Origin of the sequence: Arcticibacter eurypsychrophilus, assembly GCF_001730525.1 — a bacterium.
Taxonomy (GTDB): Bacteria; Bacteroidota; Bacteroidia; order Sphingobacteriales; family Sphingobacteriaceae; genus Arcticibacter; species Arcticibacter eurypsychrophilus.
Map to the genome: position 1 here is coordinate 1 of NZ_MDFN01000016.1, position 57,671 is coordinate 57,671.

Here is a 57,671-nt window from a genome sequence, read left to right on the forward strand (position 1 = left end):
TACTAATCCCGGTTTTACCGGACAACAATATTTATTTATATACATCCTAATTTATTTACACACATCCTAAACCTTTTTTTAATACAATTAAACTTTCTGACAGTAGAAAATGAGTAATATTGGATCTTAAATATTCCACATGGGTCCTACTGTTCTGATTATTGATGACGAAAACAAGTTACGCGGTTTGCTTGCCCGCATTATAGAACTGGAGGGATTTACAGTTTTGCAAGCTCCGAATGGAAAATCAGGACTGAAGATGGTCGAGAACGAGGACATCAGGGTGGTAATCAGCGACGTAAAACTGCCTGATGCCAACGGAGTTGAACTCGTTAAATCGATCAAAGAGATCAAGCCATTTGTTGAAGTGATCAACCTAACCGCATATGGGACCATACAAGATGGTGTCCTTGCCATTAAAAATGGGGCATTTGATTATATCACAAAGGGCGATGATAACGACAAAATCATTCCGCTGCTGAACAAAGCCCTTGATAAAGCGAATCTGCAATATCGGGTGAGTCAGCTGGAGCAAAAAGTAAGCAGCAAATATAGTTTTGATACCATACTAGGGAACTCAAGAGCTATAAAAGAAGCAAAAGAACTAGCCAGGAAAGTAGCAAAAACCGATACTACCGTTTTGTTTCTAGGTGAAACAGGAACAGGAAAGGAAGTATTTGCACAGGCTATTTTATATGAAAGTGCCCGTAAGATGAAACCCTTTGTAGCAGTCAACTGTAGTGCCATTTCGCGCGAACTATTAGAGAGTGAACTCTTTGGCTATAAAGCCGGTGCCTTTACAGGCGCTCAGAAAGATAAAAAAGGACTCTTTGAGGAAGCTCATGGAGGTACAATCTTCCTGGATGAGATTGGTGAGATGAGCCTCGATCTTCAGGCTAAAATGTTACGCATCCTTGAATCAGGTACTTTTATTAAAGTGGGTGATACAAAAACCACAGAAGTAAATGTCCGCCTGATGGCTGCAACAAATCGCAACCTGCAAGAGGAGGCTGAAGCCGGCCGTTTCCGTCTCGATCTCTTTTACCGCCTTTCCGTTTTCACTATCTATTTACCCGCCTTGAAAGATCGTAAAGAAGACATTGAACTCATTGCCAAACATTACCTGAAAGAGTTTGCCGAAAAAACGAGTTTCGGTAGCGGTAAAATGGACGACAAGTTTATCCAACTTTTAAAAGATCATTCCTGGAAAGGAAATATCAGGGAACTTAAAAACATAATGGAACGCGTAACCATTCTTTCTGATGGAGGAATCATTACTCCCGATTTATTACCCTACGAATTTCACTCCGGACAGCAGGAAACTCAATCTTTGGACCTAGCCAGTGTAGAAAAACATCATATCTCCAAAGTACTGCAGCATACCAAAGGGAATAAAACGGAAACAGCAAGATTGTTGGGGATAGGCCTGACAACCCTTTACCGTAAAATTGAAGAGTATAACATCCAGTCCTTTTAATCTAAAACACCCTTCCATAATGAAAAAAACCCTTCCAAAACGGAAGGGTTTTTTTCATTATGGATTATATCAAATTGATGAAACACTTTTATCTATCTGTATATAAATTAGTTACATCTACAACTTTATTTAGGTACAACCATTGATAAGGAATATCAAACGAAAAGATATGTTAACGATATTATTACTACTAGCCCTCTTAATTTTATGCTGGGTGATTTACAAATCCATCGATTGGTTCGAGAAAATCTAAAACTATGACCGCATTATTTATCATCGCATTAGCAGTTTTTGTATACATGGTGTATGTACTGCTTAAACCTGAAAAATTTTAATTCATTATCATGAATACCGAATTAACTGGAGTAATCCTCACCTACATCATCACGCTGGCCATAGCAATTCCATTAGGAATTTACCTGGCTAAAGTATTCTCAGCAGAGAAAGTATGGACAGACTTTTTCAAGCCTTTGGAAAAATTCATCTATAAACTATCCGGTATAAATCCTGATCAACCCATGGACTGGAAACAGCACATGAAAGCCTTATTAACTATCAACATGGTTTGGTTGATTTACGGATTTTTTGTACTGATCTTTCAGGATAAGCTTCCTCTGAATCCTGATGGAAATCCTGGACAGACACCTGATTTGGCCTTCAATACCATTATCAGTTTTGTGGTTAACTGCAATCTTCAACATTATTCAGGCGAAAGCGGACTTACCTACCTGACACAGCACTTCGTAGTCATGTTCCTGCAATTTGTAAGTGCCGCAACCGGCATCGCAGCTGCATTCGTATTATTCAAGGCCTTTAGAGAAAAAAGCACAACCAATTTAGGCAACTTCTGGTTTTACTTTGTTCGTTCAATCACCCGCTTATTACTTCCTCTTTCTTTTTTAATAGCTATGGTACTCACCTTTAATGGTACACCATCCAGTTACGAAGGGAAAGATCAATATATTTCCCTTCAGGGCGATACCGTAAATGTATCAAGAGGACCTGCCGCAGGAATGATTGCCATCAAACATCTGGGAACAAATGGTGGTGGATGGTTTGGCGCAAACTCTGCACATCCATTAGAAAACCCCAACTATCTCACCTCAATGGTTGAGTTAATTGCCCAGGTCATCATTCCTATTGCTATGGTCATTGCCTTCGGATATTTCATCCGCAGAAAAAGACTCGCATGGATGATCTTTGGCGTAATGACTATAGGCATGTTGCTCTTGCTGATCCCAACACTCAGCTCAGAGCTTGGCGGAAGTCATGCGCTTGCAAAAATGGGCATCTCGCAACACACCGGTGCCATGGAAGGCAAAGAAGTACGTTTCGGTCCGGCAATGTCAGCCTACTGGAGTACCGTAACCACTATTATTTCCACCGGATCAGTAAACAGTATGCATGATAGTTCCATGCCGTTAACCGGCTTATGGCAGATGCTGGGAATGATGATCAACTCATTCTATGGAGGTTGTGGCGTAGGTATCCTCAACTACTTCATTTATCTGATCATTGCGGTCTTTATATCTGGACTTATGGTTGGCCGAACCCCCGAATTCCTTGGGCATAAGGTCGAAGCCAGAGAAGTTAAAATAGCAGCCATCATCACCCTGCTAAGTCCCTTTCTAATTTTAGCAGGTACTGCAATTGCAAGTCACGTACTTACAACATCTCCCAATGCCGACTGGGCAGTAAAACCCGGAAACTGGTTAAATAACCCTGGGTTTCATGGTTTTTCAGAGATTCTTTATGAATATACCTCATCGAACGCCAATAACGGATCCGGCTTTGAGGGATTAGGCGATAACAATATCTGGTGGAACGTTTCAACCGGCCTGATCTTGTTACTAAGTCGATTTCTTCCTATCATCGCTCCTGTTGCAATAGCAGGACTACTTGCAAAGAAAAAATACATCCCCGAGTCTGCAGGTACTTTAAAAACCGATACATTAACCTTTAGCATGATGACCTTTGCGGTTATCGTTGTACTCAATGCACTTTCATATTTCCCTGCCCTGGCCTTAGGACCAATAGCAGAATACTTTACTCTCATTAAGTAAATACATCGATGAAAAATCAATCCAATCCATTATTTGAATCTGCTTTAGTGCAAACCGCACTGAAACAGTCAATCCATAAACTTGATCCCCGGATAATGATTCGAAACCCGGTGATGTTCACAGTGGAAATCGGCACCTTGGTCATGCTGTTTGTTACTTTATATTCCTCCACGCATCATGATCAGGGATCATTTGGATATAATCTAAGCATATTTATAGTGCTTTTACTCACCCTCCTATTTGCCAATTTTGCTGAAGCGATTGCAGAAGCTCGAGGTAAAGCGCAGGCCGACAGCTTGCGCAAAACACGGGAAGACACACCTGCCAAAGTTTTACTAGAAAATGGTACCACAGAGATCCGTTCATCCAACCAATTACGAAAAGGAGATGTATTCGTTTGTGAAACCGGAGATACCATTCCAACCGACGGCGAAATCATCTCAGGGATTGCTACGATAGACGAGTCCGCTATTACAGGAGAGTCAGCCCCTGTGATCAGGGAATCAGGGGGCGACAAATCATCCGTTACCGGTGGTACAAAAGTATTATCCGATTACATTAAAGTACAGGTTACTACCCAACCGGGGGAAAGCTTCCTGGATAAAATGATTGCTTTGGTAGAAGGTGCTTCCCGTCAGAAAACACCGAATGAAATTGCCCTGACCATTTTGCTTGCCAGTTTTACCTTAGTGTTCATCATCGTTTGTGTGACACTGAAACCCTTTGCAGACTATGCGAAGACACCCATTACCATTTCAGCCTTTATTTCCTTATTTGTTTGTTTGATCCCCACTACAATTGGAGGTCTGCTTTCGGCGATAGGAATTGCTGGAATGGATAGAGCTTTACGTGCCAATGTAATCACTAAATCAGGTAAAGCAGTAGAAACTGCAGGTGATATTGATACATTGTTACTCGATAAAACAGGAACCATCACTATAGGAAATCGAAAAGCCACAAACTTTTACCCTACAGCAGGAGTCAACCTAAATAATTTTGTTAAAAGTAGTTTACTCAGTTCTCTTTCTGATGAAACACCCGAAGGAAAGTCAATTGTAGAACTTGCGGAAAGTTTAATGCCACGAGGATCATTTAACAGGTTAGAAACTTCATCAGCAAACTTTGTTAAGTTCACCGCAGAAACACGCTCAAGTGGAGTGGATTTACAGGACGGAAGGCAAATTAGGAAAGGTGCATTTGATACTATTAAAGTGATGTCAGAGCAAGCAGGTAATACATTTCCTGAGGATATTAAATCAAAAGTCATTGAAATCGCTTCTAATGGAGGAACCCCTTTAGTAGTAGCAGAAAACCTGAAAGTGCTTGGTGTAATTGAACTTCAAGACATCATCAAACCGGGCATTCAGGAACGTTTTGAACGCTTACGTAAAATGGGTGTAAAAACAGTCATGGTGACCGGTGACAATCCACTTACAGCCAAGTACATTGCTGAAAAAGCAGGTGTAGATGATTTTATTGCTGAAGCTAAACCTGAGGATAAGATGAACTACATCAAGGAGGAGCAGGCAAATGGTAAATTGGTCGCTATGATGGGTGACGGTACCAATGATGCTCCCGCTTTAGCACAGGCCGATGTTGGTGTAGCTATGAACAGTGGTACACAGGCTGCTAAGGAAGCAGGAAACATGGTAGACCTTGATAATGACCCAACTAAGCTGATTGAGATTGTAGAAATCGGAAAACAACTGCTCATTACCAGGGGAACATTAACTACCTTTTCTATTGCCAATGACGTTGCCAAGTATTTTGCCATCGTACCCGCTCTTTTTATAGCATCTATACCGGCTTTGCAGGGTATGAATATCATGAATCTGCACAGTCCCGAAAGTGCCATCCTTTCCGCAGTGATCTTTAATGCCATCATTATTCCTATGCTGATTCCCCTTGCACTTCGTGGAGTGGCTTATAAACCCATAGGTGCAAGCGCCCTGTTACGCCGTAATATACTTATATACGGAATTGGCGGAGTGGTTGCCCCTTTTATAGGGATCAAATTAATTGATCTCCTGATTACTTTTATGTTTTAAAATTACTAAAATGAAAAAATACATCATACAATCTATCCGTTTAACTTTAGTACTTATAGTACTGCTATGCGTGATATATCCTATCTTAATCGCTTTTGTTGGTAAACTTTCAAAAGGTGAAGGCGGTGGACAGAAGATAGTAGTAAACGGAAAAACAGTTGGTTATGCCAATATTGGACAGCTATTTACACGCACTGACTATTTTTGGGGACGCCCATCTGCAGTGGAATATAATGCAGCAGGCTCTGCTGGATCTAATAAGGGTCCTTCCAACCCGGATTACTTAAAGCAGGTTGAAGAACGAATTGATACCCTTCTGAAGTATCACCCCTATTTAAAACTTGCTGAAATCCCTGCGGACCTTGTAACCGCATCAGGCAGTGGTCTTGATCCTGACATTTCTCCTGAGGCTGCTCGTATCCAAATCAGAAGAGTGGCTGAAAACCGAAAACTAAATATAGATGAAGTAACTGCATTAGTAAACAAAAACACCGAAGGTCCTCTTCTTGGATTAATAGGACCATCAAAAGTAAATGTGCTAAAATTGAATCTTGCTCTAAATGATATGACGAAATCCAGGTAAAATAACCGATGAGATTTTTTCACCATTCGCTAAACAACTGATTGGATAGCTTTACAGCAAAAGAGTTTATACAATGGTAAAGCTAAGGAAAAGATTAAATAAACAAATGCCTGTTTTTTGCTAAGGCCCTTTATATGAATAAGTATTATAATTGATCAAACAATGGACGACGACTTCCGGGAAAACTCTGTACAAAAGTTTCTTGATCTGGTAAAAAAGACTAGGAGAGGCAAATTTAAAGTCTACATAGGCATGAGTGCCGGTGTTGGAAAGACGTACCGGATGCTTCAGGAAGCACATTCTCTACTCCGAAACGGCATCAATATTCAAATTGGCTATATTGAAACACACAATCGTTCTGAAACACATTCTTTACTCGAGGGCATCCCTCTAATTCCAAGAAGGAAAATCTTTTATAAGGGAAAAGAACTGGAAGAGATGGATGTTGCTGCTATTCTAAACAGGCATCCCGAAGTAGTTATTGTTGATGAACTTGCTCATACCAATGTAGAAGGGAGTAAAAATCAAAAACGCTGGCAGGATGTTGTAGACCTTCTTGAAGCTGGTATTAGTGTTATTTCAGCAGTAAACATTCAGCATATGGAAAGTCTGAATGAAGATGCTCAGAAAATAACAGGCATCCAGATCACGGAACGGATTCCCGACAATATCCTTTCCATGGCGGATGAGATTGTCAATATCGACTTAACAGCAGACGAACTTATTGATCGTCTTAAAGAAGGAAAAATCTATGATAGCAGCAAAATTAATCTGGCTCTTAAGAATTTCTTTCAGGCTGATAAGATCCTGCAACTGCGTGAACTGGCACTCAAGGAAGTTGCTCATTATGTAGAACGAAAAATCAATGCGGAGATCCCAAAGCAGATTAAACTTCGCCCCGAACGCTTTCTTGCATGTATCTCCTCCAACCCCCAGATCGCAAAAACAGTAATCAGGAAAACTGCCCGTCTGGCCTCCTATTACCGGTCCCCCTGGTTAGTGTTGTATGTGCAAAGCAGCGCTGAAAATGCAGATCGGATTAAGCTTGATAAACAACGTCATTTAATTAACAACATGAAGCTTGCTACAGAACTGGGGGCAGAAGTAATAAGAGTTAAAAGTGACTATATTACGCAAACTATTATGCAAATTGCTGAAGAAAAAGAAATTACTACAATTTGTGTTGGAAAACCTCATTTAAATATTTGGCAAGTCTTGTTACGGACTGCCATCTTCAACCAGCTACTCCAAAAAATAGCAGCAACTGATACTGATTTAGTTATATTATCATGAAAATAAAAAGCAAACTACGCCTCGGATTCGGATTCCTATTCGTTGTGGTTATATTATTCGGGGGTCTATCTTTATATTATCTGCGTGAGATCTCAAACAACGCAAAAGTTATCCTGAAGGATAATTATGAGAGTCTTCATTATGCACGTGAAATGAGAACAGTACTGGACGAGACTGATTTGCCTCTTTCAGACATTGCCATTAACCGTTTTAACGCAGAGCTGCAAAGAGAGTTAAAGAACATTACAGAACCAGGGGAAGCTGAGGCGGCAACCAATCTTCAAAAAAGCTTTCAAGTATTACAAAACCCCATTCTTCAGATGAAGCAACTGGAGTCAGCTGAACGTTTTGCCCGGGTTTACCTCCGTAAAATTGAAGAATTGAATATGCAGGCTATTGTACGCAAAAACAACCAGGCGCAGCAGTCCGTAGAAAAGGCCACCATCTACCTGGGCATGATTGGCACATTCACTTTTCTAGTTTTGTTTAGTTTCAGTATCAACTTTCCCGGCTTTATAGCCAATCCTGTAAATGAACTTACGGAAGGAATCAAGGAGATCAGTAGGAAAAACTATAAAACCAGACTAAATTTTAAAACCACAAAGGAATTTGAAGAAGTAGCGAGTGCTTTTAACCATATGGCCTCCCGACTGAATGAATGGGAAAACAGTAACCTGGCACAAGTAATATCTGAAAAACTGCGGATCGAAACCATTATTGAACAGATGCAGGACGGGATAATAGGTTTAAATGAGAAAAACAAAGTCATCTTTATTAATCCTGCTGCGGAAAGTCTGTTAAACTTAAACGAAGAAAACATTGTAGGCTCTGATGCCCTTGATGTTGCAAAGAGAAATGATCTGCTAAAAAACCTTTTAGAAAATAAAAATCAGGATAAACCCATTAAGATCTATGCAAATGGAAAAGAGTCCTACTTCCAATTAGAAAGCAGGGAGATCACCATTCCTTTATACAATCAAAACTATGATAATCCAATCATTAAATCGGAAGAGTCTGCCGGTGAAGTGTATATACTAAGAAATATAACCAAATTCCGAGAGCTCGATGAAGCCAAGACCAATTTCATTGCCACCATTTCCCATGAGTTAAAAACCCCTATCGCTTCCATAAAAATGAGTCTACGGTTACTATATGACAATCGTGTAGGCAACCTAAACACGGAACAATCTGAGTTATTAAATCACATCAAAGATGATGCGGAGCGACTTTTAAAAATAACAACTGAACTACTCGATCTGGCACAAGTTGAAACCGGAAACATTCAACTCAACCTCATGGCTGCTGATCCAAAACAAATTGTGGAATATGCAGTCAACGCAGTGAAATTTCAGACCGAACAAAAGCGAATAACCCTAGGCATTAAAGTAAAAGATAACCTGCCTAAAGTACATGCTGATCTTGAAAAAACCGCTTGGGTGTTGGTTAACTTCCTATCAAATGCTATAAGATATAGTCCGGAAAATTCAACAATAAGCATTGAAGTGAAAAGCATGAGTAACTTTATTCAGTTTACCGTTCAGGATTCAGGAAATGGAATTGAAGAGAGATATCTGGACCGGCTGTTTGAACGCTATTTCCAGGTGCCGACAGATGGGCGCAACAAATCAGGATCAGGACTAGGATTAGCTATTTCCAAGGACTTCATCGAAGCACAAAAAGGAGATATATTTGTTGAAAGTGAACTAGGTGCCGGAAGTAAGTTTGGTTTTAACCTTCCTAAAACCGCTTAGCTCATCCTTCAAAAAAATAAGCCATATAATACATAAAGTGGCTCATTGAACAATAAACACTTAAAAAAACTATTATAAAAGTGTTTAGTATGTCACATTATCAAAATTATGACGCTGATCATTTTCCGTCATTAAAATTTTAGTTAAAATTGAAAAAACATTTAAATTATGAAAAAACTAATCATGTTAACTGCTTTTGTACTTCCTGTACTTATAAGCGCTTGTGGAGGTAATCCAAAAAGCACTGAAACCACTCAAACAGAAACACCAGCAGCAACAACAACAGAAACACCCGAAGCCACTACTTCAAATACAGTAGTGATTACCGCTAACGACCAGATGAAATATGATCTTACCGAGATCAAAGTAAAGGCAGGCGAAGAAGTAACACTTACTTTAAAAAATGCAGGAACTATGGCAAAAGAGGCTATGGGTCATAATTTCGTTTTATTAGCACAAGGAACTGATGTAGCTGCATTTGCTACTGAAGCAATGGCTAATAAACCTTCCGATTACATCCCTACTGGTTCAAAAGCAATCTTAGTACATACCAAACTTCTTGGACCAGGTGAATCAGATACCATCACCTTCACAGTCCCTGCAGGCGAATATGAATTTATTTGTAGTTTCCCAGGTCATTATGGTATGATGCGTGGAAAAGTTATCGCTGAATAATTAGCACGAATACCCAAATTAGAAAACCCTTATTGAAATTCAAGATTTCAATAAGGGTTTTCTACTTTTAATGGATTATTATCCTTAGTTATATCGCTCCGCTACCATCAGGAAATCCTCATCCCTCAAATGAACAATTTCTGTAGCTTTTTCATAATTGGTGGATTTCTTAGAGAAAAAATCATGCTGAGTAGTATCCCCATTCAATCCATTTAGTACGATAGGATTAATTTCCTTGACCTCAAATAGCTCATCGAAACCCAAGTTCATTAAAGCTTTGTTGGCGTTATAACGAACGTATTCTTTCACCTCTGCAGTAAGGCCAATATCGGTGTAAATCTCATCTGTATACTTGAGCTCATTTTCATACAACAAGCTAAGAAGCTCCTCCATCTCTTGTTTAACCCCTTCTTTATCTACAATTCTCTTGTAAACATCCTGAGCAAGCAAACCTACAAACACCCCATGTATCGATTCATCCGCCACTATCTTTTTGATAATATCCGCACTCGCCACCATTTGTCCTTGTCCGCACAACCACAAGGGCATGAAGAACCCACTATAAAACAGAAAAGACTCTAGAAATACTGAAGCAGAAAGCGCCATAAACAATTCCCTGTCCGTTACCGTTTCCTTATCCAGCGCCCTGTAGTAGCCGTCAATAGTTGATGCTTTTAGTTGCAGTTTCTTATTCTCCTGAACCCATTTAAAAAGCTCATTGATTTCGGGTGTACTTGTTACCGTAGTAAAGATGGTGGAATATGACTTCGCATGGATCGCTTCCATCATGCACATAAAAGAAAGTACCGCCTTATTTTGCAAAGAATCAATATGATCCAGAATCTTAGGCATCCCGGTATGACTTTGCAGCGTATCCAGTAAAGTTAAACCACCCAAAGCCTTTTTATATACCTCCTGAACAGCCGGCTCCAGACTCTTCCAGCTGTCAATATCTTTAGAAGGAATATATTCTGTATCTACCCAAAATTGACGGATATTCTGTTCCCAAAACAGATTCGCATAATCATTATCAGGCGTATTCCAGTTTACTGCTGTATATTGTTTCATGCTATTTTATATAAAATCCATAATTAAACTCCACAAGCCACACACTCGTCAACCCCTACTTTACGTGTCCGGGTATAATACAGTGACTTCAATCCCAACTTATGCGCATAGATATAGTACACCGCCAAATCTCTTGTATTATCCTTTGTATTGGTATGTAAGATCGTAGAAATTCCCTGATCCACATGGCGTTGAATTACAGAGATGAGTCGCAACACCTTTTTCTGATCCATATCATAAGCCGATTTATAAAAAAAGAAATTATCATTAGTCAGGTATGGCATCGGATAATACGTCGTACTATCACCATACTCGCGCACCTCAATAATATCAACCACAGGCATTACAGAAGCCGTAGAATTCATGATATAGGAAGTAGACTGATTAGGCGCAATTGCCATCCGGTAAGCATGATACAAACCAAACTCTGCGACCAATGCCTTAAGTGAAGCCCAATCCTCTTTACCAGGAATAGAAATTCCTTCAAATAAAGCAATAACCTTCGCACCAACGGGTTTAATGTCATCAGTGATATAGGAATCAAAGTATACGCCCGAAGCATAATCAGAACGTTCAAACCCTTTGAAGGTTCTATTCCTTTCCCTGGCAATCTCCATCGAACGCTCAATTGAATAATAATTGACCATCATAAAAAATACATTACTAAATTCAAGTGCTTCGTCACTTTCATACATAATAAAGTTTTTAGCCAGGAAAGCATGTAAGTTCATAGCGCCCAAACCCACACTATGCAGTTCCTCATTCGCCTTTCGGATCGAAGGAACCATCTCAATATTCGTAATATCAGAAACAACAGTAAGAGAAGTCATAGCCGTTTTTACCGCCTCCTTAATACGTTTGTTTTCCATCACAGTAACAATATTCAACGAGCCCAGATTACAGGAAATCCCATAACGGATTGTATCCTCTTTGCCATAACCCGCTATATCCGATACCTCAGAGATTTGCATGATCTCCGTACACAGATTAGAAAACTTAACACTTCCCAATCCGCTTAACGGATGATTTTTATTCGCATTCCCTTTGAAAAATATATACGGATATCCGCTTTCTTTTTGAGTATGCGCAATCTTTACCAATAAGTGACGGGCATTCACCTTCTTTTTCTTCACTTTCGGATTGGTAATCAGCTCTTCATACATCGCATCCATATTCATTTCATCCAAATACCGGCCGTATTCCAGATAAACCGTGTGCGGATAAAACAAATAACACGCTTCATCTTGTTCCGCTAACTCCATAAATTTATCCGGTACGATCACGCCAATAGACAACGACTTAATCCGCACCTTCTCATCCACATTGATCTTCTTACAATCCAGAAATTCTTCAATATCCGTATGGAAAATATTCAGGTAGACAGCACCAGCACCAGGACGCTGACCAAGTTGATTAGCATACGAAAAAGTATCTTCCAGAATTTTCATTATTGGAAGCACTCCACCGGAACGGTTCTCCATTCCTTTAATCGATTCACCACGACCACGAACCTTTGACATATTAAAAGAAACCCCACCACCAATAGAAGATAACTTCATGGCCGAATCAATCGCATAACCAATCCCATTCAGATTATCCCCTACCTCATCCAGAAAACAAGACACCAGTTCACCTGAACGCTTTTTACCAGAATTTAAAAAAGTAGGAGTAGCAGGCTGATACTCCTGGTTAATCAACATAGTAGCCTGCGCCAAAGCTTCCGCAATATCTCCACGGGATAAAAACAAAGCCACAGCCACTACCCGATCCTCATAACGTTCCAAAAACTTTTCACCCGAATCATCCCTTAAGGCATAACTCTGAAAGAACTTAAACGCACTCATAAAAGATGGAAATCTGAACTTACGCGCATATACCAGGTCATACACCTGTTTCATTTCCTCAAAAGTATACGACTCATAAAAGTTAATATAATAGTCGTTCTCAATCAGATAATCAATCTTTTCCTTCAGCGTATAAAAGAATACTGTATTCTTATTTACATAATCCAGAAAATACGATCTTACAGCCTCTTTGTCCTTGTGCAAACTGTATTCATCATCCTGCTTTCTCATAATCTCATTATTGAGCAGGATCCATTTTTTAGCAATCATGTATTTGTTCTAAAATTTCTATAAAATTGTTGACGTCTTTTTTAGTTCCCGAAAGTTCAAACTTCAGTGACACAGGAATCTGATATTTAAGCGATACCAGATCTGCAGCACGAGCAAAGTTTTGTCCCCAGTTCCTGTTTCCACTCGAGGAAACAGTCATGATATTTCCCGCATGAGTACTTAAAAATTGAACTGTAGATTCTGGAATTTCCCCTATCCGCGTAGTAAAAGTAACCAGGTGCCCCGGATGGTTGACTTGTAGATCAGGACCTATCTTTTGTAGGTTCCAATCCCTTAGTACCCTCAGCTTTTCCATAAACCGTTCCACATTACCGGTTTTAGAATCATAATAAATCCACATGTATGTTATACTACAAGCGCTTTCAGCAATTCATCCGGTTTGAACCCAATGATGCGATGCAAAACCTCATCCTGATCAGTAACGATCACTGTGGGCACAGATCTTACTTTATATTTCATTGCAATTTCGGGCTGATCAAAAGCATTTACTTTCTCATACTCAATCCCTTTTAAATCAAGATACTCGGATACCATATTGCATGGGGCGCAGTCATCCTTCTCAAATTTGATAATTCTTCTCCTAGTCATACTGATCTATTTATTTTATGTACAGACGTCGAATATTTTGAATAAATGCTATTACACACTAATGCACATCTGTATCACAAATCTGCATTATGATTTTCTATTTATTTCGAATAGTTATATACATGCTGTGGAGAAATATTTTTAATAGCCAAAATATGTGACCTTATTCTTACAAATCTGACTTATTTACCTTTGATTAGTCTCCTTATAATAGATCCAGCCTTACTAACTGTACTCATCCGACCCGCTAAGGCTTCGATCAGATTGCCGTCCGTTTTATCAATATCTTCCCTGTCAATACCAAGTTCCAACTGTTTGGGAAACAACATAATTAGACTATAGTTACTAAAGTATTGATGCAGATAATAAGGTAGTTTGTCAAGCTGTTTAACATAGGATACATGTCCCTTTCTGGAAGATATAATCAGAAATAAGTCATTCTGCTTCAACTCACGACTAAGGATCAGAAAGTCATCCCAATTTTCAAAGAGCTGAAAAGTTTTATTAACAGAAATCTTACCCGGCTGGTCTACATCTTTTAAAGTGTCGATGCTTGTTTGATTTGCGTAGAACACCAATGGCAAAGCGGCTTCCCTTGCAATGGTATATAATTTTTCAATCCAATGCATAAAACCCGGCTCAAGTTCAGCCTTAGCAGGAACTACTGCTATAATTCTTTTCAAGGTGTTAATAGGCTGTAGCGGTCTGTATATATAAACCGTTTCGTTGGTTCTTTGCAAAATGTTGCCCGCTACAGGACCAAAGAACTGGAGCTGTGTGCTATTCTTGTGCAAGCCGATCAATACATCTGTAATACCATGTTCCTTAATCGTATAGGTAATCGCATTACTCACATTTACATCAAATCGGGTTAAAGGAATCAACGTATTTTCGGATGCAGAGGCATGGCGGATAGCGGTACCCATCATTTTTTTACCTGCCACCTGTACACTATCCGAACTATTCTCATCACTCACGATATGAAGCGCGTAAACCGGAATAGTACTTTTACGGGGTTTTAGAATAAGTCCCAAATCAACCAGATCCTTTACCGTTTCCGGGTAAGCCATAGAAATAAGGATTTTCTGATGAGGATCCAACTCCTTATCTGTCATATTCTCTTCTTCCAGAGCAAGCATTTGTGACGCCTTTTCCACTACGAAAGAACTGATTGCGCAACTAATCAGGATCAGCAAGATTGTACCATTCAATACATCCTCATTTAAGAGACGAATAGGTTCACCATCAGCCGTTTCCCCAATAATAATATTGTACCCAACCAGAATGATTGCCAAAGTAGCTGCAGCATGAGAAGTACTCAAACCAAAAAGCATCTTCCCTTCCGTAGCAGACAGTTTAAATAATTTCTGAGAGATCCAGGCAGCGAAATATTTGGTGCATACCGCAACCAGCACAATGACACCCGCAACCTTTAAAGCCCCTGTTCCGCGATATAACACAGTTACATCCACCAGCATCCCTACCCCAATTAAAAAGAAAGGAATAAATAAGGCATTACCTACAAAATCAATACGATTCATTAAAGGAGAAGAACGCGGCACAAATTGATTCAATACCAATCCAGAGAAAAACGCGCCTATAATTGCCTCAATACCTGCCGCTTCAGCAAGAAATGATGACAGAAAAACAATGGCCAATACAAATATATATTGAGAAATACTATCCTCAAACCGCTTAAAAAACCAGCGGATAATGGGAGGAAATACAAAAAACACAACACAAACGAAAACAATACAGGAACCACCTAATTGAATCCAGAAGGAGGAAGAAACATCACCTTTAGTTACGCCTGCCACAGCAGCCAGGATCAGCAGAGCCAGAATATCCGTAATCATGGTTCCTCCAATGGCAATCGTCACCGCCAAATTCTTAGCAACTCCATAACGACTCGCTATTGGATAAGAGATTAAAGTATGCGTAGAAAACATACTGGCAAGCAACACGGAAGACAACAAACCATACCCCAGCACATAATAGCTAGCCAGTGATCCCACACATAAAGGCAGCAAAAAAGTAATTAACCCAAACACGACGATCTTTTTGCGGTTCTTCATAAACTCCGTCATATCGATTTCCAATCCGGCAAGAAACATGATATAAAGCAAGCCAACAGTACCAAAAAGAACGATACTACTGTCCCTGGTTAATAAATTAAGTCCATAAGGACCAACGATAACCCCGGCTATAATCAAACCGATAATATGCGGGACTTTAATTTTATTAAAAAGTATGGGGGCAAAAAGTATAATAAACAGTACCAAAGAAAAAATCATAACAGGATTTTTCAAAGGCAATGAGAATTCAAGATTCGACAATAAGAAAATATACATAATTCAATTTCAAAAAGGCTTGATTTACTTAGATAACTCAAGTGCGTACACGATTTTACAATCGCTTCCTCGAATTATTTCGCGGCTGCCCATTAGTTTACCGCTTGCGTTTCGCTGAAGCCTGACCAGCATTCTTGTTGAAGCATCAGCCTGATCCACACCAGGACGCGCGGTAAGCTCAATTCCTCTTGATGTAGAGATCCCCGAATATACGCGCACCAACTTGTCTCTTACCGTTGCCTTGGCTATTAACACATCGTTTTGATAGCCAATTACCCATTGCTCATTTTTCGTGTCACCAATGGCAGAACCGGGACAACTTGCTTCGATACAGGTCATCCTGACATCCCATGCGCCCACAAGAGCGCCGATATGAATGGCCGTATCTGCAGGGTTAATTTGTGTACTATCCAATCGTTTCACACGATCAGTTAATTCCTGCTCCTTGATCTGCAATGTTTTTTCTTTGAGTATCAGCTGTTGCTCTTTTTGCGCAAGCTCTATCTCTTTTTTACGCAAAAGCTGCTCCTTCTTCTTATCGTAACAGCCTGAAAAAAGAAATAAAATGAGGAGTGAAAAGCAGATACTTCTATTCATAGACAGGGTATATATTAGAGTAAAGGTAGAGAATATAGGTGGGAATTGGAATTCAAAGAAAGAGCTAAAACTTTAATTAGATATACTTCTTTTCTTCTCCTCTTCAGCACCCGAAACCTTCTTCACTGGCTTGGACTGACTTTTCCCGAATCGGTAACTTAAATTTAGCCTGAGAATTCTTGTATCATTCTTAACTTTCCAAGTGTCATCTAAGGTACTAGTAATAATATTCGAGGTATATCCCTGTGATCTGAGTACATCATTAACATTGACGCTTATCGAACCTTTATTATCAAAAATGGACCGTTTCAATCCAAAACTTAGATTATAGGTTGGTTCATAGTTGTATGCTCCATCTTGATAATTAGGAATGTATAAAAATCCGAGTTCCGCAGAGTATGTAGTACTAATCGTAATAGTATTACTACTATTCATGTAAGAGGAAAGCCTTTTTGGGTTGGTTATAGCAAAACCATCTATCTTACCTTTAAATGTGGGATAGAACGTCATGAAATTATTATTCGTAAACCAAAAAAAGTTTATTTTTTTTGAATAGGAAAGGTCAACATTAAGAGAAGTAGAACTCTCGATGTTGATTGGCTGAGAAACCGTGATATAACTCTCAGGATTGGCAAATACCCAGTTAGTCATGAAATTAGTTGTACGACTGTAACCGACAGTCATAAAAAGGGAATTCTTGTAGGAATAACCAACCTCTGCATTATATGAATTTTGCGGCTTTAGATAAGCATTACCTTGTAGATAGGTTGTTGTATTGATAAATCTGAGCAGCGGATTTAAGCTTGAATAAGCAGGCCTGTCAACTCGACGAGAGAGATTTAAAGTCAATCGATTTTTTTTATTTACGTTAAAAGTGAAGAAAGCGGAGGGAAATAACTGGAAATAGTTCCTTTCAAAATTTTCATTACTAAGTACTTCCTCTCCTTTTCCATTGGTGTTTTCTGCACGGATGCCTAGTTGTATGTCCAATTTACGTACTGCCTTTTTCATATTGACATACCCTGCATTTATACTCTCCGTATAGTTGAAGTTATTACTCAAAGTATTATCTTTAACAGCACCTTGTGCAAGCATCTCAAAATATCTACTATCAGTTTTCGAGGAAGCGCGGCTTGATTTTAGACCTAACTCAATAGTAAAGATCTTTTTAATCGGAAGGATGTAGTCGCCTTTAATTGAAATCACAGACAGTTCTCTATTTTGATTTAATAAAATATTGGTATTGGTATTTGGTAATTCTGATTGGACCTGTTTATTAAAAATGTCTTGGTGTGCATCTGTATGGTAATTTAAAAAATCAAAATCAAAAGAGAGTTCCTGGCCTGCAGTATCCACTTGGTGTAATAGGTGCGCATTAGAAGAATAATAAGCAAGTACATCCCGGGAAATGTTTAAAAAACTGAAGTTCTTATTACTTTGGTTTTGGGAGTTCAGCTGTGAATTCGAATTTGATTCATTATCAAATGTCTGAAACTCGCCATTGCCAGCGATGGTGAGGGTTGTTTTAGGCGCAAGATAGACATCAACGGCAATCGATGGTGTATGAGTTTTATAAATCCGAACATGATTATTTTGAGAACCTAAGGTTGACTGCAGACTTCCAGCGTTTAAAAAGTTGGTCATGGCAACAGAGCTCCTGAAACCTTTGTTATAGGTATAGTTTTCTGATACGGACAGATTTATTATATCATTCTTAAAATTAACAGCTGAACCTCCATTACTTTTGCTATATCTTCCCTGGCTATATGAGCCATTTAAGGTTCCATTGAGGCCAGTTTTTTTTCCTTTCTTTCTAACAATATTAATGATACCACCACTCCCCGCTGCTTCATACTTAGCTGAAGGCTTAGAAAGAATTTCAACTTTTTGAATATTCGATGATGCTAAGCCTGTTAGGAAGTTAGTTAATTCTTGCCCTGAAAGCCTGGTCGGGCGACCATCTATATACACATTTACTTGCGGGTTCCCGTTTAAGATCACTTGCCCCTCTGGGCTTATTAACACCCCAGGAAGCTTTTCAATAACTTCCAGCATAGATGCCCCTTCACTTAAGATGCTGTTTTGAATATTAACGGTAGTCATGTCAGCAGTTCGTTCAATAAATGGTGTCTGGGAGACTATATTTACCTGCTTAAGTTCAGTTGTTTTAGAAGCAACTAACACAAAATCTTGAAGGATTACCGCGTGCTGAGACCCTGATACTACGATCGTACTTGTTTTAAACTGAATATAACCTAATACTTGTGCCGAGATCAGATAACTTCCATTTTTTACTGGCTTAAAAATGAAAGTGCCGTCACCGCTGCTTAGCGTAATTTTCACTACGGTTGAATCAACAGCATTTTTTAGAACAATGGTGCCATAATCAATTGGTGCCCCCTGTTGATTAACCAGCCTCCCCGATACAGATCCATCTTGCAGAGATGTTCCGGCAACCAAGTTTGCACAACTTGCAAAATTGAATAAGATCCAGGCACCGAAACAAAGTTTACGGCTGGGAAACCAATCCTTAAAAAGAATTCTTATTGAAAAAGGACTAGTTAATTTAAAGAAATACCCTGAAATGGACATAATATTTGCTCCGGATAAAAATTCATCAATGGTTAATCTACATAATTGACTGCATTCCTGAATTTTATTCATTAAGCTGAAAGATTGATAAGATACTGGCTCAATTTCGAGGTGAATCTGATTAATTATGTCAAGACACTAAGATCATTAACTTTAATGATAAGTTGTTGTTTTAATTTAAAAAATATTTATGAAACCTAACACTAATCTGTCAAAAAGAATTAAAGACCCATAAATTAAATTAGAACGATGGTTAAAAGAGTTCCAATCTCCGCTGTAACCTTATTATTGTTTATTTTACTATCGACTAGTGGTATTAGGGGTACTTATTGTCTTTTTACAAAATGAAACAAGTGTTAAGCAGTCAATTAAAAATCAAACCTAGATCTTATCATTTTTGCAAATTCTTAAAATTTAAAAGTCGCCTGAACAGCTTATCTATCATTCACCTTAATTTAAAAACTTATAAAATTAATCTTATCATCTTTTAAGGTTCCAGTTACTCCTAGGCTCCTATTTGGCGGCAAGAGAAATTTGTCCACTTGGGAAATGACTTGACTTTCAAAAGCTTCAAGTCCAAAATTGACCGCCGCAAACCTTAGCCCCTTATTTACAGCCGTCACTATTCAAAACAAGTAAAAAAACAGATGAAAAACAAAACTTAGCACTATAGCAGGAAGTTCAACGGCAGGCACCAATGGAAACATCAACTATGTTTATCTGCCAGGCAGGTATTCCATGTCTTTTTCTGGTTCTTTAGTGACTAATAATGATGGAAGCAAACACCATCTGATCGGAATTGTGCCAGATATAAAAGTAAAACGAACCATCGAAGGAATTAACCAACAACGAGATGAGGTTTTTGATTCGGCATTAATTGAGGCAATAAAATAAATGGACACATTGAAAATTCTTTCACTATTGTTTTAAGAATTTTGAACGTTCCACAAATACTTACGTAATTAAAATCATTTTGGGTGTTATCTAAAAATGTTCACCCAATACTCTAAACATTTCAATAGTATTAACGCACTGTATACCTAATGGTGAACACACATCTGGAATTTTTAATTTGCTTTTTCTATTCGGTTCACTTGTTTCATGAGTAACTATCTTACCACCATTTGCCAAAGAGTAAGCAATTAGCCAGGCATCAGCTTCATTTGCATCCAAAAATTCATTTAATGCTGCTGAATTATAATGGGTTGATTTAGAATGTGCCCAATTTGAAACAACAATATATTGCTCTATGATAAGATCTGTATTTTTAAAGAAATCGTTTGACAGATTTGCGTTACACCATAAAGTCAATTCATCTTTATTCAGATGTATCTCATCCTTTACTTTATCAATAGAAACAATCTTTCCTTCTGTAGCCAATTCTTTAACCTTTAACCAAAAACCAGGTACAACATCCATTGGGTAGTGCATTCTGTGAGCCTGAATAAAGAAGTTGCTGTCTAAAATGAAAGGATTTACCATTAAGCTAGAAAAGATGTTTAGTTACAAAATTTTGATAGGTATCACCCTTTAAACCGGTAATCTTATAAGCATCACGGTATAAAAGTTTATTTTGCTTTACAGCTTGATCTACATATATAGCAAAACTCACACTAATTCGTTTTCGAGCAGTCGCATAAAAATCACCCCCACTTCCTTGACTTTCTTTTTTAAGTCGCAACCCTTCCATATATTGGTTATAAAAATGAAAGAATTCCGCTTTAGTGATTTTATCTAAATCCAAAGCCCTTCTAGCAATTACAATTGGACTAACTTTAAAATATCTTGCAACTTTTGTGATATCAGCTTTTTGTATCCACAATCTATTAAAAGAACTTGCCGGAACTAAAAATTCAGCAGCGATTTGATCGCATAATTTCTCAACGGGGTCATTAGCCGGCATTAAGTTTCGATTATCAAATCCAGCACTTTTACCTAGCCAGATATGAGCAAGTTCATGAATAATGGTAAACAATTGAGCCGCTTTAGCATCAGCAGCATTCACAAACATGAAAGGTACCATTTCGTTTACCAAAACAAAACCTCTACATTCTTCAACTGGAATTACACGCTGTGTATTATTTTCTACAACACCATTGAAGTTAATTATGATACCTGCATTTTCAATTTTCTTTGTGATGAAGCTCAAAGTATCTTCATAGGTTTGAAAAGCGTTAGCCCATTCCGCATTCAGATTTAAAGTAATTCTGATATCATGTACAACATCCTCAAAGTTTGCCTTACTATCAAACTTACCCACAAAAGAGAGCGGGTCTTCATTATTTTCCAATAAATAATCAGTGAGCCAGTCTTGCCTACGCTGTAATATTAAAATGGTATCGTAAATATTTAAACTAACCTGATTAGTTTTGCTATTGCCAGTTCTAAAAAATGGAAATGTAATGTGTTCTTTAGGTGGTTCCTGAAGAAATAAATAGCCAAAAGGAATATGAACACGCTTTGCAAAATCCTCTAACTGCTTAACGGTTGGATTTTTATCCTGTTCAATCCATTTTTTAACATTGGGGAACTTTTCTAAAAAATCCTCCAAAACATATCCTGCCCGAGCAATTGCCCAAGTAAGCATAGTTGGATTGATATTTATTTCAGTTCCCATTTTACAAATATAATTATATAATTGATTTCTACCTCCTGAGGCCAGAATCAACTGATCTAGATACTATATTTCAGCTTGTCTTAATCCTTATTTGTGGTGGATATACCTCTTGAGGACTATGTTCGAAAAAATCTTCAGTCACTTTAAAAAGTCTTAATCCTTAATGTGTTGGACCTACCTCTTGAGGGATGATTTTACGCGTTATTAAAACCTACGAGTCAAAGTCTTAATCCTTATTGTGGTGGATCTACCTCTTGAGGCCATAGGGTACATTAAGGAAACAGGCACTTTACTGTCTTAATCTCCGCTGTAACCTTATTATTGTTTATTTTACTATCGACTAGTGGCATTAGGGGTACTTATTTGTCTTTGTACAAAATGAGACAAGTGTTAAGCAGTCAATTAAAAATCAAACCTAGATCTTATCATTTTTGCAAATTCTTAAAATTTAAAAGTCGCCTGAACAGCTTATCTATCATTCACCTTAATTTAAAAACTTGTAAAATTAATCTTATCATCTTTTAGGGTTCCACTTACTCCTAGGCTCCTATTTGGCGGCCAGAGAAATTTGTTTACTTGGGAAATGACTTGACTTTCAAGAGCTTCAAGTCCAAAGTTGACCTCCGCAAATCTTAACCCCTTATTTACAGCCGTCACTATTCAAAACACTTAACCTCCATAACTCAAAGCTCATCGAATAGTTTCGATAAGGAATAACCTTCATATTTGAAAGTATTTAATTAAATCCCACTCAATGGCTAATCCTTTTAAATCTTTAATCTTTCAAAGTCGGTCCATGCACCACTAATCTACCATCTTTAGTAACTTCCATTTTGTCAATAAACACTAGTCTTTGGTGTCCTGAAGCTTCAGTACGTCCATGATATACGCAAAGCATTTCCTTGCCGTCTGGTGTATATGTAATACTATTGTGCCCAGTTCCAGTTACTTTACCATTTTTTTGTAAAACAGGATTATTTTCTGCTTTCTTAAATGACCCTAAAGGACTTTTTGAAGTTGCATATCCTACTGCATAATTCTGCCCATCAAAGTTATTGGCAGAATACATCATGTAATATATCTCCCCTTTTTTGAAAATATTAGATCCTTCGGTCCATCTCCTGTTAACTTCCTTAGATGTTACTGACCTGCTCTCCCATTCATCTTTCAGGTTTCCCATTTTAACCGGTGGTCGCAGTAACAAAACAGGCTCTCCTATTACACCTGAAAAGTCAGATTTCATCTCAACACCATATACCCAACTTTCTTCCACCTCTTCATACCATCCTTTTTTCTTTGCCCAGTTTGCTACTTCACTTTTTACAGGGTGCTTATAGCATCATCTCGAATAGTACAAATAGGTTTTACCATTTTCAAACCACACATTAGCATCAATAATTGGATAATCCGGATTAAAAATTGGACGGTTGTGCAAATCTATAAAAGGTCCTGTCGGTTTATCTGACACGGCTACTCCTATCTTGAAATTTTCCTTTTCGTTATTAGGATTATGCTTCCATTGGGCGCTGTAGAACATATAGTATTTACCATCTCTTTTGTAAACTTCGGGTGCCCAATAAGAATCTATACCCCATCCATTCTCATTATTATGGTAGTATACCTGCCCTTCAAGCTTCCAGTCTTGTAAATTGCTTGATGAATATGCTCCAAATCCAGACTCAACATCGCCACCAGTGCCATACATGTAGTATTTCCCGTCACCATCATACAATACATAAGGATCTCCAAATGGTATAGGTAAGGGGTTTTCTATAGCTTTTTGGGCTTTAGCAATAAAAACCGTCAGGAACAGACACAACACAATAAACTTAATCTTTCTCATAATCTTATTTGACATTAAATTAAAAACATAAATGAAAAGATAGCAATATAGCGCTGTATTCTTACTCACTATTTGCCCCTTATTTTTTGCACTCACATATGCGATAGTTAACCAATAATCGATTAAATAAATTATAGCAGGTGCACTCTTTCTAACAAGATGTGCATAATATATCAACAGAAGACTAGTCCTTCCTGCTAAAGAAAACACGCTTATTTAAGGTAACATCCGGAAAAACTTCTTTGACTTTAGTCTTTTTACTAGTAGCACAAGCATGCCTATTCATTTGACTTTCCAGTCCCAGCATCAGCAGATTACCTTTATAAAACATCTGTTTGATCTTGTCTTCCATGCCCTCGTAGTCGGTCGGTTGCATATTAACTTCTTTTAAGGGGTAGTTAGATGGTTTCTCAGATTGGAAAGCACCGATTATAGCACAAGGACTGAACTCTTTACTGTTCAACAAGACGCTTTCATTGGTTTGACCAACAGAGGAATAGAGCATTAACGACATACTTACCAATGCCAGGCAATCATCAGGAATTGTTTCTGTAAAAGTAATCACTTGTCCTTTAACACTTTGATACCCTTCCAAATCCAGGTCTTGAAACCCTAAGTTTTCATAATACTCTTCCCTGAAGTTAAAAGCAACCAACATTAGCCTTATGCGGTGTTTCATATAGGCTCCGCTTGCCCCTTTAGGCCTTTTGATTCCAGTTTGGGTGTTCAAGGAGCCCAAGGTAACACTCACCAAACCTTCTTCACTTTTACTTACCGAGTGGCTCAACTGCAACACTTCATTCAGCCTACTGCTTGCATTAAAGTCAATTCCCTGCAATAAAGATAGGTTTCCGTCATGCAGATCCCGTTTCCCTTTCTCACCACTCACATTATTTAATATCGACCGGTACACCAATTGGGTACTCCTATAAGCTGCAGTTCCATCCTTGAAAAAATAAGCCGGTTCAAATGCAGTCCTAATCACTGCAGCTGCCGAACTCGAAAGTCCAAACTCTGTAGCGCTCCTAATCGTTTTTTCCGTTTGCTTAAATGCCTTTGCTTTGCCTTGGATGATGTTCTTTCCCCGGTACTCCCTGTAAATCACAGAACCCGCTGTTCCGTGTACCATTCCTTTCTTATCTATACTAGCCATACTGTTATATTATTTGCATAAAGTGACCACTAAAAATTCTTAAAAATGAAATAAATGCTAAATCTTCTAAAATCTTCCATGTAACGACATAAATTTCCTATAAAAGGTATTCTTCAATGAAAATTGAGGCAACAAATACGCAATCCCTTCTTAAGGGCAAGTTATTCACAGCAAATCTACACTAATAAAAAACCAATGTAAGTCCGACTTAAACTAGCTCTAACTGGACTTATATGGGATACATTTCCGATTTTTATTAGAATCATTTGTTACCTGATAGAAATCAGCTATCTACCTAAAAGAAAAACATCCCCTATTTAAGAATTAGTATTCAAAAGCAACAATGAGATCTAGTATAAAATTGACTTAATGTATTGGCATTTAAATCGATGCAATCAAAGTCAGAGTTCTAAAAGCAAATAGACGATAACCTGAAATGTTACATACATTTATTGGACCTATTTTTGTAAGTTTACGGTCTCAAGTCTTTAAAATTAGCTTCATATCCAATGAACAAACACATTTTAACCCTTATTTTATTTGCAGTGACTTCAGGAGCATCGGCACAAAACAACGCAATGAAATGGCTTAACCAACCTAAGACTTGGAGCGCCAAAGGAGACACAATCACCGTGACTGTTGACCCTGGTACTGATTTCTGGCGTATTACCCACTATGACTTCATCCGCGATTCAGGGCCTTTTTACTATCAGGAAACCTCAGGAAATTTTGAAGCTACGGTAAAGATTTCCGGCAACTATCATGAATTGTTTCATCAGGCTGGTTTAATGGTGCGTGTCGATAATAAGAACTGGATTAAAACCGGTATTGAATATGTTGATGGGGTGCAAAACGTAAGTGCCGTGGTTACCCGCGAGTTTTCAGATTGGTCTGTTGTGCCACGTACCGATAGTCCCAAATCAATTTGGCTCAAGCTCTTGCGTAAAGGCGATTTTGTGCAAATAGAATATTCTTTCGATAATAAAGATTTTAAGATGCTACGACTGGCCTATTTTCCGCCTGATGTAAAGGCACAAATTGGTATTGTGGCCGCTGCTCCTGGTAAATTAAGTTTTCCTGTAGTCTTTGAAAATTTCACAGTCAAGGCTGTTAAGTAAATAAGTATAATTTATAAAATAAGAGGCTGACCTAAAAACCCTTACTACCAGATCTTTACTCTCTTATCAGGTGCCAACCATAGCGAATCCCCTTTTTTAATTTTGAAAGCCTCATAAAATTCAGGTACATCAGAGAAAGGGCCGTTTACTCTCAGAAATGCCGGTGAATGCACATCCGTCATGATCTGATTAGCCAGGTTTTCATCTCTGGTGTGGTACAGCCAACCCAGCGAATAGCCTAGGAAAAACCGCTGTGTAGGGCTCAGACCATTGATCTTTTTATTCTTTTTATACTGATCAGTTTTCTTAAAAGCATCTAATCCAAGCACTATTCCTCCCAAGTCTGCTATATTTTCACCTAGCGTGATTTCTCCATTTACATGCAGACTGTCCAGTACTTTATAACTGCTGAACTGCTGCGAAAGCATCTTGGCCTTCTTCGTAAATTTCACTGAATCCTGGGCGGTCCACCATGATTTAAGATTTCCCTTCTCGTCATATTGTCTTCCCTGATCATCAAAGCCATGTGTTATTTCATGCCCAATGGTAGAAGCGGCTGCATACCCATATATCACAGCATCGTCTACATTTTCATCTTTTACCTTCGGAATCAGAAAGATAGCTGCAGGAAGAGTGATCTCGTTATTAGAGGGACTGTAATTCGCGTTGTAGGTCTGTGGTGCCATATTCCATTCCGTATGATCTACTGGTTTACCTATCTTTTTAATCTGGTGTTCATAATCCCAGATATTGGCCCGCATTACATTGCCGGCGTAACTCTTGCGATCGATCGTTAATTTACTGTAGTCCTTCCACTTCTCTGGATAACCTACTTTAGATCGCATGCTGGATAACTTAGCTAAGGCCTTTTTCTTAGTTGCGGAACTCATCCAGTCTAACTTTTCTATATGCTCTTTGTAGGTATCGCGGATCGCTTCAACCAGGTCTTCATAACGCTTCCTGGTTTTCTCCGGGAAGTAGTCCTTCACAAAAAGCTGCCCTAATAGTTCGTCTAATAGGTCATTTTCAGTTGTCAACACACTCTTCCAGCGTGGCAATTGCTCGGGTACTCCCCTAAGCACAGTTTGATAAAATCGAAAATCTTCCTTTTCGGCAGCTTTATTCAGGTAGGGTGCAAAAGAAGAGATTAGATGCCAACGCAGATAAGCTTTCCAATCTTCCAGAGGGTACTTTTTAAGGGCTGTGTTTATAGCCTTATAATATTCGGGCTGACCGATTATAACGGAGTCAGCATTTTTGATTTCGAGGTTGTCTAATACGATCGCCCAATCAAGACCCGGAGTTAGTTTATTTAGATTTACGGTTGCTATTTTGTTATAGTTTTTGTAAGGATCGCGTAGCGCTTCCAGCTTTCGGGAATTTGCCGCAAGATAGGCTTCTATGGCATACACTTTTGGGGCCGCAATACCGGCTTGCTGTATGTTCATGCCTGAATGTTTAAGCATGGCGGGCAGGTGTTTCTCCTGATAGTCTTTGCGAATAGTTATGGTTCGTTTATCGGTATTAAAATAATAATCGCGTTCAGGTAATCCTAATCCGGTTTGATAGAACTGAAGAAGCATTTTTTCACTGTTCTTACCATCTTGTGCCACATACATTCCAAAGAGACTACTTGCGCCTATTTTATTGAAATAAGCGGATGTGCTGATTACATCATTTATACTTTTGATCTGATCTATACGAGCAAATTGTTGCTTAAGCGGCTCCAGACCTTGCTTTTCGATATTGAGCGTATCCATCCCCGAGTAGTAAAAATCGCCAATTTTTTGCTGGTCGCTCCCTGCTGCTGCACTAGCATTCATGGCATCGGTACTGATCTTCTTGAGCTTGTCGCGAATCTCCTCCACGATCAAATTTACTATTCCCCAAGAAGAGTATGCTGCGGGTATCGGGTTATTTTTGATCCAGGTTCCATTGGCATATTTAAAAAAGTTTGCACCCGGACTGACGGTTGAATCTATATTCTTATAAACCTGATCATACTGCTCGTAGTTTTTAGTTTTATCCTTACAGGAAAGCATTGCGAGGAGAATAATAAAAAGTATAGGTAATTTTAGTTTGAGAGCCTTTATCATCGTTTTAAATAGATAGTGTAATATTATGATTTCATTCTGATTATATCAAGAAAATCTATACATTTTCCAAGCTCATTCAGATAACAACAACCTACATATGTTTGGTAATGAATCCTTATTTACCTATCTATGCCGTTAAATAGGTAATTAGTGTTATCTTCATCACTATTCGCATGAATATGACATTGAGTGATATTGAAATAATTTACAACTGCCAGCCAACGCCAAGTATAATAATAAATACAGATTCTCCATATTTTACTATTGCATTAGCTAATAAGTCTTTTTTGGAAACATTGCATTTGGAAAGGCAGGATATAGTAGGAAGAGGTCTTTTCGAAGCCTTTCCGAAAATTTCTACACGTACAAATTCAGGAACAAAAGATATCCTGGAAGCAGTAGAATATGTACTGCAATTTAAAAAAGCACACCAAATTAAAAAACACCAGTATAACTTACCGGTCATGGGATCTGACCAACTGGAGGTTCATTATTGGAAAATAGATACTTATCCTTTATTAAATAATGCTGGAGAAATCCTTTATATTATTCAAAATTCTACTGATATTACATCCTTTTATTTAGAGGTTGAAGAGAAATTAAAAGCCAAACTCGCGTCTCAGTTGTCAAATGACATAGAACGGCTTGAAAAGAAAGTGCTTCAATTGAACTCAAAACAAAATGTTTCGAGCACTGAGGTCTTATCTTTATACATCCGCGGTATTGAAGCTCTTTACCCAGAAATGCAGTGCTCCATTTTGCAGATTAAAAATGATCGGGTATACAATTGGGCATCGCCGTCATTACCTAATCCTTATATTCAAGCAATTGAGGGTTTGGAAATTGGAAACAATGTTGGCTCCTGCGGTACTTCGGCTTATACAAAAAAACAGGTGATCGTAAGTGATATTGCTAATGATCCGATTTGGACAAAATTGCGGCACATCGCTTTAGAATTTGGACTTAAAGCCTGCTGGTCACACCCAATCATCTCATCTGAGGGTGAGGTAATGGCTACTTTTGCCATGTATTACCGGAAAGTTAAAACGCCTGATGTACATGAATTAAATATAATTGAGCGGGCAACCTCTATACTTAAGGTGATCCTTGAAAATAAGCAGTATGCCAGAGCATTAAAAGAAACTACTCTTTTAATGAGTCAAGGTGAGGAACTGGCGCAATTTGGCAACTGGTCCTATGATTTCAAGAGTAATGTGTTCAGATACTCGGATGCCTTATATGCGATATGCGGTTTAAAAAAAGATAAGGTTAAACTAAACTTTAACAGTTATCTGGACATCGTGCATCCTGATGATAAAGAACGTGTTAATGCAGCCATTGAGTTACTGTTAACAACAAAACTCAACATAGAATTAGATGAACGGATCATTCGTCCTGATGGAGAGGTGAGACATTTGAAGTCATGGAAATCAATTCAATGTGATGAGTATGGAACAATGATAAAATTGTTTGGCGCCTCTCTGGATATCACAGATAGTAAAAAAATACAGGAGGAACTATTATCTAGTGAATTGCGGTTAAGAAGTTTGATCGATACACAAACTAATTATGTGGTCCGACTCACTTTAAATGGCCAATATACTTACTATAATAATAAATATAAAGAAGATTTTGGCTGGATGTACACGAGCGAAGACTTTTTAGGCGCTTACAGTAAGTCATCAGTGTCTCCAGATGACCTTGACCGGATTATGGAAACGTCAAAAGAATGCCTGAATCATCCAAATAAAGTCTTTCAGGTTGAAATAAATAAACCTGCAAAAAACGGTGGTGTTAAATCGTCGATTTGGCATTTAATAGCTTTAACCGATTCAAATGATGTACCGGTAGAATTTCAATGTGTCGGGATAGATAACACGGATTTAAAGCAAGCAGAAAATGCTTTAAGGATAAATAATGAACGGCATACCTATGTAAATATGGCTACCAATGATGCTATATATGACTGGGATCTGAAAAATAATCATATCCAATGGGGCGATGCTTTTTACAGGGTATTTGGTTATACCGTTTCGGATGATTTATATTGTATAGGAAAATGGGCAGCTTTGGTGCATGATGACGATGAGGAAAGCACGAACAAAGCCTTAAATAAAGCTTTAAATGATCCAACTCAAACGAACATAAAATTGGACTATCGGTTCAAGAAAGCTGATGGGATTTTTGCATGTGTAGAAGAAAACGGTTATATTTTGAGAGACCTTAATGGTCAGCCTGTGAGGATGATCGGTATAATGAGGGATGTCACAGAAAGCAAAAATGCTAAATCGGAGCTTGAAGCCGCAAGAAACAGATATAGGGATATTTTTCATTTAACTCCGCAACCTATGTTTGTTTATGAATTAGGCTCATTAATGATTCTTGATGTGAATAGTGCTTTTATTGAACATTATGGATATAGTCGTGAAGAACTTCTTTCTATGACGATCAGAGATCTACGTCCTCTTGAAGACGTTGAAACACTAAACAATATCTTACTTAATGAAGTAAAACCAGGCTTTTCTCATACCAGTTTATCGCGACATATGAAAAAATCTGGCGAGATTATTTATATACTTACAAAGGGAAATTCAATTACTTATGACGGAAAAGCGGCAAGAATAGTAATTGCAGTGGATAATACGGAGAAACTGAAAGCAGAACAAGACTTGATTGTCAGCGAGCGCCGCTTTAAAACCTTGATTCAGGATGGTTCTGATTTAATTTCCATCCTGGATACTAATGGTAATTACCTGTATATAAGTCCCAATGCCCAGCGTATAATGGATTTTGCATATACACTTACCGGCAAAAATGCTTTTGATTTTATTTATGAAGAAGACAAGTCGCTCGTAATGAAAGAATTTGCGATGTTAGGAAATCAAAAGCGAATTGAACTTTCTCCTTTTCGTTTTACAAACGGAGAGAAAGAAATCCGTTGGTTGCAAACCATAGTTACGGATATGCGTGATGATTCGGCTATTCAGGGTATTGTGGTTAATGCCAGGGATGTTACTCAACGGATGCAACAGGAATTAATAGTTAAGGAACACCTGGAACGCTATGATATTGTGTCAAAGGCAACCAGCGACACGGTTTGGGATGCAAATGTACTAACTGGTGAGGTGAGATGGAATCATGGTATTCACAATATTTTCGGATACAAAGAGGTTTCCGGACTTCAATGGTGGGAAGATCGTGTTCATCCGGAAGATTTACAGCGGATTAAAGATACTGTTAATCACAATAAAAAACATATGATCTCACGTTGGACAAATGAGTATCGTTTTCAATGTGCTGATGGAACGTATAAGTTTGTGCTGGACAGGGGGTTTCTAATGTTTAATAATGAAGGGCAGGCAATTAGAATGATTGGTGCTATGCAGGATATTACAGAACGAATCAATTATATTCAAACCATTGAGCAGAAAAATATACGCCTTAGGGAAATAGCATGGACGCAAGCTCATCTGGTAAGGGCTCCACTGGCACGGATTATGGGTCTGATGAATCTGATTAACGATCAGGATAGAGATAAAAATAATGATGATTTATTTAACTACCTCAACATTTCAGTTAATGAATTAGATAAAATTGTGCGGGACGTTATTGATAAAAGCCAGATTTAATTTTACCTTTTATAAGGGCACCGTGCGAAATGTACCATTACCGCGGTGTATAGTCACGCTTTTCATGGTGCTGTCTACATTTATAAATCGCGCAGATTGAGATAAAAATGAGGAGCCATAATAAAACTCTTGTTTAGTACTGCTTCCATTTTTATATTTTATTACCGCAATCTGGTCTGATGGTTCAGCTTTAATACTTTTCACACTTCGTTTGAGTTCAAAAATCTTTAGTATGTCTTTATTCTGACTGGCTGCAAGCATGTAGTTTCCGCTGCTGTTATGGAGTTTAACTAATGCTTTACCATCTCCTGGAATATAGATCCCACTTTGCATAATGGATAAGGGTTTAAAATTTCCTTTTCCGTCACCTTTGAGAAATAATCCGTTTAAGGCATCGTAACGACCTACGGAAACGTCAGTACCGTAATCATTTCCATTAATCACAACATCCAGATTTCCATCGCCATCATAATCATCCACTACCATACCGTTAAGCGCAGAGAGCTGTGCCTGTATAGGTAAAGGGATGACCGTAAATTTGCCATTGCCCTCATTTCTTAAATAAGAAGATTGCAGGTTATTTGCTTTAAACCGCAGTGCTCCGTCTCGTTGTTCGGGTGTTAACAAATCGTCCATTGTGGCTAGTGCGTAGGATTTGAAATTGGTAAAGCGTTTACGCAAACTGATTAATTGCTTTACTGCATCTTCCCGGACGTTGGCAGGATATTCATGCTTCTGGCCATCCGGACCCGGTAAAAAAAGAGAAGGGAAAGCATCAAGCCTGCCTCTCTTATCAAAATCTTTTGCGGTAATGTAAACTGGGTACTCTTGGCTTGCCTGAAATAGTGTATTCAAGCCAGCGTTGCCTACTATGTAATCCATTCTTCCGGTATGTCTGAAATCTCCTGCTACAATGGTATTCCACCAGCCTGGTTGATCTTTTGTGCCTGTTGTGGCGGTGGTATTGACAAACTTTCCTTTGTTATTCTTTAAAAACGTAACGGGCATCCATTCCCCGGCAAGGATAAGATCGGGCCAACCGTCGTTATCATAGTCTGAAAATAAAGCATCACATACCAAGCCTATATTTAGCAATGCTGGTGCTACTTCTTGGGTAACATCGGTAAATTTGGGCTTCCCTGCTTGACTATCGTTCCTTAATAACAGGCTGGATACTGGTTTGGGATATCCCCAGGGTTCTACTCTTCCTGAAACAAACAAATCAAGTTTACCATCCCTATTGTAATCCATGGCCCTGACGCATAACTTGCTGCCAAAATTTGGTGGCAAGGCATCTTTGGTTAGGGTAAATTTACCTTTTCCATTGTTTAAATAGAGCCTATCCTGGTAAGCCGGACTGCCAGGTTCGCTTTCATAACCACCGCTGGCAACATATAAATCTTGCTTACCATCGCCATTTGCATCAAAGAGCAACAATCCAGCATCTTTATACTTTTCCTGATCTGAGGGTTGACCTGGTAATAGATCCTGCTGTTTAAATTTACCGTTTGGCTGTTGTAGTAATACTTGCGCATGATGTTGTGCATTACCACCAGTAACGATATCATCCAATCCGTTATTATCAACATCGCCTACGGCCAATGCGGGACTATAAGCTGAAAATTTATGAGGTAAAAGTTTTTGAATATTAAAGTCCGCAAAATCTTCTTCCTGATGTTTGTAGGTGATCCCGGACAAATGGGTTACTTCTTTAAATAGGGTAACGGGAGCTTTAACAGGAGTCGACCAACTATCAGGAAGCTTGGCATTGCTGATGTTTACCTGTAATAACTGATTGGATTTTATATTTTTTAGCACCTGTTTTTTACCATTATACCAACGGATTACAACAGAGTCTAGCTGTGTTACTTTACCTAATCCAAAGTGTGCTGTATTTTGTATGGAGGACAAGTATCCACGGTAAGGGTTGTTTTCGTAAACCTGATGTTTGCCTTTATTGTAATATATATCTGCCCAGGCTCCTATGCCATTCCTGTTTTGTGTGTCGCCATTGAATTTAATTTGCAGATATTTTGCCTGATCTTCGGTGTTCTTGTAAACAAAAGCTTTATCATCGATATTATTGACTACCAGATCCAATGTCCCATTGTTATCAAGATCGACATAAACGGCACCATTTGAAAAGGAGGGCTCAGTTAGTCCCCATTCTTTAGTTGCATTTTTAAATTTCAGATCGCCAGTGTTCAAATACCCGTAATTAGAAATTTTTACTGTTGGCAGTTGCTCCATGAGTGTTTGTTTGGAAGCAGATGAATAGGCGTTATTTCTGAATGTTATAAAGTCATGATCGGTTACATCTTTTGGAAATCCATTAGTCACAATGACATCCCTATACCCATCATTGTTAAAATCGGCAAGCAAGGGTGTCCAGCTCCAATCTGTTTGTGCAACTCCACTCAGGTAACTGATTTCACTAAAAATGGGACTTCCAACAGAATCGTTTCCCCCTACACGAGGTCCCTGATTGAGTTGCAGGGTATTGCGCACGTATTGATACTGATAACCATAGTGATCCATCAATTGGAAACTTTGGTAACTATTAGGCATCATCATCATTTTCTTACGATAGTTATCTTCCGGATTCATATCCAGTTCATAGATATCAGCAAGTCCATCGTTATTTAAATCTGCGATATCATTTCCCATGGCATTAAATGAGGTATGCTTGAAATACTCTCTGGAGTGATCGCTGAATGTACCGTCCTGATTATTGATATACAGGATATTAGAAGACAAGAAATCATTAGTGACATAAATATCTTTCCAGCCGTCACGGTTTAGATCAACTATACTGGCCGCATGGCCATATCCTTCAATCAGTATACCCGCCTTTGCTGATACGTTTTGAAATACAGGATGTTTTAATTCAGGGTCCCATGAATTCTTATACAACCTGCCGGTACTGGGACTCGTGCCGTTCTTATTTATAGGTCTGTAATTATTAGCATAATAGGAAGCATCAGGCTCATTTACGGTAAGATACATATCCAGAGTACCATCATTATTATAATCAAAAAAACTGGCCATGGTAGAGTGCGCATGAATATCTAAACCATATTCTTTGGCTAGCTCTTTAAAATGAGGGATCCCATTTTTATCTTTACCGGTATTGATGTATAACAGGTTTTGACGTTTTAAGGAGTCGTTTAACAATGAATTACAGACGTACAGGTCCATTAAACCATCGTTATTGATATCAATAACAGCCACTCCTCTTCCCCAGCGACCTTTTCCTTCTACTCCTGCCTCATTTGTGATATCCTGAAACTTAAAATCACCTTTGTTCAGATACAGTTTATTGGCAACCATATTCCCTGTAAAATAGAGATCAGGCAAACCATCATTATTAAAATCTCCTACTCCTACACCTCCCCCATTATATACATAAGCATTATCCAAGGGGTTAATTGAATCGTTCTCCGTAATCAGGTTATTGAACTCTATTCCTGAATGGGAAGATGGAATTTGCTCAAATAAAGTGGGCTGCTGTTTGGAACAGGCAGCTACGCAAAACCATAATACAAGAGATAAAGCAGGGTAAAATTGTTTCATGTAAAAAGGTAATTAGATCAGGATCATATTAAAAATACTAGAGATGCAAAAATAAATATACTTAATGTTAAAAAAGGCAAAGGTAATTAACCAAGAAAATAACATAAAACAATAGCCGGGATAGTGAATTTTGAATCACACTATCCCGGCTTTTGGTTCAATCAGCTTATAACTGTTACTAATATGATTGCTTAAAGCCTTTCAAATTCTCTACACTTAAATAGACAAAAGCCTGTTGTGTACTGTAAATATATAAAACTTAAAACAGATTGCCTTCTATAAAAGCTATAGCTTGAAACTAATTACTTTCGTCAATATATATATGTTAAAGCTGACTACTATCGCTAAATAAAGATAGCTCAAAGTTTATTATTTACTGATTTAACTTTGGGTTATTGTCTATTTCGGATTGTGGTATTGGTAAAAGCTCAGTTCCTGGTTTATAATACGACAGCGGTTCGGTAGCAAAATAGCTTTTCTTTCTCCAACGAATAATATCCACATTCCGAACTTCCTCATTAGTCATTTCAGCTGACTTTTCATGAATCAGTGCTCGTGTTATCTGATCTTTTGTACTAACAGGATACTGCGCAGTTGGATAACCAGGCATGGCTACATCTGCTCTTGCCCGAATCTGATTCAAATAAGTCACCGCAGCACCGGTATTACCCAGTTCATTCTCACTTTCTGCAAGGTTCAGCAACACTTCGGCATAACGTAAAATCCGTTGATTATTACCTCCGGGGTGAAAACTAGCAGTTGCTTTATCCTGTTTATAAATGATCTGGAACTTCCTGAAGCCCGCTTTTATACGTGTTCCATGAACAGTAGAAGCATTTCCATTTTGATCTGCTTCAGCCAACACTGAATTACCGTTATTATATTTATCACCTGTCTGGTAGAAGGTATAAGAATAGCGGGGATCGGTTTTAGTAGCACCTGTAGCTGTACTTTCAAACTCATTTAGCATCCTGTCGGATGGAATAAGATTTCTCCAGCCTATTGGGTTTTCTTCCTGATTACGTACAGTAGATTGAGCTGCTGTACCTCCATCACCGACTCCACTGTTCCAGTTAAAGGCATTATCACCTTTATCCACAAAAACAACTTCGAAGATCGACTCACTATTAAATTCTTTTTCTTCTTCAAAGTTATCTAGGAAACGACTGGTAAGAGTGTAACCATCTGCTCCAGAAGTTGGAATTTTCAACAATGCGGCTTTAGCATTTGCATAATCACCAGACTGCATAAACACTCTGCCCAACATGGCATAGGCGGCAGACTTCGTTGCCCTGCCCTGCTCTGTTGATCCGTAACCAGACTTTCCAGGCAATGCAGCTGCTGCTTCCTGCAAATCTTTAATTGCCTGAGCATACACACTTGCAACCGGTGATTTAGGTTGATAGTCCGTGGGGCCAGTTGCTGTTTGAGTATAAATAGGAACGTCTCCCCATTGGCTGGCCAATTCATAATAGGCCCAGCCTCTTAAAAACTTAGCTTCACCGATACATCTTTTAACCAATTCAGGGTTATCCTGAACATTTGCTTCACTTTCAGTAACAGTGTTCGCCCGATGAATAACAGTGTATAAGGCATTCCATACGGAATTCATCACTGGATTTGCCGGATCAACGACACCAATTAGAATTTGATTTCGGGGAGCTTCCAACTGACTTCCTCCGGTAACGACATCATCGCTCCTTAAATCATGCAGAAAAAACCATTCCCGGGCTACAAGGTTCGAACCTTTCCATGCAGAATATACTCCATTTGTTCCTTCCAGGAGCTGACTAGACGTATTGAAGTATAGGGCTTTCCCTATATTATTTGGGTCGGATATATTAATATTTTCCTTACATGAAAATATTAAACTTGTTGCCGTAATACCAGACATGAGTATTAGTGCAACTATTTTCTTTCTATTCATTGTTCTCTTTTTTAACTTAATTTCTATTAAAAACCTGCCTGAATACCGAATTGAACTGATCGTGCTGGAGGATATTGTCCAAAGTCAACACCATTTGTTAATGTTCCGTTTTTAGAACCAATCTCTGGGTCAAGACCCTTATACTTTGTGAAAGTGAGTAGGTTTTGTGAGGATACATATACTCTTACGCGTTTAAATGTGGAGTTGGATAAGGATCCAAAAACACTGGAAGGTAAGGTATACCCTATCATCACGTTCTTTAAGCGTAAATACGATCCGTCTTCAATCCATCGGGTGGATAGACGACCATTTCTATTAGGATCACCACTAATCGCCCTAGGGATACTTGTATTCGTATTTTCTGCAGTCCAAGCATCCAGAACTTGTGTACCTGCATTAAACAAGCGGGGCATTCCTTCTAAGATGATACGCTCGGCATTTAAAATTTTATTGCCTTGCACTCCTTGAAAGAAGAAAGCAGCATCAAAGTTCTTGTACGTTGCAGAGTAGTTTAAAGAGTAACTAATCTTTGGAATGTAACTTCCTATATAAGTACGGTCAAAATTGTCAATTATTCCGTCGGCTGTTCCATTAGGTCCACTTACATCCCGGAATTTAAGATCTCCAGGAGACGCATTAGCTTGGATAGGGCTGCTTGTTATCTCTGCGGCGTTTTGGAATATACCATCTACAATCCACCCATAAAAGTTTTGCACAGATCGTCCTGCTACCGTATTGGTAAATACATCACCTCCTCCAAAATCGGCATCACTTCCTGATGGAAGTGTGGCATTAGGACTGTTTAAAGCCAGTACCTTATTTCGGATCCCACTGATCAATCCTGTAATATTATATTTGAAGTCGCCCTCTGTTTTATGATATCCTAATTCTAATTCCACACCATTATTCTGCATGCCTGCAATATTCTGAGGGGTTCCAGTCGCTAGAAACCCTAAGCTTGGTGCTGTAGGTGGAATTAAAATTAAATTATCAGTCTTCCTTTGAAAAAACTCAGCCACTACGGTAAACTTATTGTTTAAGAAGCCCAGATCAAGACCTACGTTTAGCTGTTTAGTTTTCTCCCAGCTTAAGTCAGGATTTGGCGTACCATTCGTATAAGAAGCCGTACCTGCGGATGGTATAATATTACCAAAAGGATAAGCCGCACCATTTGTTACCACATTTGCAGCATAAGGATAATTACCCAAAGCAACAGGATTTGCACCAGTAAGACCGTAACTAGCTCTTATCTTCAGCTCAGAGATTGTAGTACTATTTTTCAAAAATTCTTCCTGATCAATTTTCCATCCAATTGATGCAGCTGGAAAATCTTCATATTTATTACCTGGCGCCCATATGGAGGTACCGTCCCTACGAATAGATGCCTGAAACAGATATTTACCTGCATACTCATAGTTAACCCTACCTAATAATGATTGAATAAAGTTCGCCTGATTGAAATTATTAGTGCTGATATTCTGTGCACCCTGAAGCGACTTGACCTGATTTGTACTTTGATTACCCGCTTCTAGTTGGGTGATAATTTTCGATCCCTGCGTTTCAAAAACAGCTGTTGCTGCAACGTGGTGTTTGTCAAACGTTTTATCAAAGGATAATTGTTGGGTAAACAACCGAACATTTGTAGAGATTCGTTGGAAACCAACAACGGCTGAAGTAGCACTCAACGTTCCTCCATCGTTATATATCGGCGTATAATTGCTAGTGTATCCATTACTATAGTTGATACCCACAGTAGATCTGAATGTTAACCATGGCACAAAATGAACATCCACGTACCCTGTACCTAATATTCCCAGATTCTTAAGGGTATTCGAACCAATCAACGCAGCTTCCACAGGATTGGTAGGGTCTGATCCATCAAAACTACTGATTGGTCCCTGAAAACCTCCATTTGTAGTAGGGTCACTAATTGGAATGTAGGGAAGCATACGCACTACATTTGTGATGGCCGTTCTGTTGCCCGCGGTCGCATCATAATTCTGATTCGCTGATGAAAGATATAGATTCTCTCCTACGGAAAACACTTTACCAAGGTTGTGATCCGAATTGATCCGATAGTTAAACCGCTCGTAACTTAATGCTTGTGCAATTCCTTCCTGTTTGAAATATCCGCCTGATGTATAAAACCGGGATACCTCATTGCCTCCGCTTAAAGAAATATTGCTTCCTGTTAATAAGGAGTTTTTCTTAAAGTATTCGCGTTGCCAATCGGTATTGGTCTGGGCGTACGTTTGAGTCGCCCCAGCGTAGATGGGTAAACCAAAGTTAGCTGGCTGTAAACGTGGAGGTAGTGCATTTGTTCCACCCAACGCCGTAGCGTACTTTACATATTGATCGGTATTCAATAGATCCAGGTATTTAGAGGGACTTTGTAATCCTGCATACGTATCAAAATTGATGCGCACCTGACCATTTCTGTCTCCTTTTTTAGTAGTCACCAGAATCACGCCATTGGTAGCCCGGGAGCCATAAATAGCTGCGGTACTGGCGTCTTTTAATACTTGAACACTTTCAATGTCTTTAGGGTCATAATCCGTTAACCCTCCATTGGTTAAGATAAAACCATCTACCACATACAAAGGATTGGAAGCAAATGAAATGGAACTATTTCCCCGGATGGTAACAATAGGAGCCGTACCTGGAGATCCATTATTGACAACAGATAAGCCTGCCACCCTTCCTTGCAAGGCCTGATCAACACCTGCTACAGGTAATGTTGAAATAGTCCTGGCATTAACTGTCGAAATCGCTCCGGTCACTGTTGCCCTTTTTTGTGTTCCGTAACCTACGACCACAACTTCGGATAAAGCACTGGCAGAAGATTTTAACAACTGAACGGCCATGACTGTTTGACCTTTAAGTGGCACTTCCTGTACGTTATACCCCAAATACCTGAACACGAGGACGCTGTTTGCATTGGGTACTTCCAGAGTAAACTTTCCATTTAAATCTGTCGAACTACCAATGCTTGTGCCTTTAATATTGATGGTCACACCAACCAATGGGGCTCCGCTATCATCTGTAACCGTACCGCTTATTGGAATTGCCAACCTTTGCATTGTTAATCCCTTGGTTTCCGTTACTTTGGAAACACCTTTGACTACTGGTTTTTCAAGCGCAATTGCTTGCACTGTTACTAATGAAATTATACTGATCAAACTCAGGTATAACTTCATTCTTTTAAAAAGGAAATGATTGATCATAGCTTTTAATTAATGGTAGAATATGTAATTGGTTAGATAAATTAAAGTTTTTATTAGTGTGACAACGTTGGCAATATATCCTATATGAAACTCACTTAAATTTGGTTAGCTGTAGATTTAAATGAACGATTAAATTATTATCATAAATGTAATAACAATATTACACTTAACCAAGATTAAAAATAAAAATTATTTACACATAATAGTATACACTTTTTACCACCTTCCCTAAATAACATACAGTAATGGTTACTTTTATTTAACCCTTTATAATTTAATAAACCATACTGTTATGCAGCTTAATTTGCAACTTAAAAATCTCTTGTTTGTTATCTTGGTAAGATCCCAACATATTTCTCAGCTTGTCCAAACGGATTTTAAACACGTATTACTTATACTCTTGTTCCTAAACCTCGGCATATCTAAAACCACGGCGCAACAGAAAGAAATTAAACCGGTTACAGTACCTGATTCAGAACATCGTTTATTACACTCTGCAATTGCAGGTCATGATTATGACTTATACATTCATTTCCCTGCTGGTTACGATACAGCGAAAACGAATTACCCGGTCTTATATGTCATGGATGGTGCAAACGATTTTTCGCCCACATTGGAATATTTAGGCCTTCTCATGGCTGAATATCGTATTAAAGAACCTATAGTAGTTGCCATTGGGGACGGTGGGTTAATCGGTTCTGCGACCAATAAACGGAACCGTGATTTTACTCCTACAGCATCGCCTTCCATGCCTGGCAGCGGTGGTGCATTTCTGTTTTTAAATTTTATTGAAAAAGAACTTATTCCACTGATAGAGTCGGAATACAAAGCAGATTCAAGCAACAGAACCTGCTATGGCTATTCTATGGGAGGACTTTTCAGTACTTATATATTGTTTCAAAAACCCTACTTATTCAAAAATATACTTATTGGAAGTCCGGCGTTATCTTATGACCAAGGAACGATATTCGATATAGAAAAGAAATATGCTGCTCAACACACTGACTTGGCGGTAAACGTATTTATTGAAGTTGGTGAACTGGAAATGCCGGAACAGAAAGCTAGCTTTCAAAAGTTAGCTAACCTTCTCCAAACTAGAAAATATAAAAGCCTACACCTGCATACTGTAATTATTGAGAAAGTCACGCACTTAACGGGTAAACCTGTCACGATGCTTAAAGCGCTTGGATGGGCTTATACTAAACCGCATCGTATCTTTTGATCATCAATTACTTTTTATTTAAGACCCTACAGGTTTAAATTTTTATTACCGGGAAGCAGAGATTCCTCAGCAAGCTGAACTAATGTGAATTAGTTTATTAAAGTAAGCTGAAGAATTTCAACCCAGTTAGGGTTTTTACCAATCGACAGCTGAGATCGCTTAATGAGTGTTCCCTTTTTATGATCAATCCGGTATACAGTCAATCCATTCGATTGCTGACCAACTGCAAGCAAATATTTCCCTTCAGGATCGATATTAAATCCCCTTGGTTGCGTTTCAGTTGGATAACTGCCAACCAAGGTCAGGTTACTCTTCTTTTTATTGATCCGAAATGCCGCAATTGTATTTGAACTCCGCTCCGAGACGTAGATAAACTTACCATCAGGTCTCAAATGGATATCAGCAGCTGCCGGTCTACCTTTAAATCCTGCCGGCATTACTGAATAAGAGAGTACTAGTTTCAACAGGCCAGATTCATTCAACTGATACTTATTTAAAGTACCATCTAATTCGTTCACACCAAATGCATCATGACCATTGGGATTAAATACCAAATGTCGCGGACCCGCACCTTTCTTGACAGCAACAGAAGAAGGTTGGTTAACCGTCACCTTACCCGTTCTTTCATCGAAGCGATATTGAAGAATCACATCATCGCCTAAATTAGGAACAAACATATAGCGATTAGAGGGGTCAGTTAGAATAGCATGTGCATTTTTGCCTGTTTGTAAAACCTGCAGGGGGATAGAATCGATCACCCCATCTTGACCAATTGCATTTACCGAAATCTTGTTACCAAAATAAGAAGCGCCAAATAAATAATGCCCTGTATGATCGGTAGAGATATAAGCCATGTTATCCGTTAGTGGAACAGTTTTTATCCATTCCAGTTTGCCAGTATGCGGATCTATGGCAAAGCTACTAACAGCATAAGGTTTTGATCTTAAAGAAGCATAGAGATATTTGTGGTCCGGACTAATCGCTAAAGGCATTACGCTGCCATTGACTGGCTCTTTTTCTATCAGTTTTAAACTACCATCTCGCTTATTCAATTCCAAAACATAGATTTCCCGACTATCCGCATTGGAGATATACACTATAGTAGGTGTTGTTTTGCTCTTAGAGGCTAAAACACCAAAACTATTGACATCGGGTAATTTTTTCAGCGTACAAAAGGATAGAACTGAAATAAATGAAAAAGCGACTAAAATAAATGTTTTACTATTTACCATGATTGTTTGGTTTAAAACCTGCTAATTACATTCCATCTCAATAAACCAGATGGGTAAGTTTATAACCAGAACCAGAAACCTCCTTAGTTAGAATGGCTAAAAATGAATACAGGATAGCATGATAAGTAAAAAAACGAGCAACAGTTAAAAGTTAAATCAACCTTCCAGCTTAATGAAATATTTTTCTGGTAATATTCATTTTATACCTTTTCAAAGCTGATAGATCATGGTTTAACGTATAAAGACCTATTAATTCCAATCCTATTCCCATTCCAAAACATAAACCATAGATAGCGTCAGGCAATCCTGGCAAGATATGTTTCAGGATTAATGCAGTTGCTAGAACCAGACAGCCAACTGTCATACACCAATTTCTTTTCTTCATGAAATGCGGATATTACTTCTAAACAATACTATCAATTTTCAACAAATAAAACAATATAATCAGGTATCAATTTAGAAATATTTCTAGTCTCAAATCTAGTTGAAGTGTGTTCACTTGTCGGCAAGTTTAATCTTAAATTAGAAATATTTCTTTTCTCGGAAGTAGCACATGTAATTAATTTTCATAGCTTTGCACTTTATTCCTAGAAAGTTAAGCATATCGCATTACGTTTGCCTTTTTTCCTTCGTAGGCAATAATTACCAAAAAAGAATTCATGAAGAAGATTGTAGATTTTAGAAAGCTGTTAAGCGTTAATGAAAATACTGAGTTAAAGGAGTTAAAGACCATTTACAGGAACGTGATGAAAGATTGTCATCCTGATAAAATCCTTGATAATCCTGAAGCTAAAATTGAAGCAGAAGCAAAGAGCAAAGAAATTATTGAAGCTTACCACTTTTTAGTAAGTATCGCGCCTGAAACAAAAGAAGCAAATCTGGAAGGATATAATCTGACTACCAGCGCTAGTGGTATTACTGATTTTGAATATAAAGCACAGACATTAAAAATCACCTTTACAGACGGAAGTGCATACGAATATTTTGATGTTCCAAAGAACACGTATACAAAATTAGTAAACTCTGATTCTCCGGGTCGTTTTGCCCGCAGACATATTTTTACCGAGTTTGTATACCGTAACATAACTAAGCTTGCAACAGCTTAACCTAAATTCTTTACAGGATTTTGTTTAGCTGCCCAATTCATCATCAGGATTTGAAATGTCTACATTTGAAATCCCAATGAATCAACAAACGAAATTTATTTGGGCAGATCACCTACGTGTAGCCGCTACTATAGCCGTTATCACCGTTCATGTTTCTGCCTCTATACTTCCTTTATACAAACAAATTCCCGATCTCACCTGGTGGACCGGGAATTTGTTTGATAGTGTCTCCCGCTTTTGTGTTCCCATATTCGTAATGCTTTCCGGTGCACTTCTCCTACCTAAAGATACTGCCCTACCCCAATTCTTCAAAAAAAGATTATCACGGTTAATCTACCCTTTCCTATTCTGGTGTGTAGTTTATATCGTACATTATTTTCTGTTTTACACAAAAAGCATTCAAACTTTATCTGCAAATGAACTTTACGCCCAACTGGTTGATCAGATTAAGTATAAAGTAATCTCCTATCATTTTTGGTATATCTACATGATAATCGGATTGTATCTGGCTATACCCTTTATGGGAAAATGGATCAGGAAAGCCAGGGAATCAGCCCTGTTGTATTTTCTTGGTGTCTGGTTAGTTGGATTATTACTTTTAGAAAATGTAGGAAAAGGAGTTGAAATCAATCATTTCATCAGATATATTGGTTATCTCGTTTTAGGATATTACCTCTCCAGAAAAGAATTCAGCTTTAATACCGCCAAGGTTGCTCTTATACTGATTGTTACAGGCATATTGATAACGGCTGTAGGCACTTATATCCTAACGTCTTACTATGGGAAATTTAATCTCTTTTTTTATGGATATACCAGTCCTAATGTAATTCTTTTTGCATCAGGAGTTTTTCTGTATTTTAAATCACTGAAAATCAATCCTGATAAAAAGAATAAGGTTATTACTTTCATTAACCGATATAGTTATGGAATCTATCTGGTTCATATACTTATATTAACGCATCTCAAAATAAGTTGGCGCACTATTCATCCCCTGTTGGGAATTCCATTAACGGTTGTCTGCTGCTTGTTGATTTCATCTCTGGTTATTTATGTGATCAACAAAATCCCTGGTGGAAAGTATATTTCAGGTTAATACGTCTATAATTTTACAGGAATACCTTCTAAAAGCAACTCAATCACTCCCCTTCTAAAAAGTACCATTTGATATCTTGTTAATCAGCCAATTCCAAACTTTCCCAGGTTTCTTTCCGGTAAAAGCTAAATGAAAGCCATGCCATGAAAGTCATGATCACCACAGCAATCCAAATAGCCCATTCCCATCTGGCGGTATAATAATGCAAAAACCCTAATGCCATAGGCAGAAGCATTACGCCAAAGGTTTTAAAAATCTTCCCTCCCTTCTTAATGTTGACAGGTTGTGAAAAAGGCAATCCCTTGACTTGAAAAAGAGCAACCAGGATTCCAAAAACTATTCCTACCATAAATGCCAGCAGCAGATCATTGACCACCTTTGGTCCCCAGAACAGCACACTTAAAACCGAAACTACCGTAAAATAAGGCAGATAAAACTTAATGATCACCGCTTTAAACATCCCTGCCAATATTTTTCCAGGCTGCTGATGCGGAGTGGTAAAATAGATCCATGAAGCCTTATACTTCTCTGTCATGCTTACATGTTGCATCACGGTAGTTAATATCAAACTCGTTAAATAAAGTGCCAAAATATACAAATTACCCGTCATGAGTTGATGCCAGCGTTCTGACAAGCTTCCTTTCACATTAATAAATCCGAAATACACAAAATACACCGGTACAAAGGCAAAAGAAGGGTATACTTTCACTTTAAAGTCCCTGTAACGGGAGGAAAGTAACCAGGTAATTTTGAAACCAGCATTTTCGATAGGATCTGGTGCAATTCTTTTAGCAATAGAATTCATTAAACCTTTGGATGCTCCTTGTCCTTCCGAAGAAATAACGGTGCCTTCTTCCCCACTGCTGCTAATCGCTAAGAGCTTTTGATTAAAGCCCGGCGCAAGTACTTTTACCACGAAAATCAAGGAAATAACAGGTGCCACAAGCGCCAATACGCTATAAAACAAAGTTAAAGAGGTAGCCGATCTGAAATGCACAGCCAGTTCATGCAAAGAAGCAATCCAAACCGGAGGCAAAACACCTAAAAAGGGGTAATTCAATAGTTCAAAACCTTCCAGCATGCTCATGCTCATTAATCTTGGCAGCATATAATAGGCAGCAAAGATCAGAACTGAAAAAACAATCTGAAAATAGGAGATGAAGTCTTTAAACTTTTGCGGACTAGTTAGCTTTAAAACAACCAAGTAAATGATGTTGACTAAAAAGATACTCAGGATAGTGCCTATAAATATCTCTAGCATAAATACCAATCCAGCGATAACGCCCTGCAGGATAAAAGTGAGAATAAGGCCAGAAATAGATAGGGCCAGCGCCATTTTAGCCGTATGAATCCCAATATGTAATATGCGGGATACTGTGAACGTACTATCCGAAACCGGACGGGGGAGAATGATGTAATTATCCCGTACATCAATCAGCACGCTGGTAAAATCGGAGATCAGCGTAATCGACAGCATCACCATAAAAGCAGAAAAATAAACGGTATGCCCGATATAAGGTTGCTTCACCATGATTAACATGAATGCAAGGAACAACCCTGTCAGTGCTAAAAAGAACATCGTTAACCAACTGGTGTTATTGACCTCTTTTTTTTGCGTTTGTTTATGCTGACTATAAAATTTCGGTCGCCTGTCATCCATTTTCATCTTCACATTAAGAATAATGCGCAGTTGCACAGGATCAACCCCAAACCGGACAAACAAGGGCTTAAATAAAAGGATGAAGTTGATAATGTATCTGTTGAACATAGATCAGTAGAATAGATGCGTGACTTAAACTTTGCCAGTTACTAAGGGAACGTTACTTTAAAGCATCTAAAACATGATGCGCTTCTTTATTAGACTCTTCTTTACCCGTTAGTTTTGCAAATATGTGTTCTAAAGTTAAGTTTCCACCGGCTCTCAGATCCTCAAAAGAACCATCAGCAATAATTTCACCGTTGTTAATCAGTAAAATTCGATCTGAGACCTTTTCTACCACATCCATCATATGCGAACAATAAAAAATAGTTTTACCATTTTGTGCCAACAGGGCGATCAGTTCTTTAACCATCATAACCGCATTTGCATCCAAACCTGATAAAGGTTCATCCAAAATAATAATTTCAGGGTTATGAATAATCCCGGAGATTAGCAGCACTTTCTGTCGCATCCCTTTAGAGAAAGTATCCATGCGTTGATCTGCATTGGTATTGATACCAAAAGCGGTCAGCAATTTCATCGCCCTTTCGGCTATATGGGCTTCCTCCATGCCGTAAAGTTTACCTACGAAATCCAGATACTCCAAAGGAGTAAGCACTTCATAGATCTCGGCATTTTCGGGTACATACCCTATCTTCGCTTTGATGGCGATAATATCGTCCTGTATATTCTTTCCATAAAATAAAACTTCGCCTTCATAGTCATTGATCAAACCGGTCAGTACTTTTACAGTAGTGGACTTTCCGGCACCATTTGGGCCGATATAGCCAATAACCTGTCCGGGGTAGATCTCTAAATTAATTCCTTTTAAAACCTGTTTATCGCCATAACTCTTCCTCAGATTCCGGATGCTGATAACAGGTAATGATGCTGATTCCATAGAATATAATTAAACCATTTTACTTTTGCTTGTAAGCAAGTAATCTTAATCCATTAAATACCACTAATAAGGTGGAACCTTCGTGTCCCACAACTGCCGGACCAATACCCGCAACACCTACAATTGTAAGCGGTACCAGTATAGCCACCATGCCTAAACTAATCACTAAATTCTGTCTGATAATGCGGTGCGATTTACGACTTAACCCAATAGCAAAGGGTAAATTATCCAGGTTATTGGCCATTAGCGCAACGTCCGCCGTTTCAAGGGCTACATGAGAACCTGCGGCACCCATGGCAATGCCCACACTACTTTTCGCCATAGCCGGAGCGTCATTTACACCATCACCAACCATAGCCACGCGCTCTTCTCGTTTAAGCAAATCTTCGATCGCTTTCAATTTTTGCTCCGGAAGCAAACCTCCCCATGCATCCTTGATCCCGATTTGTTTGGCCACAGACTCTGCGACCTGTTGATTATCACCTGTAAGCATAACCATACGCTTAATACCCAATTTTTTAAGCCTCTTTATCGTATCCATTGCTTCAACACGGGGGACATCCATTACGGATATTAAACCAATAAATATATGGTCGCGTTGCACGATGATAGTGGTATTACCTGCCTGTTCTTTTTCGGAAACCTGACTGGATATTTCCTCTGGTAAGTCCTTAAACAAGGCACTGTTTCCTATTAAAATGGTACTTCCATTTAACTCTGCCTTTACCCCATGACCATTTAGTGCCTCTACGTGTTGCGCTGGACTGATCTCCTTTTTAATTATGTCTTGCGCACCTTTAACAATAGCAGCAGCCAAAGGGTGGTCGCTCATTTTTTCTACGGCAACCGCTACCTCAAGAACTTCTTCTTCGGAGATTCCATTAAGTCCGGTAACGCCAGTAAGTTTAGGTTTTCCTTCCGTAAGTGTTCCTGTTTTATCAAATGCGATGGCCGTTAATCCGCCCAATTCCTCTAATGGACCACCACCTTTAAACAGCACTCCGCCCCTTGCCCCTCGTGCTATTCCGCTTAAAACAGCACTTGGCGTGGAAATGGCTAAAGCACAGGGACTGGCTGCTACGAGTACAGCCATCGCCCGGTAAAAACTGTCACCAAATGATTCGTCTACCACCAAAAAGGCACAGAGCAGTAATAATACTAATGCAATTACAGCTGGCACATAATGGACCTGAATCTCATCGGTTAACAATTGAGTTTGCGACTTTTGCGCTTTAGTATCACTTACTAACTTAATCAAACGAGCAAGCGTCGAGTCTTCAGTCAAATTAGTTACTTCCACTTCAAGCACCTGGTTGCCGTTAATTGTCCCGGCAAATACTTGATTTTCAGGTTTTACTATTTTATTATCGGAATGAAACTGATCAATATTTTCTACAGGGATCTTATCTACAGGAATGCTTTCCCCGGTAATAGGTGCCTGATTGACAGCACTCTGACCTTTTATTACAACCCCATCAGCAGAGATCTTGCTATTCGGTTTAACGATTACGATATCACCAACAACGAGCTGATCAATAGGAATCTCTACATCCTGCCCATCGCGCCGCACTAGTGCAACTTTAGGCGCAAGTTCGGCTAAGGCAGCAATAGACTTTTTAGCTTTGTCCATGGCCGAATGTTCTAAACCATGACCCAGACTAAAAAGAAAGAGAAGCAGTGCTCCTTCGGCCCATTTATCTAATGAAGCTGCACCAATAGCCGCAACAATCATCAGGAAATCAATATCAAATTTTCCTTTGAGCACACTTAATACAGCCTCTTTTATGGCATAAAAGCCACCAAAGAAGAAAGACAATAAGTAAAGAGCTAAAGAAAACCAGTGGGATACACTTGGAATTAAAGATAAAAGAAAACCAACGGTCAATAATGAACCGGCAAGAATGCTAAAGATAAGTTCGGTTTTGGAGCCAAAAACACCTTCATTATTATGGGAACAATCATGGTTATGATTATGGTCTTGGTTATTATGATTTGATGACATGCATGTAAATTAGAATACCTGATGCCCAAAGATATTCATAACCTGTAAATACGCTGTATCTTTTGATTTTTTATAAGAAGATATTACTATTTAGAGCGCGAACTCCGCTATTTAAACAAATAAATTCAAGTTCAGGAAAGGGAATTAATGTAGTCATTTAATATGGGGATGTCCGCTTCTGCCCAAACTAAAGTTCTCAGCTGTTCAGTTGTAAACCATCCGAATGATTCGTGCTCTTTTAAGCTGATTGTACCGGACAGCTGTTTACAAATAAAAGGGATCAATCGGATGGTCTTTTTTTCATAGTGATGAAGATGCGCTGGTCCGGCTTTACTGATCTCAATAACAATATCAAGCTCTTCCTTAATTTCCCTGATTACCGATTCTTCAGCCCGCTCAAAGGGTTCCACTTTACCTCCGGGAAATTCCCATTTACCCGGAAGGTCCATACTCTTACTTCTACGGGCGGCTAAAACTTTTCCTTGCTTATCAATAATAAGCGCACAAACAACATCTAAAACCATTAATCATAGTAGAATTCCTGCAGGGATTGAAAATAGGTACCATTCCAGCCTTCCACAATATCATCGTAATCTTCATCCGAAATATTCACATGTTTCAGTTCCACAGATGTACCTTGTTTATGAGGATGAAGTTTGATCGTAACGATAGAATCTTCAGCCTGATCGCCAAAGTACCATTGCTGTACGATTTTTTTATTTTCATCGAATTCAAGGTTCTTTCCGCAAATGCTTCCTTCCCATAATGAAAATTCAGAACCGACTTCTGTAGACATTACAGCTTCCTCTCCACTCCATAAATGAATTGTGATTGGATTGGTTAATGCCAAATAAACTTCTTCAGGGGAAGCAGAAACGATATAATATTTAGAAAATTCCTTCATTTTAATTTTAAACTTGGTCAAAGATACTCATATCCTATGGAGATAGAATAACAGTATGATGAAATTAAGGGAGAGCTATGGTCAGTTTACCCTTGATGCCACAGTGACGCCACGGTGAGGCCACAGTGAGGCCACCTTTTACGGTAAAAACGTGGCCTCAACGTGGCCTCACTGTAGCATCACCCTAGCTTCAACCTTAAATATATACCTGTTTAATCTTAATTTGACCACCATTTGTAAGTAATTATTTCCAAATAGTGTGTACTAAATTTCATAGCCAATTGACCATGAATTTCCTTAATCGTTTTGTAAATCTCATATTTGCATATATGGGGAGCATTTCATACCGTTATCTACTAAGGTTATTTGGGAGGTTTTTACTCATTCTAACGCTAACCGGATTCATCTTCTATCTGGCTATTTTCATGGGCCTTTTTGGGAAAATACCTTCCAAAAAAACGTTGAAGTCCCTACAGAATAACACTGCTTCAGAAATTTATTCCGCAGATAGTGTCTTGATTGGGAGGTACTTTGTTCAGGATCGGACAAATGTAAAATATGAAGCAATAGCGCCTTCCGTTATTCAAGCTCTTGTAGCGACTGAGGATTCTCGGTTCTATAGCCATAATGGAGTGGATAGCCGTGGACTACTGCGCGTATTGGTTAAGACGCTGCTTTTTCAGGATGAAAGTGCTGGAGGTGGAAGTACGTTAAGTCAGCAACTGGCTAAAAATTTATTTCCCCGCAAACCTCATCACTTTTTGAGCACTCCAATCAATAAGGTGAAAGAAATGATTATAGCCGTTCGATTGGAGTCTGTTTATACCAAAAAAGAGATTCTGGAGCTGTATTTGAATACCGTACCCATGGGAGCTAATATTTTTGGAATTGAACGTGCATCACGTGTATTCTTCAATAAGTCGTCGGGAAAGTTAAATTTAGAAGAGGCCGCAGTATTGATTGGTATGCTGAAGGCAAATACCTATTATAACCCTGCACGGTATCCTCAACGCTCATTTGAAAGGCGAAACCTGGTATTGGGACAAATGCTTAAACTAGGTTATATCAGTCCCGAGGTAGCCGATTCAGTCAAAAAAAGGCCATTAGTTTTGCGTTATAACATCAAACGAACGGGTCAGGGTATTGCTCCTTACCTGAGAGAGTATTTACGAAGACAACTGATCAAATGGTGCGAAACGCATACGAATAAAGATGGCGATCCATATGATCTATATACCGACGGTCTTAAAATATATTCCACAATTGATTCAAGGATTCAACTGGCGGCGGAACAAGCGGTACGTAATCAGATGGCACAGCTTCAGCGGACTTTTGATCGTCATTGGAGGGGTCGCGATCCTTGGGGAAAGAGCACTTCCGTTATTACATCTGCCATGCAGGCTTCTGACCGGTATAAGCGGCTAAAAGATGCAGGGAAATCGGATACTGAAATTGCAGCGGTGTTTAATAAAAAAAGGCCTATGTCTCTTTTTGCTTTGGGAGGAAATAAGAACGTAACGATTAGCCCACTCGACTCCATCAAATACTACCAGAAAGTACTTAATACAGGTCTGATCTCTATAGAACCGGGTACAGGAGATGTAAAGGCATGGGTTGGAGGAATCAATCACCAGGTTTTTAAATATGACCATGTACTATCCCGTCGGCAGGTAGGATCTACATTTAAGCCTATTTTATATGCTGCCGCAATCGAAAAGGGAATCAATCCCTGCACCTACTTTGATAATAAACGGGTTACCTATCCGGCTTTTGAGAACTGGTCGCCACAAAATTCCAATGGTCAGTATAGTGGCAAATACACCATGAAAGGTGCCCTTGCCTTTTCAGTGAATACGGTATCTGCACAACTGATCATGCAAACCGGAGTAAAAAGGACGATTGCCATGGCACAACGTATGGGAATTACGAGTACCATTCCGGAAGTTCCTTCTATATCGCTTGGGACAGCCAGCATTTCACTAATGGAATTAGTTGGCGCATACACGGTATTTGCAAACAGCGGAATCCTTGTTAAGCCTGTTTATATCAGCACGATTAAAAACAGCTCAGGGGATGTTATATTTAACAAAAAGACTTCTTCTGGGAAACGGGTTCTATCTGAAGAAAATGCTTCCATTATGATTGAATTGATGAAAGGTGTGGTGGAAGAAGGCAGTGCATCAAAGCTTAAAAGTGAATTTGGCTTAACAATGGATATTGCTGGTAAAACTGGAACTACTCAAAATCAAGCCGATGGATGGTTTGTTGGTATCACGCCTAACCTGGTAACGGGAGTTTGGGTGGGTGCAGAGAATCATTTAGTGAGCTTCAGATCTTTGCAATTGGGGCAAGGAGCCCGCACAGCTTTACCCGTATGGGGTAAGTTTATGAGCAGATTGATGGATGAGCCTTCGTTTGCGAGTTATCGGTATAAGAAATTTAAGATAGTGAGTGACGAAATCAAGTCGCGATTGAACTGCCCATCGTTTATTGACGATATTCAAGTTGTTGAGCCTCTGAAGAAAGAAAATTTTATTATAAAGTTGTTCAAAAAGGGCCTTAATATTTTTAAGAAGAAGAAAAAGAATAAAGATAAAGAATAATTACCACGCCTTAAATATTGCTTACCTTGGAAAATGAAACAATCATCAGCGTTAATAATGCTTTACTAATCTCGAGAATTCCGTTTTATACTAGTATTTATTTTTGATGAATAGATTTGCAATTAAACGAATAGATAAATTGACATTCACTAAGCTTAATACCAATACCAGAATTAATTTAATCATTCAATGTGTTGGAATGCTAACAGGAACAATAACACATCTACTTTGGATAATTAATAATGGATTTCTGTCAGAAAAATATAACGCATCGATTTCATCAAGGTTTTTTTGGGATAGCCTAACTTTTATAGATCCTATCGCCGCAATTTTATTAATACTGAAACCCAAAATAGGTATTTGGGTAGTTGCGGTTATTATTGTTGTTGATGTGTTGCACAACGGAACTATATATTTTGGAACATTGTTGTCAGGGTCACTATCCTTTACAAGTTGGTTTAAAAATAATTGGATGTTATGGTCTCAAGTTTTGTTTCTACTATTTGTTTTAATGTCGTTTAAAATTAATAGGAAAGAATTAAAATTAAAAAACAGGGAAACAGGAAATCTTTTTCATTGAATGCTGCTTCACAGCTTTGAATAACAACTATTCTGAGAGAAATGGCCTTCATAATTTCTTAGAAAGATCAATTTCAAACCTGCTTTTCCGTTAAGTGTTTCCAGTATCGCCTTGGAACGTGCCGTACATGTAAAGCCGTATTCTTTCTGGAATCAATGGAAACATGTTTAAAATAGTCCTTCCATAAAGTTTGATACTGCTCTTCGTTTTCTGCAAAAATGTTAGTGTCTGTTGGTTTGTCCGGGTCTACGGTAAAGTCAAGCTGAATCTCTTCCGTAGTGTGCAGGTCATAAAAAACCCCATAACCGCGCTTTGTATCGTAGATTACCCACTTTTGATCTGCATAGCGGTTTTTAAAATGAGAAACAATTAAGGGTAGCACGTTAAAATCAGGTTCTATAGTGGCATAGTAGATGTCATCCTGAGTCAAGCGGAATCGAATAAAGGCCTTCATCCGGTGTCGCTCCCGACTGACCATTTTAGCAACTTGAGAAACCTTCAATACGTCAGGGTTACCATAAGCTTTTTCAGAGATTCCGGAAGAAAAAAGAAGGCGTGCATAGCGAATAATCACAGAGGCCATTTCAGGTAGCTCAGAGAGATAGCAAGAATAAATAGCAGCCATTCCAGTAGGTGACAGCTTGGTATGTAGGCCTTTTAAGACACGTTTTGCATGTTCTGCAGATGTAAATACCTCCTGCGTATTGCTGAATGCATCCGGTTGATGCTGTTCTTTAGTGCTCACAGAAACCGGTCCGAGTTTATATTCATAAACATCGTAGATGCAGCAGAGTAACCCATACCATGTTCCATCGTAGATTAGAATGGTCATTGAATCAAACGAAGATGGTGTCATTAGGCTCAATTTAAAATAGTTGCAGCTGCGTTGAGTTACTTTTCAAATACTTACTGGCTGATGAGGCCAGGATATATTGTTTAATCTGCATAGAGGATAAATTACGGCGTTCGAAGTCTGCGCTGTTACAGGTAATAAAATATTTAGCCCGGTTTAGGGCAACCCCAAGTTTTTTCAGGTTTTCCCAATTGAGTCGCTGAAATGTTCGTGCAGATACAATCTTTTGTGCAGATTGAACACCAATACCCGGAATTCGAAGGATCATCTGCAAGTCGGCTTTATTAATATCAATAGGAAACTGATTAGGGTTCCGTAGTGCCCAGCTTAGCTTCGGATCAATGTCAAGATCCAGATGGGGCGTTTCGTTATTTAAAAGTTCCTTTACATGGAAGCCGTAAAACCGCATCAGCCAGTCTGCCTGATACAACCTGTTCTCCCGAAGCATCGGAACGGCACTGTCAAATGAGGGAAGACGGGAATCATGACTCACAGGCACATATCCGGAATAATACACCCTTTTCAGGTTGAAGTTTTTATATAAACTATTGGCCGTATACATAATGTCCTTGTCGGTTTCCTTGGTAGCACCAATAATCATCTGCGAACTTTGACCAGCGGGAACGAACAACGGGGCCTTTTTAAACAACTTGATCTCGTTCTTATTCTGAATGATCTCCTGTTTAATGAAATTCATCGGCTTAATCATATCCTTTCGGTCCTTATCCGGTGCTAATAATTTTAGTCCGCTCTCTGTAGGGATTTCAATATTGACACTAAGCCGATCGGCATATAAACCCGCTTCTTTCATGAGTTCATCACTTGCTCCAGGGATCGTTTTCAAGTGAATATATCCATTAAACTTATGTTCGAGGCGAAGCTCTTTGGCAACCCGTACCAAGCGCTCCATTGTATAATCGGCATTTTTAAAGATTCCGGAACTCAGAAACAGTCCTTCAATGTAATTACGCCTGTAAAAACTAATAGTAAGATCCACTACTTCTTTGACTGTAAACGCAGTACGTTGAATATCATTGCTTTTTCGGGTTACACAATAGGCACAATCATAGATACAAAAGTTAGTCAATAAAATCTTTAGAAGGGACACACAACGCCCATCGGAAGTATAGGTATGACAAATGCCACTACCTGTATTACCCAATCCTTTATTATCATTTTTTCTTTTACTTCCACTTGAGGCACAGGATACATCATATTTTGCCGCATCTGCGAGTATCGCTAACTTCTCTCTTATCCGTTCTGACATGTTATAAAAATACTAATTTATTTAGTAAAATAAAAAAAGAATTACATATTTATTCACACCTATTTATTAATTCTGAGTTTTTAATTTATTGACAATTGATAATTTTTATAACTTAGCTATAAGCACAGGTACTCCAATATGAAGCAAACACGTGAAATTAAAAATTTCATTTACAGTCAATATCTTGCAGATGGTCTTCGTATAACTTTTGGGGTATTATTACCTCCGCTCCTGCTTTCGCAATCGGGACATTTAGAAGCGGGCATAGCCGTTTCTATGGGTGCAATAACTACCAGTATTCCTGATTACCCTGGGGCTGTTATTCATAAAAGAAATGCCATGCTTTTCAGCATTTTATTTATGACGATTGTCTCCCTATTAACCGGGTTAATTAACGACTATCCTTTATTGATTGTAGCTGAAATATTTTCGCTCTGTTTCTTCTTTTCTATGTTTAACACCTTTGGCAATCGGGCAGCGTCCATTGGTACCGGTGTGTTAATCATCATGATTATCAATATAGACCAGAATTTTACGGTCAGGTCTATTTTCGAATACACCGGACTTTTAGTAGTTGGTGGAATTTGGTATATGGGTCTCAGTCTTGCGGTATCTCAATTTAAGCCATACCGGATTGCGCAGCATGCTTTGGGCGATTGTATCCATCAGGTAGCAGTGTACCTGAATCTAAAAGCAGTCTTTTATGAGGCTGACTTTAATTTCGATGATACCTACAAGAAACTAATTGACCAGCAAATAATTGTACATCAACAGCAGGATGTAGTTAGGGAAATCCTTTTTAAAAACAGATTAATCACGAAGTCACCATCCAATACGGCAAGGCTACTGATCTTAATTTTTGTGGATGTGATTGACTTGTTTGAACGAACCATGGCGTCACATTATGATTACCGCACGATACAAAAGAATTATGCGGCGTCAGGAGTTTTAAATGAGTTCCATAAGATTCTATCCAATATTAGTAAAGAGTTGGAAAATCTGGGTTACGATATCAATGCGAACGAAAGACCAAGGCCATCACAGGATTTTCAGGTGCAGCTTGAAGACCTTAAATCCAAAATTGATCTGGTTGATAACAACTTAGTGCTGAAGAAGATCCTCGTCAACATTAGAAATATCGTAAACAGAATAAACACGATGTACAACTATTTCAGCGATAAAAAGCTAGAAAATGTGGATCTGAGTGATGAAAAAGACTTAAGACGATTTGTATCTGCACAAGTTCTTGATCCGAAACAGTTTATTGAAAACTTAAGTTTGAAGTCAGGGATTTTCCGACATGCTTTAAGGGTTGCTATTGTTGCGGTTATTGGTTACGGCATATCCAAGCTGCTTCCTTTAGGTCATCATAGTTACTGGATCTTGCTTACCATTCTGGTTATACTTAAACCGGGATTTAGCTTAACCAAGCAGCGTAATTACCAACGGTTAATTGGTACCGTTGCAGGAGGAATTGCTGGAGCACTGATCGTTTATTACATTCATGATACGACCATTCGTTTTATGTTTCTAATGGTATTTATGATTTTGGCCTATAGTTTTCAAAGGCTGAACTATGTGGTTAGCGTATTATTTATGACACCCTATGTTTTAATCATGTTTAGTTTCATCGGGTTAGGAAGCCTTAGCCTGGTACAGGAGCGCATATTGGATACCTTCATTGGTTCATTTATCGCACTAATTGCTAGTTATTTTCTTTTCCCATCCTGGGAATACCCTCAATTGAAGAGCTTTATGAGGAAGTTGCTGATTGCTAATTATCAATATCTGGCTAAGGTAGCGGAGGG

General features: G+C 38.6%; 40 protein-coding genes and 1 pseudogene (1 of these 41 running past the window's edge). 17 read left to right on the forward strand and 24 right to left on the reverse strand.

Annotation, left to right across the window (positions count from 1 at the left end; all coding sequences use genetic code 11):
• The first annotated feature begins 139 nt into the window (after positions 1-139).
• From BFL47_RS10185 to azu, 8 genes are all read left to right on the forward strand, one after another.
• Positions 140-1,477, forward strand: a complete 1,338-nt coding sequence (locus BFL47_RS10185; protein WP_069659693.1) for a sigma-54-dependent transcriptional regulator — start codon at positions 140-142, stop codon at positions 1,475-1,477.
• 257 nt (positions 1,478-1,734) lie between these two features.
• Positions 1,735-1,812 (forward strand): potassium-transporting ATPase subunit F, encoded by a 78-nt coding sequence (locus BFL47_RS19290; RefSeq protein WP_083257119.1) that lies wholly within the window; start codon positions 1,735-1,737, stop codon positions 1,810-1,812.
• A gap of 9 nt (positions 1,813-1,821) precedes the next feature.
• On the forward strand, positions 1,822-3,540 hold the full coding sequence (gene kdpA, locus BFL47_RS10190; protein ID WP_069659694.1) for a potassium-transporting ATPase subunit KdpA: 1,719 nt from the start codon (positions 1,822-1,824) through the stop codon (positions 3,538-3,540).
• 8 nt (positions 3,541-3,548) lie between these two features.
• Positions 3,549-5,588 carry a potassium-transporting ATPase subunit KdpB gene (kdpB, locus tag BFL47_RS10195; RefSeq protein ID WP_069659695.1) on the forward strand — a complete coding sequence of 680 codons (2,040 nt, stop codon included), beginning with the start codon at positions 3,549-3,551 and terminating at the stop codon, positions 5,586-5,588.
• Positions 5,589-5,598: 10 nt separating this feature from the next.
• The gene (locus BFL47_RS10200; RefSeq protein WP_069659696.1) at positions 5,599-6,171 is read left to right on the forward strand and encodes a K(+)-transporting ATPase subunit C; all 573 of its coding nucleotides are present in this window, start codon (positions 5,599-5,601) and stop codon (positions 6,169-6,171) included.
• Between the two features lie 162 nt (positions 6,172-6,333).
• Positions 6,334-7,464 (forward strand): histidine kinase, encoded by a 1,131-nt coding sequence (locus BFL47_RS10205; RefSeq protein WP_069659697.1) that lies wholly within the window; start codon positions 6,334-6,336, stop codon positions 7,462-7,464.
• Positions 7,461-9,215, forward strand: a complete 1,755-nt coding sequence (locus tag BFL47_RS10210) for a HAMP domain-containing sensor histidine kinase (protein WP_069659698.1) — start codon at positions 7,461-7,463, stop codon at positions 9,213-9,215. The genes BFL47_RS10205 and BFL47_RS10210 overlap by 4 nt, the downstream gene beginning before the upstream one ends.
• 168 nt (positions 9,216-9,383) lie before the next feature.
• Entirely contained in the window at positions 9,384-9,890 is a 507-nt protein-coding gene (gene azu, locus BFL47_RS10215) for an azurin (protein WP_069659699.1), read from the forward strand.
• 84 nt (positions 9,891-9,974) lie between these two features.
• Here azu and nrdF read toward each other — a convergent pair whose 3' ends face one another.
• From nrdF to BFL47_RS10250, 7 genes are all read right to left on the reverse strand, one after another.
• Entirely contained in the window at positions 9,975-10,958 is a 984-nt protein-coding gene (gene nrdF / locus BFL47_RS10220; RefSeq protein ID WP_069659700.1) for a class 1b ribonucleoside-diphosphate reductase subunit beta, read from the reverse strand.
• A gap of 23 nt (positions 10,959-10,981) precedes the next feature.
• Complete coding sequence (gene nrdE, locus BFL47_RS10225; protein ID WP_069659701.1) at positions 10,982-13,072, reverse strand: class 1b ribonucleoside-diphosphate reductase subunit alpha; 2,091 nt, start codon at positions 13,070-13,072, stop codon at positions 10,982-10,984.
• Positions 13,062-13,433 (reverse strand): class Ib ribonucleoside-diphosphate reductase assembly flavoprotein NrdI, encoded by a 372-nt coding sequence (gene nrdI / locus BFL47_RS10230; RefSeq protein ID WP_069659702.1) that lies wholly within the window; start codon positions 13,431-13,433, stop codon positions 13,062-13,064. The genes nrdE and nrdI overlap by 11 nt, the downstream gene beginning before the upstream one ends.
• A 5-nt stretch (positions 13,434-13,438) precedes the next feature.
• Entirely contained in the window at positions 13,439-13,681 is a 243-nt protein-coding gene (locus BFL47_RS10235; protein WP_069659703.1) for a glutaredoxin domain-containing protein, read from the reverse strand.
• Between the two features lie 182 nt (positions 13,682-13,863).
• Positions 13,864-16,032, reverse strand: a complete 2,169-nt coding sequence (locus tag BFL47_RS10240; RefSeq protein ID WP_245681347.1) for a cation:proton antiporter — start codon at positions 16,030-16,032, stop codon at positions 13,864-13,866.
• Positions 16,033-16,056: 24 nt separating this feature from the next.
• A complete protein-coding gene (locus BFL47_RS10245) occupies positions 16,057-16,629 on the reverse strand; it encodes a hypothetical protein (protein WP_069659704.1) in 573 nt (190 codons plus the stop codon).
• A gap of 72 nt (positions 16,630-16,701) precedes the next feature.
• Positions 16,702-19,293 (reverse strand): outer membrane beta-barrel protein, encoded by a 2,592-nt coding sequence (locus BFL47_RS10250; RefSeq protein WP_069659705.1) that lies wholly within the window; start codon positions 19,291-19,293, stop codon positions 16,702-16,704.
• Between the two features lie 666 nt (positions 19,294-19,959).
• On the opposite strand from BFL47_RS10250, the gene BFL47_RS19785 reads away from it, so the two are divergent.
• Complete coding sequence (locus BFL47_RS19785; RefSeq protein WP_170827302.1) at positions 19,960-20,115, forward strand: hypothetical protein; 156 nt, start codon at positions 19,960-19,962, stop codon at positions 20,113-20,115.
• Positions 20,116-20,205: 90 nt separating this feature from the next.
• Here BFL47_RS19785 and BFL47_RS10255 read toward each other — a convergent pair whose 3' ends face one another.
• From BFL47_RS10255 to BFL47_RS10270, 4 genes and pseudogenes are all read right to left on the reverse strand, one after another.
• A complete protein-coding gene (locus BFL47_RS10255; protein ID WP_069659706.1) occupies positions 20,206-20,703 on the reverse strand; it encodes a DUF4411 family protein in 498 nt (165 codons plus the stop codon).
• Positions 20,704-20,707: 4 nt separating this feature from the next.
• Positions 20,708-21,838, reverse strand: coding sequence for an ImmA/IrrE family metallo-endopeptidase (locus BFL47_RS10260; protein WP_069659707.1), 1,131 nt, complete (start codon positions 21,836-21,838; stop codon positions 20,708-20,710).
• A gap of 775 nt (positions 21,839-22,613) precedes the next feature.
• Positions 22,614-23,696, reverse strand: a pseudogene (locus BFL47_RS10265) (glycoside hydrolase family 43 protein).
• Positions 23,697-23,865: 169 nt separating this feature from the next.
• Positions 23,866-24,834: a hypothetical protein gene (locus BFL47_RS10270; RefSeq protein WP_069659708.1), complete on the reverse strand. Its 969-nt coding sequence runs from the start codon at positions 24,832-24,834 to the stop codon at positions 23,866-23,868.
• Between the two features lie 509 nt (positions 24,835-25,343).
• On the opposite strand from BFL47_RS10270, the gene BFL47_RS10275 reads away from it, so the two are divergent.
• A complete protein-coding gene (locus BFL47_RS10275; protein ID WP_211480963.1) occupies positions 25,344-25,952 on the forward strand; it encodes a DUF1349 domain-containing protein in 609 nt (202 codons plus the stop codon).
• A gap of 44 nt (positions 25,953-25,996) precedes the next feature.
• Here BFL47_RS10275 and BFL47_RS10280 read toward each other — a convergent pair whose 3' ends face one another.
• On the reverse strand, positions 25,997-27,994 hold the full coding sequence (locus tag BFL47_RS10280; RefSeq protein ID WP_245681348.1) for a M13 family metallopeptidase: 1,998 nt from the start codon (positions 27,992-27,994) through the stop codon (positions 25,997-25,999).
• Positions 27,995-28,221: 227 nt separating this feature from the next.
• Here BFL47_RS10280 and BFL47_RS10285 point away from each other — a divergent pair, with 227 nt between their 5' ends.
• Complete coding sequence (locus BFL47_RS10285; protein WP_083257109.1) at positions 28,222-31,677, forward strand: PAS domain-containing protein; 3,456 nt, start codon at positions 28,222-28,224, stop codon at positions 31,675-31,677.
• 9 nt (positions 31,678-31,686) lie between these two features.
• Here the strand turns inward: BFL47_RS10285 and BFL47_RS10290 are convergent, their stop codons facing one another.
• The 3 genes from BFL47_RS10290 to BFL47_RS10300 form a co-directional block, all read right to left on the reverse strand.
• The gene (locus tag BFL47_RS10290; protein ID WP_069659711.1) at positions 31,687-35,250 is read right to left on the reverse strand and encodes a VCBS repeat-containing protein; all 3,564 of its coding nucleotides are present in this window, start codon (positions 35,248-35,250) and stop codon (positions 31,687-31,689) included.
• Between the two features lie 373 nt (positions 35,251-35,623).
• On the reverse strand, positions 35,624-37,177 hold the full coding sequence (locus BFL47_RS10295) for a RagB/SusD family nutrient uptake outer membrane protein (protein ID WP_069659712.1): 1,554 nt from the start codon (positions 37,175-37,177) through the stop codon (positions 35,624-35,626).
• A gap of 26 nt (positions 37,178-37,203) precedes the next feature.
• Entirely contained in the window at positions 37,204-40,401 is a 3,198-nt protein-coding gene (locus tag BFL47_RS10300) for a SusC/RagA family TonB-linked outer membrane protein (RefSeq protein ID WP_069659713.1), read from the reverse strand.
• A 400-nt stretch (positions 40,402-40,801) separates the two neighbouring features.
• Between BFL47_RS10300 and BFL47_RS10305 the strand changes: the two genes are divergently transcribed.
• Positions 40,802-41,623, forward strand: a complete 822-nt coding sequence (locus BFL47_RS10305; RefSeq protein ID WP_170827303.1) for an alpha/beta hydrolase — start codon at positions 40,802-40,804, stop codon at positions 41,621-41,623.
• Positions 41,624-41,712: 89 nt separating this feature from the next.
• Here the strand turns inward: BFL47_RS10305 and BFL47_RS10310 are convergent, their stop codons facing one another.
• On the reverse strand, positions 41,713-42,855 hold the full coding sequence (locus BFL47_RS10310) for a lactonase family protein (protein ID WP_083257110.1): 1,143 nt from the start codon (positions 42,853-42,855) through the stop codon (positions 41,713-41,715).
• Between the two features lie 169 nt (positions 42,856-43,024).
• The gene (locus BFL47_RS10315; RefSeq protein ID WP_069659715.1) at positions 43,025-43,240 is read right to left on the reverse strand and encodes a hypothetical protein; all 216 of its coding nucleotides are present in this window, start codon (positions 43,238-43,240) and stop codon (positions 43,025-43,027) included.
• Positions 43,241-43,514: 274 nt separating this feature from the next.
• Between BFL47_RS10315 and BFL47_RS10320 the strand changes: the two genes are divergently transcribed.
• Together BFL47_RS10320 and BFL47_RS10325 are read left to right on the forward strand one after the other, a co-directional pair.
• Complete coding sequence (locus BFL47_RS10320) at positions 43,515-43,961, forward strand: KTSC domain-containing protein (protein ID WP_016193698.1); 447 nt, start codon at positions 43,515-43,517, stop codon at positions 43,959-43,961.
• A 55-nt stretch (positions 43,962-44,016) separates the two neighbouring features.
• The gene (locus BFL47_RS10325; RefSeq protein WP_069659716.1) at positions 44,017-45,054 is read left to right on the forward strand and encodes an acyltransferase; all 1,038 of its coding nucleotides are present in this window, start codon (positions 44,017-44,019) and stop codon (positions 45,052-45,054) included.
• A gap of 79 nt (positions 45,055-45,133) precedes the next feature.
• Here the strand turns inward: BFL47_RS10325 and BFL47_RS10330 are convergent, their stop codons facing one another.
• The 5 genes from BFL47_RS10330 to BFL47_RS10350 all read right to left on the reverse strand — a co-directional run bounded on the left by BFL47_RS10330 (position 45,134) and on the right by BFL47_RS10350 (position 50,560).
• A complete protein-coding gene (locus BFL47_RS10330; protein WP_069659717.1) occupies positions 45,134-46,822 on the reverse strand; it encodes a hypothetical protein in 1,689 nt (562 codons plus the stop codon).
• Between the two features lie 52 nt (positions 46,823-46,874).
• Positions 46,875-47,654 (reverse strand): ABC transporter ATP-binding protein, encoded by a 780-nt coding sequence (locus BFL47_RS10335; RefSeq protein WP_069659718.1) that lies wholly within the window; start codon positions 47,652-47,654, stop codon positions 46,875-46,877.
• A gap of 19 nt (positions 47,655-47,673) precedes the next feature.
• A complete protein-coding gene (locus tag BFL47_RS10340; protein ID WP_069659719.1) occupies positions 47,674-49,656 on the reverse strand; it encodes a heavy metal translocating P-type ATPase in 1,983 nt (660 codons plus the stop codon).
• 131 nt (positions 49,657-49,787) lie between these two features.
• The gene (locus BFL47_RS10345; protein WP_069659720.1) at positions 49,788-50,180 is read right to left on the reverse strand and encodes a (deoxy)nucleoside triphosphate pyrophosphohydrolase; all 393 of its coding nucleotides are present in this window, start codon (positions 50,178-50,180) and stop codon (positions 49,788-49,790) included.
• The gene (locus BFL47_RS10350) at positions 50,180-50,560 is read right to left on the reverse strand and encodes an SRPBCC domain-containing protein (RefSeq protein ID WP_069659721.1); all 381 of its coding nucleotides are present in this window, start codon (positions 50,558-50,560) and stop codon (positions 50,180-50,182) included. Before BFL47_RS10350 ends, BFL47_RS10345 begins: the two co-directional genes overlap by 1 nt.
• 329 nt (positions 50,561-50,889) lie before the next feature.
• Here BFL47_RS10350 and BFL47_RS10355 point away from each other — a divergent pair, with 329 nt between their 5' ends.
• Positions 50,890-53,163 carry a penicillin-binding protein 1A gene (locus BFL47_RS10355; protein ID WP_069659722.1) on the forward strand — a complete coding sequence of 758 codons (2,274 nt, stop codon included), beginning with the start codon at positions 50,890-50,892 and terminating at the stop codon, positions 53,161-53,163.
• A 106-nt stretch (positions 53,164-53,269) separates the two neighbouring features.
• A complete protein-coding gene (locus BFL47_RS10360; protein ID WP_069659723.1) occupies positions 53,270-53,743 on the forward strand; it encodes a hypothetical protein in 474 nt (157 codons plus the stop codon).
• A 73-nt stretch (positions 53,744-53,816) separates the two neighbouring features.
• Here BFL47_RS10360 and BFL47_RS10365 read toward each other — a convergent pair whose 3' ends face one another.
• Together BFL47_RS10365 and BFL47_RS10370 are read right to left on the reverse strand one after the other, a co-directional pair.
• Complete coding sequence (locus tag BFL47_RS10365) at positions 53,817-54,599, reverse strand: TIGR03915 family putative DNA repair protein (protein ID WP_083257112.1); 783 nt, start codon at positions 54,597-54,599, stop codon at positions 53,817-53,819.
• Between the two features lie 10 nt (positions 54,600-54,609).
• Positions 54,610-55,863 carry a putative DNA modification/repair radical SAM protein gene (locus tag BFL47_RS10370; protein WP_069659725.1) on the reverse strand — a complete coding sequence of 418 codons (1,254 nt, stop codon included), beginning with the start codon at positions 55,861-55,863 and terminating at the stop codon, positions 54,610-54,612.
• A 138-nt stretch (positions 55,864-56,001) separates the two neighbouring features.
• On the opposite strand from BFL47_RS10370, the gene BFL47_RS10375 reads away from it, so the two are divergent.
• On the forward strand, positions 56,002-57,671 hold the 5' portion of the coding sequence (locus tag BFL47_RS10375) for an FUSC family protein (RefSeq protein WP_069659726.1). The gene runs 460 nt beyond the window's last position; the window shows 1,670 of its 2,130 coding nt (coding positions 1-1,670); the start codon lies at positions 56,002-56,004; its stop codon lies off the right edge, out of view.

Coding starts and splice junctions, on each gene's coding strand:
- BFL47_RS10185 (WP_069659693.1), top strand. CDS start 140: ATGGGTCCTACTGTTCTGATTATTGATGACGAAAACAAGTTACGCGGT.
- BFL47_RS19290 (WP_083257119.1), top strand. CDS start 1,735: ATGACCGCATTATTTATCATCGCATTAGCAGTTTTTGTATACATGGTG.
- kdpA (WP_069659694.1), top strand. CDS start 1,822: ATGAATACCGAATTAACTGGAGTAATCCTCACCTACATCATCACGCTG.
- kdpB (WP_069659695.1), top strand. CDS start 3,549: ATGAAAAATCAATCCAATCCATTATTTGAATCTGCTTTAGTGCAAACC.
- BFL47_RS10200 (WP_069659696.1), top strand. CDS start 5,599: ATGAAAAAATACATCATACAATCTATCCGTTTAACTTTAGTACTTATA.
- BFL47_RS10205 (WP_069659697.1), top strand. CDS start 6,334: ATGGACGACGACTTCCGGGAAAACTCTGTACAAAAGTTTCTTGATCTG.
- BFL47_RS10210 (WP_069659698.1), top strand. CDS start 7,461: ATGAAAATAAAAAGCAAACTACGCCTCGGATTCGGATTCCTATTCGTT.
- azu (WP_069659699.1), top strand. CDS start 9,384: ATGAAAAAACTAATCATGTTAACTGCTTTTGTACTTCCTGTACTTATA.
- nrdF (WP_069659700.1), bottom strand. CDS start 10,958: ATGAAACAATATACAGCAGTAAACTGGAATACGCCTGATAATGATTAT.
- nrdE (WP_069659701.1), bottom strand. CDS start 13,072: ATGATTGCTAAAAAATGGATCCTGCTCAATAATGAGATTATGAGAAAG.
- nrdI (WP_069659702.1), bottom strand. CDS start 13,433: ATGTGGATTTATTATGATTCTAAAACCGGTAATGTGGAACGGTTTATG.
- BFL47_RS10235 (WP_069659703.1), bottom strand. CDS start 13,681: ATGACTAGGAGAAGAATTATCAAATTTGAGAAGGATGACTGCGCCCCA.
- BFL47_RS10240 (WP_245681347.1), bottom strand. CDS start 16,032: ATGTATATTTTCTTATTGTCGAATCTTGAATTCTCATTGCCTTTGAAA.
- BFL47_RS10245 (WP_069659704.1), bottom strand. CDS start 16,629: ATGAATAGAAGTATCTGCTTTTCACTCCTCATTTTATTTCTTTTTTCA.
- BFL47_RS10250 (WP_069659705.1), bottom strand. CDS start 19,293: ATGAATAAAATTCAGGAATGCAGTCAATTATGTAGATTAACCATTGAT.
- BFL47_RS19785 (WP_170827302.1), top strand. CDS start 19,960: ATGTCTTTTTCTGGTTCTTTAGTGACTAATAATGATGGAAGCAAACAC.
- BFL47_RS10255 (WP_069659706.1), bottom strand. CDS start 20,703: ATGGTAAATCCTTTCATTTTAGACAGCAACTTCTTTATTCAGGCTCAC.
- BFL47_RS10260 (WP_069659707.1), bottom strand. CDS start 21,838: ATGGGAACTGAAATAAATATCAATCCAACTATGCTTACTTGGGCAATT.
- BFL47_RS10270 (WP_069659708.1), bottom strand. CDS start 24,834: ATGGCTAGTATAGATAAGAAAGGAATGGTACACGGAACAGCGGGTTCT.
- BFL47_RS10275 (WP_211480963.1), top strand. CDS start 25,344: ATGAACAAACACATTTTAACCCTTATTTTATTTGCAGTGACTTCAGGA.
- BFL47_RS10280 (WP_245681348.1), bottom strand. CDS start 27,994: ATGCTTTCCTGTAAGGATAAAACTAAAAACTACGAGCAGTATGATCAG.
- BFL47_RS10285 (WP_083257109.1), top strand. CDS start 28,222: ATGAATATGACATTGAGTGATATTGAAATAATTTACAACTGCCAGCCA.
- BFL47_RS10290 (WP_069659711.1), bottom strand. CDS start 35,250: ATGAAACAATTTTACCCTGCTTTATCTCTTGTATTATGGTTTTGCGTA.
- BFL47_RS10295 (WP_069659712.1), bottom strand. CDS start 37,177: ATGAATAGAAAGAAAATAGTTGCACTAATACTCATGTCTGGTATTACG.
- BFL47_RS10300 (WP_069659713.1), bottom strand. CDS start 40,401: ATGATCAATCATTTCCTTTTTAAAAGAATGAAGTTATACCTGAGTTTG.
- BFL47_RS10310 (WP_083257110.1), bottom strand. CDS start 42,855: ATGGTAAATAGTAAAACATTTATTTTAGTCGCTTTTTCATTTATTTCA.
- BFL47_RS10315 (WP_069659715.1), bottom strand. CDS start 43,240: ATGAAGAAAAGAAATTGGTGTATGACAGTTGGCTGTCTGGTTCTAGCA.
- BFL47_RS10320 (WP_016193698.1), top strand. CDS start 43,515: ATGAAGAAGATTGTAGATTTTAGAAAGCTGTTAAGCGTTAATGAAAAT.
- BFL47_RS10325 (WP_069659716.1), top strand. CDS start 44,017: ATGTCTACATTTGAAATCCCAATGAATCAACAAACGAAATTTATTTGG.
- BFL47_RS10330 (WP_069659717.1), bottom strand. CDS start 46,822: ATGTTCAACAGATACATTATCAACTTCATCCTTTTATTTAAGCCCTTG.
- BFL47_RS10335 (WP_069659718.1), bottom strand. CDS start 47,654: ATGGAATCAGCATCATTACCTGTTATCAGCATCCGGAATCTGAGGAAG.
- BFL47_RS10340 (WP_069659719.1), bottom strand. CDS start 49,656: ATGTCATCAAATCATAATAACCAAGACCATAATCATAACCATGATTGT.
- BFL47_RS10345 (WP_069659720.1), bottom strand. CDS start 50,180: ATGGTTTTAGATGTTGTTTGTGCGCTTATTATTGATAAGCAAGGAAAA.
- BFL47_RS10350 (WP_069659721.1), bottom strand. CDS start 50,560: ATGAAGGAATTTTCTAAATATTATATCGTTTCTGCTTCCCCTGAAGAA.
- BFL47_RS10355 (WP_069659722.1), top strand. CDS start 50,890: ATGGGGAGCATTTCATACCGTTATCTACTAAGGTTATTTGGGAGGTTT.
- BFL47_RS10360 (WP_069659723.1), top strand. CDS start 53,270: ATGAATAGATTTGCAATTAAACGAATAGATAAATTGACATTCACTAAG.
- BFL47_RS10365 (WP_083257112.1), bottom strand. CDS start 54,599: ATGACACCATCTTCGTTTGATTCAATGACCATTCTAATCTACGATGGA.
- BFL47_RS10370 (WP_069659725.1), bottom strand. CDS start 55,863: ATGTCAGAACGGATAAGAGAGAAGTTAGCGATACTCGCAGATGCGGCA.